Annotated in this window: 41 protein-coding genes, 1 tRNA gene and 2 pseudogenes (1 of these 44 running past the window's edge); 29 read left to right on the forward strand and 15 right to left on the reverse strand. The window is 44.1% G+C overall.

All coding sequences use genetic code 11. The annotated features are described in order from the left end of the window. Nucleotides 1-368: 368 nt before the first annotated feature. The 6 genes from V5G28_RS14960 (at nt 369) to V5G28_RS14985 (ending at nt 12,661) form a co-directional block, all read left to right on the forward strand. On the forward strand, nt 369-4,868 hold the full coding sequence (locus V5G28_RS14960) for a translation initiation factor IF-2 N-terminal domain-containing protein (protein WP_332992617.1): 4,500 nt from the start codon (nt 369-371) through the stop codon (nt 4,866-4,868). After that, entirely contained in the window at nt 4,846-6,729 is a 1,884-nt protein-coding gene (locus V5G28_RS14965) for a hypothetical protein (protein ID WP_332992618.1), read from the forward strand. The genes V5G28_RS14960 and V5G28_RS14965 overlap by 23 nt, the downstream gene beginning before the upstream one ends. A gap of 162 nt (nt 6,730-6,891) precedes the next feature. Next, nucleotides 6,892-8,028: a glutamate--cysteine ligase gene (gshA, locus tag V5G28_RS14970; RefSeq protein WP_332992719.1), complete on the forward strand. Its 1,137-nt coding sequence runs from the start codon at nt 6,892-6,894 to the stop codon at nt 8,026-8,028. Nucleotides 8,029-8,294: 266 nt separating this feature from the next. Continuing rightward, complete coding sequence (locus V5G28_RS14975) at nt 8,295-8,750, forward strand: tRNA (cytidine(34)-2'-O)-methyltransferase (protein ID WP_332992620.1); 456 nt, start codon at nt 8,295-8,297, stop codon at nt 8,748-8,750. A gap of 932 nt (nt 8,751-9,682) precedes the next feature. Continuing rightward, nucleotides 9,683-12,004 (forward strand): peptidoglycan DD-metalloendopeptidase family protein, encoded by a 2,322-nt coding sequence (locus V5G28_RS14980; protein WP_332992622.1) that lies wholly within the window; start codon nt 9,683-9,685, stop codon nt 12,002-12,004. A gap of 583 nt (nt 12,005-12,587) precedes the next feature. Continuing rightward, nucleotides 12,588-12,661: transfer RNA gene (locus V5G28_RS14985), tRNA-Met, on the forward strand. 72 nt (nt 12,662-12,733) lie between these two features. Here V5G28_RS14985 and V5G28_RS14990 read toward each other — a convergent pair. After that, nucleotides 12,734-14,947, reverse strand: a complete 2,214-nt coding sequence (locus V5G28_RS14990) for an amylo-alpha-1,6-glucosidase (protein ID WP_332992624.1) — start codon at nt 14,945-14,947, stop codon at nt 12,734-12,736. Between the two features lie 138 nt (nt 14,948-15,085). On the opposite strand from V5G28_RS14990, the gene V5G28_RS14995 reads away from it, so the two are divergent. Further along, nucleotides 15,086-15,697, forward strand: coding sequence for a peroxiredoxin (locus V5G28_RS14995; RefSeq protein ID WP_332992626.1), 612 nt, complete (start codon nt 15,086-15,088; stop codon nt 15,695-15,697). Nucleotides 15,698-15,932: 235 nt separating this feature from the next. Here the strand turns inward: V5G28_RS14995 and V5G28_RS15000 are convergent. Next, nucleotides 15,933-17,114: pseudogene (locus V5G28_RS15000) on the reverse strand (RNA-guided endonuclease InsQ/TnpB family protein). A gap of 72 nt (nt 17,115-17,186) precedes the next feature. Here V5G28_RS15000 and V5G28_RS15005 point away from each other — a divergent pair. Then, on the forward strand, nt 17,187-17,342 hold the full coding sequence (locus V5G28_RS15005; protein ID WP_332992628.1) for a hypothetical protein: 156 nt from the start codon (nt 17,187-17,189) through the stop codon (nt 17,340-17,342). 96 nt (nt 17,343-17,438) lie between these two features. Continuing rightward, nucleotides 17,439-17,975 (forward strand): peroxiredoxin family protein, encoded by a 537-nt coding sequence (locus V5G28_RS15010; RefSeq protein ID WP_332992630.1) that lies wholly within the window; start codon nt 17,439-17,441, stop codon nt 17,973-17,975. Between the two features lie 56 nt (nt 17,976-18,031). Here the strand turns inward: V5G28_RS15010 and V5G28_RS15015 are convergent, their stop codons facing one another. After that, complete coding sequence (locus V5G28_RS15015; protein ID WP_332992632.1) at nt 18,032-18,853, reverse strand: hypothetical protein; 822 nt, start codon at nt 18,851-18,853, stop codon at nt 18,032-18,034. Between the two features lie 48 nt (nt 18,854-18,901). On the opposite strand from V5G28_RS15015, the gene V5G28_RS15020 reads away from it, so the two are divergent. Continuing rightward, complete coding sequence (locus V5G28_RS15020; protein WP_332992634.1) at nt 18,902-19,159, forward strand: hypothetical protein; 258 nt, start codon at nt 18,902-18,904, stop codon at nt 19,157-19,159. 339 nt (nt 19,160-19,498) lie between these two features. Here the strand turns inward: V5G28_RS15020 and V5G28_RS15025 are convergent, their stop codons facing one another. The 3 genes from V5G28_RS15025 to V5G28_RS15035 all read right to left on the reverse strand — a co-directional run bounded on the left by V5G28_RS15025 (nt 19,499) and on the right by V5G28_RS15035 (nt 22,573). Continuing rightward, nucleotides 19,499-20,494, reverse strand: a complete 996-nt coding sequence (locus V5G28_RS15025; protein WP_332992636.1) for a DnaJ C-terminal domain-containing protein — start codon at nt 20,492-20,494, stop codon at nt 19,499-19,501. A gap of 119 nt (nt 20,495-20,613) precedes the next feature. Then, the gene (locus V5G28_RS15030; RefSeq protein ID WP_332992638.1) at nt 20,614-21,126 is read right to left on the reverse strand and encodes an AAA family ATPase; all 513 of its coding nucleotides are present in this window, start codon (nt 21,124-21,126) and stop codon (nt 20,614-20,616) included. A gap of 160 nt (nt 21,127-21,286) precedes the next feature. Continuing rightward, nucleotides 21,287-22,573, reverse strand: coding sequence for a glucose-1-phosphate adenylyltransferase (locus V5G28_RS15035; RefSeq protein ID WP_332992640.1), 1,287 nt, complete (start codon nt 22,571-22,573; stop codon nt 21,287-21,289). A gap of 316 nt (nt 22,574-22,889) precedes the next feature. Between V5G28_RS15035 and V5G28_RS15040 the strand changes: the two genes are divergently transcribed. Continuing rightward, a complete protein-coding gene (locus V5G28_RS15040) occupies nt 22,890-24,197 on the forward strand; it encodes an ABC transporter ATP-binding protein (protein WP_332992641.1) in 1,308 nt (435 codons plus the stop codon). 40 nt (nt 24,198-24,237) lie between these two features. On the opposite strand, the gene V5G28_RS15045 is transcribed toward V5G28_RS15040, so the two are convergent. Next, nucleotides 24,238-24,651: a hypothetical protein gene (locus V5G28_RS15045; RefSeq protein ID WP_332992644.1), complete on the reverse strand. Its 414-nt coding sequence runs from the start codon at nt 24,649-24,651 to the stop codon at nt 24,238-24,240. Between the two features lie 562 nt (nt 24,652-25,213). Further along, on the reverse strand, nt 25,214-27,742 hold the full coding sequence (locus tag V5G28_RS15050) for a mannose-1-phosphate guanyltransferase (protein WP_332992646.1): 2,529 nt from the start codon (nt 27,740-27,742) through the stop codon (nt 25,214-25,216). A 514-nt stretch (nt 27,743-28,256) separates the two neighbouring features. On the opposite strand from V5G28_RS15050, the gene V5G28_RS15055 reads away from it, so the two are divergent. From V5G28_RS15055 to V5G28_RS15065, 3 genes are all read left to right on the forward strand, one after another. Further along, a complete protein-coding gene (locus V5G28_RS15055; RefSeq protein ID WP_041041371.1) occupies nt 28,257-28,445 on the forward strand; it encodes a hypothetical protein in 189 nt (62 codons plus the stop codon). A 330-nt stretch (nt 28,446-28,775) separates the two neighbouring features. After that, entirely contained in the window at nt 28,776-29,012 is a 237-nt protein-coding gene (locus V5G28_RS15060) for a hypothetical protein (RefSeq protein WP_332992648.1), read from the forward strand. 67 nt (nt 29,013-29,079) lie between these two features. Continuing rightward, nucleotides 29,080-29,349, forward strand: coding sequence for a hypothetical protein (locus V5G28_RS15065; protein WP_332992650.1), 270 nt, complete (start codon nt 29,080-29,082; stop codon nt 29,347-29,349). Nucleotides 29,350-29,550: 201 nt separating this feature from the next. On the opposite strand, the pseudogene V5G28_RS15070 reads toward V5G28_RS15065, so the two are convergent. Further along, nucleotides 29,551-30,973 (reverse strand): annotated as a pseudogene (locus V5G28_RS15070) (NADP-dependent isocitrate dehydrogenase). Between the two features lie 617 nt (nt 30,974-31,590). Between V5G28_RS15070 and V5G28_RS15075 the strand changes: the two are divergent. Then, nucleotides 31,591-32,304: a GUN4 domain-containing protein gene (locus V5G28_RS15075; protein WP_096565551.1), complete on the forward strand. Its 714-nt coding sequence runs from the start codon at nt 31,591-31,593 to the stop codon at nt 32,302-32,304. A 28-nt stretch (nt 32,305-32,332) separates the two neighbouring features. Continuing rightward, a complete protein-coding gene (locus tag V5G28_RS15080) occupies nt 32,333-33,436 on the forward strand; it encodes an ABC transporter ATP-binding protein (RefSeq protein ID WP_332992653.1) in 1,104 nt (367 codons plus the stop codon). Nucleotides 33,437-33,536: 100 nt separating this feature from the next. Here the strand turns inward: V5G28_RS15080 and mtnA are convergent, their stop codons facing one another. The 6 genes from mtnA to V5G28_RS15110 all read right to left on the reverse strand — a co-directional run bounded on the left by mtnA (nt 33,537) and on the right by V5G28_RS15110 (nt 41,063). Beyond that, nucleotides 33,537-34,598, reverse strand: a complete 1,062-nt coding sequence (mtnA, locus tag V5G28_RS15085) for an S-methyl-5-thioribose-1-phosphate isomerase (protein WP_332992655.1) — start codon at nt 34,596-34,598, stop codon at nt 33,537-33,539. Between the two features lie 546 nt (nt 34,599-35,144). Continuing rightward, entirely contained in the window at nt 35,145-35,840 is a 696-nt protein-coding gene (locus V5G28_RS15090; RefSeq protein WP_332992657.1) for an acyltransferase, read from the reverse strand. Between the two features lie 221 nt (nt 35,841-36,061). Further along, nucleotides 36,062-36,757 (reverse strand): acyltransferase, encoded by a 696-nt coding sequence (locus tag V5G28_RS15095; protein ID WP_332992722.1) that lies wholly within the window; start codon nt 36,755-36,757, stop codon nt 36,062-36,064. A 613-nt stretch (nt 36,758-37,370) separates the two neighbouring features. Then, nucleotides 37,371-37,535 (reverse strand): hypothetical protein, encoded by a 165-nt coding sequence (locus V5G28_RS15100; RefSeq protein ID WP_332992730.1) that lies wholly within the window; start codon nt 37,533-37,535, stop codon nt 37,371-37,373. 680 nt (nt 37,536-38,215) lie between these two features. After that, complete coding sequence (locus V5G28_RS15105; protein ID WP_332992659.1) at nt 38,216-39,043, reverse strand: response regulator transcription factor; 828 nt, start codon at nt 39,041-39,043, stop codon at nt 38,216-38,218. A gap of 64 nt (nt 39,044-39,107) precedes the next feature. After that, on the reverse strand, nt 39,108-41,063 hold the full coding sequence (locus V5G28_RS15110) for a scytonemin biosynthesis sensor histidine kinase (RefSeq protein ID WP_332992661.1): 1,956 nt from the start codon (nt 41,061-41,063) through the stop codon (nt 39,108-39,110). A gap of 1,251 nt (nt 41,064-42,314) precedes the next feature. Here V5G28_RS15110 and scyA point away from each other — a divergent pair. The 13 genes from scyA to V5G28_RS15175 all read left to right on the forward strand — a co-directional run. After that, on the forward strand, nt 42,315-44,231 hold the full coding sequence (gene scyA, locus V5G28_RS15115; RefSeq protein ID WP_332992663.1) for a scytonemin biosynthesis protein ScyA: 1,917 nt from the start codon (nt 42,315-42,317) through the stop codon (nt 44,229-44,231). 72 nt (nt 44,232-44,303) lie between these two features. Then, nucleotides 44,304-45,362 (forward strand): tryptophan dehydrogenase ScyB, encoded by a 1,059-nt coding sequence (scyB, locus tag V5G28_RS15120; protein ID WP_041041397.1) that lies wholly within the window; start codon nt 44,304-44,306, stop codon nt 45,360-45,362. An 11-nt stretch (nt 45,363-45,373) separates the two neighbouring features. Further along, nucleotides 45,374-46,330, forward strand: coding sequence for a scytonemin biosynthesis cyclase/decarboxylase ScyC (gene scyC / locus V5G28_RS15125; RefSeq protein ID WP_332992666.1), 957 nt, complete (start codon nt 45,374-45,376; stop codon nt 46,328-46,330). Nucleotides 46,331-46,523: 193 nt separating this feature from the next. Continuing rightward, entirely contained in the window at nt 46,524-47,648 is a 1,125-nt protein-coding gene (locus V5G28_RS15130; RefSeq protein ID WP_332992667.1) for a ScyD/ScyE family protein, read from the forward strand. A gap of 227 nt (nt 47,649-47,875) precedes the next feature. Then, nucleotides 47,876-49,243, forward strand: coding sequence for a ScyD/ScyE family protein (locus V5G28_RS15135; RefSeq protein ID WP_332992668.1), 1,368 nt, complete (start codon nt 47,876-47,878; stop codon nt 49,241-49,243). A 168-nt stretch (nt 49,244-49,411) separates the two neighbouring features. Next, nucleotides 49,412-50,584 (forward strand): scytonemin biosynthesis PEP-CTERM protein ScyF, encoded by a 1,173-nt coding sequence (gene scyF / locus V5G28_RS15140; protein WP_096565528.1) that lies wholly within the window; start codon nt 49,412-49,414, stop codon nt 50,582-50,584. A 146-nt stretch (nt 50,585-50,730) separates the two neighbouring features. Then, nucleotides 50,731-51,660 carry an EboA family metabolite traffic protein gene (locus V5G28_RS15145; RefSeq protein WP_332992671.1) on the forward strand — a complete coding sequence of 310 codons (930 nt, stop codon included), beginning with the start codon at nt 50,731-50,733 and terminating at the stop codon, nt 51,658-51,660. 57 nt (nt 51,661-51,717) lie between these two features. Beyond that, nucleotides 51,718-52,626, forward strand: a complete 909-nt coding sequence (locus V5G28_RS15150; RefSeq protein ID WP_336230855.1) for a TatD family hydrolase — start codon at nt 51,718-51,720, stop codon at nt 52,624-52,626. 129 nt (nt 52,627-52,755) lie between these two features. Continuing rightward, entirely contained in the window at nt 52,756-53,691 is a 936-nt protein-coding gene (gene eboC, locus V5G28_RS15155) for a UbiA-like protein EboC (protein WP_332992675.1), read from the forward strand. Between the two features lie 147 nt (nt 53,692-53,838). Then, nucleotides 53,839-55,134 (forward strand): glycosyltransferase family 4 protein, encoded by a 1,296-nt coding sequence (locus V5G28_RS15160; protein WP_332992677.1) that lies wholly within the window; start codon nt 53,839-53,841, stop codon nt 55,132-55,134. A gap of 32 nt (nt 55,135-55,166) precedes the next feature. Further along, a complete protein-coding gene (tyrA, locus tag V5G28_RS15165; protein ID WP_442994267.1) occupies nt 55,167-56,327 on the forward strand; it encodes a bifunctional chorismate mutase/prephenate dehydrogenase in 1,161 nt (386 codons plus the stop codon). Further along, complete coding sequence (locus V5G28_RS15170; protein ID WP_332992679.1) at nt 56,272-56,916, forward strand: DsbA family oxidoreductase; 645 nt, start codon at nt 56,272-56,274, stop codon at nt 56,914-56,916. Before tyrA ends, V5G28_RS15170 begins: the two co-directional genes overlap by 56 nt. Beyond that, nucleotides 56,910-57,671, forward strand: partial view of a 3-dehydroquinate synthase gene (locus tag V5G28_RS15175; protein WP_332992681.1) — the 5' portion only. Its footprint extends 480 nt past the window's final position; only the first 762 of its 1,242 coding nucleotides appear in the window; it begins with the start codon at nt 56,910-56,912; the stop codon falls past the right edge of the window. Before V5G28_RS15170 ends, V5G28_RS15175 begins: the two co-directional genes overlap by 7 nt.

Below are 57,671 nucleotides of genomic sequence, written 5' to 3' on the forward strand. Positions count from 1 at the left end.
CCCTTGTTTATCGTCACTCCCTAGTGCATCGCGCTGCCAGTCAAGTTTATCAGCAATACGGACTTTGATATAGTATAACTCTTGCATACAGTCAATGTTTTTGAAATGAAACCACAAATAAACATTGATAACACCGATAAATATCTGTGTCCATCTGTGTCCATCTGTGGTTCAAAAATTCATAAATCCTATTTTTGTAAGAAGTCTATTAATACCAATTCTCCATGAAAATGTACTTAATATTTATTAAACGAACCGCCAAGACGCCAAGCACGCCAAGAGTGAAAGAGTAAGTATTAAGTGCAAGTTTACAGAGAATTGGTATAAGTAAAACTAAACTTGGAAAATGTGGGCAAGGGCAAGAGTGGATGAACAACGGCAAAGTTAGAATTTACGAACTATCAAAAGAATTGAAGTTGGATAACAAAAAGCTATTAGCAATTTGCGACCAACTCAACATTGCAGCCAAAAGTCAGAGCAGCACAATCTCTGAATTCGAGGCAGAACGTATTCGTAAAGCGACAAAGAAACCAGTTGCTAACGTTGCGACCTCTTTGCAAAAAAATTCCTTAAATATTAAAACAGACTCCGAAAACTGGGGCTATGTGTTAGTAGGTTCGACAATTGATAGGTTGATCCGCAATCTTGAAGGTGATGCTGCCCTTGAATCATATCCCGAATTTCGGGAGCGGCGCGAGCGTGCCAACGAGTTAATGTTTGAATGTGTCGGTCGAAAGCCTTGCCTGTTTTATGTTCGTCGCAAGGGCGCTGGGAAAGAGCCAAAACAAGAAATTTGGGACTTGACAATCGCAACAGACTCGGATGTTCAATTACCCATAAGACTTAAAAAGCTAGGAAAAACATTAGGATTCAGAGCAGCTGTACAACAAAATGGATACGGCGGTTTAAAGATACTGTCCGTTCAGTTACTACAACTCTCATGGGGACACGCCGATGGCTATGCTGTCCCTTGTCGCTTGTGTCTGCTACCCGACCACGAACATCATCTGGGCATTCCGTCAGCGGCATTGGCACGCATAGCAGCCACGCCAACCTGCGGTGATCATGTGCCCACAGAAGAGCAGCTCAAAGCTTGGAAAGCGTTTTTGCAGATTGAGGAAAACATTGCTAAGGCACGTCAGTTTTGTGTGCGTTACTTGGCTCATAATTATAGCTCCAGAAGACGGATCAGTTTTGAAATTGATGTCGCCTCAGCCACGCTTGACGGTTCTCCTGAAAATTCTTTGGGTGTGAAAAACTTTTGGGAACGGGCAAAACGGGCAAGAAACGAAGAACTGAAACTTTTCGAGACTGCACCCACAGGAAAAAACTGGCAGAACAGCCGCCAACTCGGGTCTGTTGAAGAAGTTGACTCCAACCGTTGCATCATCCATATAAGGCTAGAACGCGACTTAGCTGAATACATTGCCGCAGGGCGTTATCAGCTACCAGCCACCGGATTTTTGTGTTTCGAGGCAGTTGGTGACATCAAACAAATTCAGCGCAAGAAAAAAGCTTTAGACGACTTGAATAATGGTTACACCCAAAATCCTTACTTGGGTAACTTCTTATTCGACGCTTCCCAGGCAAGACCGATTCAAAAAACTGTCGAACTTCGACCAGAAGATTTGTTATTATCTTCCGCTAATCCTGGTCAAAAAGCAGCAGTGGAGACAGTGCTTGCAGCGAAGGATCTTGTCCTGATTCAAGGTCCGCCAGGTACAGGCAAAACTACTGTGATTGCCGAAATTTGCTATCAAGTTGCCCTTCGGGGTGGACGCACCCTCATTGCCTCTCAAGCAAATTTAGCAGTAGATAACGCCCTGAGTCGATTAGTTCACAACCCAGTGATTCGGGCTGTACGAAAGGGACGAGCCGAGAAAGTTGGGGAAGAAGGACAGCCATTTTTAGAAGACCAAGTGATTGGCACATGGCTACAAAATACCGCTACTGATTGCGAAAGTAATCTCGCCCAACGTCTTGATGATGTAAAAGTTTTGCGTCAATTGTTGACATCACCACAACGATTTACAGCCTACCTAAAAGCAGAAGAAGAATTTTATGAAACACAAAATGAATTCAACAAGAGCAAGGCAAGCCTAGAGGCAAACTGTAAAAATCAAGAAATAGCCTACAAGAAAACCGAAGCACAGAAAAATGAGGTCGAATCCCTCATTGCAAGGTTGGAGGAACTGCTAAATGCTGCACCTAACGTAAACTGGGAAGATCCAGAAGTGACAAATTTTTTGCCACTTCTTAAACCCTACACAGAAGGCAACAGTACAGTAGAAAAGTTTTTGGCAGATGTTCGTATAGCCATCAAATATAGTGATGAACTTGGTTTTGTTCGCCCTCAACGTGGCGCATTTGGCTTGGCGGTTTGGTTGCGTGAAACTGTAGCAGATGTATCTGAATTTAAAACAGCATTAAGTTCTGCGCAAGAGGCAACTGTAGCCATGTCAGAGGTTGCGGCGTCGGTTCAGGTATTTAGACAGAATTCTACTTATTTAAATCAGCTACAAACAGATTATCAGCAATTTATTACCAAGCAGCAAAACTTACAACAAACAATTCGGAGTTGGGAAAACCGCAAACGGGAAATAGATTATATTATCACAGCAGTTAAGGAATGGAAATCTACAGCATATTCTCTTCTATATCATGTATTAAACGATTGTCATAAATCCGGTCAACCATTAACAGAAAATTTAGCGGACTTACCACTAGGGTTGTTGATGTTTGCTAAGACATTAAAATTAGAAATTGTGCCAAAAGGTTACACAGTTAACTTGCCAGAGTGGGAGTTATTGGCAAAGGCGATCGCTTATGAAATAGAGGGCGGTTTTATTGACCGACGAGGTAAGCAGTATAGTTTTAGTTATTTTTTACAGCAAAGCTTCAGTCAAATTCCGATGGTGTTGTCAACAAGCGATAGCACCCAATGGCAAGAACTTTACCAACAGTTTAATAACTATCAACTACTCAAACCTAGTCAGCGAAAATTGCTGGTTGAGAATACACAGTTTTTTCTGATTAGAATGCAGCAAAAGTATGGTGGTTCATGGGAATTGAATAACATTGAGTCTACTTTCACCCGTATTACACAAGAATTACTGGATAGTATCCTGAAAAATGCACGTCAATGCGTTTTACAAGTGAAAACTGAGACTGAACAACAGCTTCAAAATTTACAAATACAACTCAATGAACTTGAAAAAAATTCAATTACTCAAGAGCAGATATCTGCCCATCAACATCAGGTAGAAAGAGTAAGACAAGATGGTAATTTGAAAATTGGACGAGTTATCACTATTCTGCAAGAACTTACCCGGCAGCAAAACTTACCTCCTCAATTACGCATTCTAGCTGAACAATATCTCGCCAAGCAATCAAATATTTGGGAACAGCCCCAAGAATTATCACAGCAAGTCAATTCTTGGGCAAATTGCATAAGTCAGCTTGAAACCTTAATTTTATCCTTAGAACCTTTTGCTGTACTGGAAATTATCAAAAACTCTCTGCATGAGCATCTCTCAAGGCTAAAAGAAGAAAACACAATTTCTCTACACCAACTTGAAGAATCACAAATAAAGCTACGTGAATTAGAGCAACAATTACAACCACAGCTATCAGATAATTTAATATCGGAGCGAAACTGGTGGCAGATGATATGGCAAGCAATACCTGATAAATTTAAGCCGGAAAATCCTGCTACAAACATGTTTAATATAGACGTTTTACGCATCATCAAAACTCAGTTTGAATCTTGGCAACAGCAACTCCAAAATGAAGAAACTTATCTCAATAGATATCAGAACTTTGTCCAAGATTGGATTGAAAAACTACGCAACCCCTCAGAGGGCGATCGCAACGATTTGAGGCGAATTTACCTAGATAATGCTAACGTCGTCGGTATCACGTGTGTTCAAGCAGCAAATCGAGAATTTTCTGAAGAATTCAAAAACTTTGATGTCGTTATCATTGATGAGGTGAGTAAGTGTACTCCACCAGAATTACTCATCCCAGCTTTGAAAGGCAAAAAGTTAGTCCTGGTAGGTGATCATCGACAATTACCACCCATGCTTGATACTAGCACTTTAGAAGAAGTTGCTCAAGAAATTAGTAGTACACGAGAAGAACTGCAATTCTTAGAAGAATCACTTTTCAAAAGCCAGTTTGAAGCTGCTGATGAAAGCATCAAACAGATGCTGACTACACAGTATCGAATGCACCCCTTTATCATGGGGGCGATCAATCAGTTTTATGACGGTAAACTAGAATGTGGAATTTTACAACCTGACACTAAACGCGCACATAATTTGGCAGGTAAAATCATTCAAAAACACCACCATATTCTCTGGGTAAAAATGCCAGCAGAAAATGAATTCCAAGAGCAACGTGAAGGAACTTCGTTCTTTAATATTCAGGAAATTGATGCTATCGAACGTCTGTGTCAGCAGATGGAGAATGCTTGGGCTGCTAGAGTTGCTAATGGTGAACCCAAAAAAGAAATCGCCGTAATTACATTTTATGGCGCTCAACTCAGAAAAATTGATGAGCGCCTGCAATCTGAACTTTTCCCTTCTTTGCAAATTCGTACTGGAACGGTTGATCGATTTCAAGGGATGGAAAGACCTGTTGTAATTGTTAGTATGGTTCGCAACAATAGCAATAGAGATGTGGGTTTTGCTAAGAAGTCAGAAAGGGTGAACGTTGCTTTTTCCCGTGCGCAAGAACTACTAATAATTGTGGGTTGTCACGATTTATTTACCTGTCAAACAGGCAAAGTCGGAAGTATGTACTCAGAGGTTTCCAACATTGTACATCGTCATGGAGGTTTAGTTGATGTTTCTCACGTCTTCTGCTAAACCTATTGATAATAATCTCAGAGATTTAGTAAATGAAATTGAAGCACAAAGCCCTGGTTTATCGGTTTTAGCAGCGCGTCAATTCCGCTATACTTTACGTCAAACTCATGTAGAAGTCACTATCAAGGAACCCCGCCAGTTCAATGTACTCGAAGAGTTTATAATCCGCGCTGGGATTGAATTAGACTCTCCTCTAACAGCAGATGAATTAGCATCTATACTTGGGCTTGATCCTGTATTCGTGCGAAGTACTATTGCTACTCTTCAGAAGTTACAAACTCTCGAAATGACATCAGCAATTACAGTCACTCCTGAAGGGCGTTTATTTTATGAGAAAGGAACTGTACCACAGCCCCCATACTCTGAAAAAATTTATGCTGTTGTAGATCCCTTGGGTGGAAAGCTTACTTTTGAGTCTGAACCTTTAAACGATACATTGGTAAACCTACCTGATTTGGCAGAAATTGTAACTATTGATAATACAATTACTGATATTTCTTCCTTCTCCCTTGAAGAATTACAACAAAGTATTCAGGGTTCAGGTTTAGCACTTCATGTTCCAGAAGAGGGAAAAATCGTCATTTCCTGTAAGGTAATAGCTCCGACTAAAAAGATATGGAAAACTATATCGCTTTTCGTTCTGTTTGATGCACTTGAAAATAAGTTGAACATCCAACTCAGAAAGGGAAAGCAAATTCTAAAGTCGGAATCAAACTGGCTGGAAGCACTAGAAGCTGAAGGTAAAATGTCCTTGCAAGCATTATACAAATTGTCAGACGAAACCATCTCTTTTGAGCGCAAAGCAACTCTCAATCAGAAAAACGCAGAAATTGAGGCTAGACTGGAAAAGATTCAGCAAAAGGCGCTGGAAACTGCAAGACTTGCTAGTGCAGAACAGAAAAAAATCAACTTGTCACGTACAGTTGTACAGTTACGCGATGGACAAATTCCTCAAGCTTTCTCAGAAGTTTTAAATTCGGCACAGCATCAGATTCTTATCTATTCTCCTTGGGTAAGTCAGAAAGTTGTAGACGAACAATTTCTTCTCCTGCTGCAAACATTGGCTAATCGTGGGGTTTGGATTCTCATTGGACATGGAATTGCCCAGCGACAACAAGATGAAGAAAAACCAATACCAGCAGAAGTGGAGGAAAAACTTCGAGGAGTCAAAACGCCTGATGGCTTACCAGCAATACAGGTTTTTTGGTTAGGAAATTCCCATGTCAAAGAAGTCATAGTTGATGGGAAAATCTATCTTTGTGGATCTCATAATTGGCTGTCTTATCGCGGCGATGATCTACCACGAGGCGAATCAGTTTATAAAGTCACAATTTTGCATGAAGTTCAAGAAGCCTATGAATTTCTCGCCAATCGTTTCAAAAACCATGCCCAGAAATTATGGGAAAATGCTGTACAAAACCGCGTTACTCAACTAGCTACCGATACTCTGTGCATGTGGGGTGCTATAGGTATGGAAGGAATGGCACTCACAGCGATACAGCAAAATAACTGGCTAGAACTTCTTCCGGTGTGGCTGAATGTCGTATGTCACGGGCTAAAGTCGAAAAAGGTATCCGGTGATTCAGGAAGTTTTAGAACTGCACTTTCTTTGCTGGATCAGCTTCCTACAGAAGCGGCTTTTATTGAATCATTACGGCAAGGATGGCGTAAAGTTATCGGCGCGATCGCTACTAACAATCCTCAGCAGGCTTTAAACTTACTCGGCGATGAAGTCTGGCACGAGTTTGTGCGTCTCGCCATTACCCAACCGCCTGTCAAGACTCCTGAGCAATTTATAGCGGCACATACTCCATCTCAAAATATGCCCAAGCAATCTCAAAAGCGCAAAACCATTAAATAATAAATTGTAGTCAAAAGTCAAGACTCAGAAGTTAAAAATTATTGTTTCCATCTCCCCATTCCCCTACTCCCTTTGTCAACTGTTAATTAACTCTAACGTCACAAGCAGAATTTCGTCGCCTTCGATACAATCTATGAAGTAAGGAGAGCCGAGGAGAACAGACTGGTGCTATTGAAAGGCTTTGAAATTGAGATGTATACTGGCACCCCTAGTGGTGATATCGTCGGACTCTCCGACAAGATTGTTACGTCTTTGGATGGATTTGTCTGGGAGCCAGATAATCGAAACGTAGAATACACAACTGCACCAGAGCGAAATTACGACCAGCTTTTATGTGCCTTGTTGCGTCCTCGGCTGAAATTGCGAAACTTCATTCAGCAATTGGGCGATTACACGCTGATTCCAGGAAGCACTCTGTCGTTAGGTGGGAGCGATCGCTTTTTTCGCTCAGATCCAACAAACCCTTATCATGCCTATATTGAGCAAACATACGGCACAAAAGTCGTGACAGCCAGCGTTCATATCAACGTCGGTATCAGCGATCCAGAGTTATTAATGCGGGCGTGTCGGCTGATCAGGGTAGAAGCACCTTTGTTCCTTGCCTTGAGTGCTTCGTCTCCCTTCCTCAATGGCAAAGCGACTGGGCATCATTCCACACGCTGGAGTGTTTTTCCGCAAACGCCTTCTCAAGTCCCGTTATTTGAAAGCCACGCCCACCACATTGATTGGGTGCAAAACCAGCTGGCAGCTGGAACGATGCAAAATGTTCGTCATCTTTGGGTATCAGTGCGCCCAAATGGCGATCGCCGTCCCTATGACTTAAATCGCCTAGAACTGCGAATTTGCGATTTAGTCATAGATCCAATTGCTTTACTGGCAATAACAGCCCTGTTAGAGGCACGTATTCAGCAACTTATCGATAATCCTGATCTCGATCCGTTAACCCAAAGCACCTTCTCTCCAGACGAACTCGTCTCCCTCACCTATGCCAACGAAGCTGCAGCAGCGACTTCGAGTCTCGATGCTCAACTCAGGCATTGGCAAGATGGCAGAAGTATTTTAGCGAGAGATTGGATTGCCCAAATGTATCAAGAAGTTTGGGCGATCGCCAAGCAGCACGGCTTCGCCTGTTTCCTTTCACCACTGCAAAAAATCCTCCGCGAAGGTAATGAAGCTCAAGGGTGGCTGCAACTGCACGCACTCGGTTTGAGTGCAAGACACGTTCTCACTCAAGCGATTAGTACAACACGAGAACGCGAAATGGAACTCGAAGATAAATTGTGTTCGCTCGTTGGTTAATCTCAAGTCACTTCTTGCCATTTAGCAACAACACATATTCTGCAAAGCGCAAGTGTTGTGTGATGCAAGTATACAGCATTTAAAAAATCGTCATATATCTCAGAGCATCTCTCAGATATTCTGAGATATATTTCATGTCTATTTTAAATTTCTAATCAATGGGTTGAGGAAAACCATATTAATAAAAACTATAAATGACCTCTGCCTTAAGATAGATTTGAAAAAATCCATAAATTGCTTATTTAAACATATTTATTCCAGAGCAAATGCCGCAGGTCGTTTTAGTTAACCCCCTGATTCCCCCAAATACAGGTAATATCGCTCGCACTTGTGCTGCCACAAGCACGGAATTACATTTAGTAGGACCTTTGGGGTTTGAAATAAGCGATCGCTACCTCAAAAGAGCCGGCTTAGATTACTGGCCGTATGTGAAGCTGCACTATCACGAATCTTTGGAAGCTTTTAAGTTGATACATCAGGCGCGTGGCGGAAGATGGCTAGGTTTTAGTGTGAAAGGCACTTGCAAGCACGTAGATTTTCAATTTCAACCTGATGACTGGTTACTATTTGGTAGTGAAACGACTGGCTTGCCACCTGAGGTTATATCAGCTTGTGATGCTACACTTTACATTGCCATGAGCGAACCGAATGTTCGTAGCTTAAATCTTTCTGTGAGTGTGGCAGTAGGTCTGTTTGAAGCTCGCCGTCAATTAGGGTATTAAACGCGAAGGAAGAAGGTTTGGAGTGGGGGATTGTAAGCACAGACACAATTGTAGACCACCAATTTTCAATCTTGCCTGTGGTGTTTCCCCGTTGTGCAGAAGGAAGAAGACCTTCTTCCTCCTTATACGTCATAGCCTTTTTTGTACATCTACTGAGATGAGAAATAAAAATCCTGACTTATAATTGCCGTCCCATCGGAAAAATTTTCTTTGGTTCTCTCAGGATTACTGATTTATCTTATACACTGTTTATGATAGACATGGCAAAATGTAAGGAGAATTACTGAAGACTAAAGATATGTTTATATAAGAAATTTATATAGATAATCTGAGAAACAACCAATATTGAATGATAGATTTTTGTGAACTTGAATTTTCTCTCGCTGGGGAACAAAAACGTTCTGAGTCAGTCAAATCAGGAGTTTAAGCTATTTGCAACCCAGGTGTCATTTTAATCTTGGCTAGAAGAAACTGCGAGTTAACACGGTTGTATTTTGGGGAATAATCAACGTAAAGTCTCGTGTGGGTAAGACGGATGGGGTAGAAAAAGTTTGAAGAGATCTACAGCAGGGTGTAGTGCTATTCGCTCTTAGTCGTAGCATCTGATTGCTGAAAGCAAGACAAGACTTGGCAAAAGTGTGATTGTCAGTCGGGCTGCTAAAGCGACCAAGGCGCAAACTGTAAAGAAGAAAACTTATTTGATGTAAGTGCCTTAAGGTGTGAAGTGTGAACAGGACAAGTCAACGCGTAAATTTAATTTTTAAGAATTGAATGCTGTGAACTTGTCTAAATCAGAGAACCAGGTTAATCTTGCCTAAGTATCTCTGATAGGTGTGATCTTGATCTATTCTTGGTAGTGATCTAAATCATTGACTAGTATCAGACTGAAAAATTGAGCTCAGTTAAGCGCTAGTGATCATAGGAGGTCGTCTTTGAAACGAGCATTGAAGAAGAAAGTGAAAGCTGAGTTGGACAAAGCCCTAGGCGATGATGCCCCGGTGGAACACATAGACATCGTTAATCCAAGGGTTAACTCTTGCCGGGTGCCAACAACAGCCGCAATGATTGGCTTGGCAATATCAATGGGAGCAACCAGCGTTTTGGTGACTCGACAAAGCGACCAAGCCACCGCAGCAGAAGCGTTGGGTAACCAAAATACAGCTTCAACGGTTCCTGCTTCTGATGCCGAAGTAAAATATACTTCCACAAAAAAACTAAAGTTGCCAGCTGTTTCATCAGTAAGTGTGCCTGAAAGTCCTGCTGTAGTTGAACCAACAGCAATTTCACAGCTACCCGATCTGAGAGCTAAATGGCAAGTCGCGGCAAGCAGGATGTCTGTCCCAGCCTCTGCACCAGTGGTAGTTCCAAATTCACCCAAAAAACCAGAGGAACAAAGCATTGCTTGGGAAAAAACCAACGTGCAGCAGTCCAAAAAGCTAGGAGTACAAACACTCTCTCATGCTGATGGTGTGGCTGGTGTGCAAAAGGTGTCCTCGGTGTCTGCTCAACCAAAAACAGCAGAAGCAAACAACACACTGGATGCGGAAGTCAATGCTCAATTGAAAGCGCAGCAAGAATATGCGCTCAACAGATTACAAGAAAAATCGAACAGTTTAAGAAAAAGTCTGGCTGATTGGCAATCTAAGGAAACCAAAGATTTATCACAACAAGCAGTGACTCGGTTCGCACAGCCAATGACAGTGGCTGAACAAATGCAAAAGACAAGCACAAGTATCACTGCTAGTCAACAGTTGGAAACAAACAGCGATATCAGCAGAACAAAGCTTGTGTCGAAGTTAAAGCAAAGGTTAGAGGCGCAGGTGTCACCAGCACCAATGCCAACAGCCGCACCAGCAACAGCCGCAGTTGTAGCGCCAACCACACAAACGGCAGCTGCGATAACACACGAAGTTAAGCCTGGAGAAACACTAGCGGCGATCGCCAACCATTACGGAATTTCTGTCTCACAACTACTCAAGGCGAATAATCTCAGCAATCCCTATCAGCTGCAAATCAACCAAAAACTGTCCGTTCCCGTGATTGAGAACCGCAGTACTACCCAGCCAATTGCAGCTAGTGGTACTACCAACGTTGGCGAAATCAGTGCAAACTCAGTCATTGCTAACAACAGCAGTGTGACTGTCCCGACACCAGTACTTACGGACAAACAGTTTCAAACCTACATTGAATCAACTACTGGTAACTCAGCAGAAAATACTATTACAACTTCCCAAACAACCTCTGGTGCTGACACATCTTATGTTCCTAATGGTGTTGGTGGTGATGCTCCAGTGCCAAAAGTTTTTACAGAAATTCAATTAGCAAACAAACCACCTGCTACGACAACAAAACAAGTAAAAAATAGTCAACGTCTGCGCAGCTTACAAGCGGAAATTGAGAAATTGCGGGAGAAATACCGCTCTCAACAGGCTGGTAACATCGTTGTTCCAGAGGGTTCCCAAACCAACAATACCTCGGTGACGGTTCCCGTTTCCAATCAAAATGATGCAGTCGTGCCAATTGCTGTGCCAAAACCAAATGACACAGCAGTGCAGATGCCAGTGACTGGATCGAACAATGCTGTTATACAAATACCCGTTCCTAGACCGATAGGATCCAACAACTATAATACCAAACCAGGCAAGCCTATATACCCTGCTAAAAGACCTGCAAACGAACCAATTAATCCAGAACTGCTACCACCTAATCAAACAGTAGCAGCGCCTTCAATGGGTGGTGATGCCTCGCGTTCGCTCGGTTCTTTGCAGGGATCAACTGTTTCTCCACAGTTACCGCCTTTAGCAGCGGTGGATAGATACCTGCCTAGAGTCATCGACGAGAATACACCCGCCCCGTCTACCTCATCCACAGCTTATATTTGGCCTGCAAAGGGTACCCTCACCTCTGGTTATGGTTGGCGCTGGGGAAGAATGCATAAAGGAATTGACGTTGCTAACTCAACTGGTACGCCGATTTATGCAGCTGCTGACGGTATCGTAGAAAAGGCAGGCTGGAACAGTGGTGGCTATGGCAACCTTGTGGATATCCGCCATGCTGATGGCAGCATGACTCGCTATGGTCACAATAGCAAGCTTTTGGTGCAGCCTGGTCAACAGGTACAGCAAGGTCAAACAATTGCTTTAATGGGTAGCACTGGCTTTAGCACTGGTCCGCACACCCACTTTGAAATCCATCCATCTGGCAAAGGCGCAGTCAACCCAATAGCCTTTCTGCCAGCAGTAGCACGTCTGTAGTCGGTGGCTATCTGTCACTCAATGATTGCTTATTCTTTGGAGGGAGAGCAACTCCCTCTTTTGCTTTTTTTGGGTGTAGGCACAGAATAACTAGGGGTGTAGGGGAATAGGGGTATAAGGGTTTCGGGGACTCCACCAAGAACGGGATGGAGTTTTAAACAAGGACACCGTATTTTTTCGCGCTGTGCGTCTCAAAACACATCTTTCTTTCTCTTCCCCTTGAAAGGGGAGGCTTCTAACCAATATTCACAGACGGATTTCCCCTATACCCTTACACCCTTACACCCGCGCCCGTTGCGGACTCGGTGATACGGAGTTACTCTTTAACAGTGAACACTGAACAGTAAACAGTTATCAGTTAAATACGAGTGGTCACGCGTCCCCCACCATACGCCGTCAGGACTGATAACTGATAACTGATAACTGATAACTGATAACTGATAACTGATAACTGATAACTGATAACTGATAACTGATAACTGATAACTGATAACTGTTTTAAGAGATTACCCAGTCTTACTCAAAAGTTGAGCTTTGACTTCAAAATTTTTGTATGCTATATTAGGAAAACGAAAAAATGTTTGGCTCAGTAGCTCAGTAGGTTAGAGCACGGGACTCATAAGCCTGGGGTCGTTGGTTCGAATCCGACCTGAGCCACTTACTCATCAAAAATGAAGAAAGAAAAAAGAAGAGTGAAGAGATAGTTTTTTCTTCGTTCTTCTTTTTTGATTATTTTATTTTTACGTGGCGAATAACCTCGGCAACAGACCAAGCTTGAGCTATAGCCCCTCTAGGTGTATGGGGTTGATCACCATCAAAAATTTCGGAAATAGAGCCAATACAGGCATCCGATAGAAAGTGTTCTAGTAAGGGTTGCCAATCAAAAGGCAATGGTTGTTCAGGGTAAAAACGTTCCCAAGCCCGGATGAAAGGACCAATCAACCAACTCCAAACTGTACCTTGGTGATAAGCGCGATCGCGTTTTTCAGAGTTGCCGTTATATTGGCCAATATATTCTGGATCTGTTGGAGCGAGACTACGAAGACCAAAAGGAGTGAGCAAGGAAGAACGAGCTAGGTCAAGAACATTTTGCCCTTGCTTTTGAGAGAACGCACAATGTGACAGCGAAAGTGCCAAAACTGCATTTGGACGAATCTGAGAGTTTCGACGGTCATCTGGTTCAATCGTGTCGTACAAGTAGCCCAGTTGAGGATTCCAGAACTGTTGCATAGAAGCTTTCACTTGTTGTGCTAGCTGGGCGTAGCGCAGAGCCTGCTTAGCAAAACGCCCTGGATCAGCAACCACTTCCTGTTCGCTCAAAATTTCTGCCCATCGACTTGCCCAACATAAAGCGGAATACCACAAAGCGTTAATTTCCACTGGCTTACCACGACGAGGAGTCACAGGCTGTCCTTCTACTACCGCATCCATCCAGGTAAGAGCTACACCAGGAGCATACCAACCAATGAGTCCATCGGTAGCGTCAAGCTGTATATTATAGCGTGTGCCTCCAAGAAAAGCTTTATAAATTTGCTGCACCACTGGATATTGCTCTGCCAAAAACTGCCAGTCTTGAGTGGCTTCCAAGTAAAGCCCTAAAGTTTCAAACCACCACAGCGCTGCATCAATACTGTTATAAAACGGTTCGCCACCAATGTCAGGAAATGCATTGGGAATTAAACCATGACGACAGTAACGCCCAAAGGTTTGTAGCAGTCCTTTCGCCAAGTCAAAGCGCTGCGGGATCAGCGCCAACCCTGGCAAGGCAATCAAGGTATCACGCCCCCAGTCATTAAACCAGTGATATCCAGCAATCACAGTGGGACCAGCAATAGAAGCACGATAAACAACAAACTGATCTGCTGCTTGCAGGAGTCGTCGCCAAAGGGGAGAGTGGGGAGCTCTTGAGCAGGGGAGATCTTGAGTAGGCGAGAGTGTAAACTCTAATTCCCCTGTGCGCACTTCCTCTTCTCCCCATCCAAAAACTTGAGACAGACGCTCTTGCTCTGCTTCTACAACTTCTGCAAACGTTTCTGAGGTCAGGGGAGTTTGCAGTTCACTAGGAAAACCCACCCGCGCTTCCAGAGTCACTGCGTCTCCTGGCTTGAGGGTGAGTGTTATGTAACCAGGACTATACAGGTCTTCGCGATCGCCCAACCCCCGCAAACTTTCTTCTCTTAATCCGTAATTCCAGTACCAAACCGTATCTGGTTGATACTCTCCTTGCGTCCAGCGCAAGTGCCAAGGTGTTCCAAAATTGTGAGAACTTCTTGCTTGCAAGCAAACTTGCTGTTGTCCCACCAATTGCGAGAATTGTAATTCTGGAATGACCTTTTGTTGATGGTGAAAGTCGCGATCGCCTATGAGCAATCGCAGCCTCAAGGTAGCTGCATCTGTACCTTCATAGCGATACTTAACCAAAATCCGATGACAGAAAGAAGACGCACAGAACGGGGAAAGCCCCTTGTCCCCGGACACTTTCCTCTCCTTGCGGAGACGCTGCGCGAACAACGGGACGCCAGTTGCTTCAACGGGGGGAACCCCCGCAACGCCCTGCCTCGGGAACCCCCGCACGGAAGTGTCCTCTCCTTGTCCTTCCTCCACCAATCCATACGGCATGATCAAAAGCCTAGTCAACTGCCACTCATCCTCACCCCAAATCCATTTTGGAACTGGGTTAATATCAAAAGAGCGCAGCTGTTGGTAACCTTTTGGTTCTATCTGTCCACTACCCCACAAATTTGTTCCTAGTGCGATCACTCGATCGCTTAATTCTAGGCTAGCTTCTAAGTGCGAAAGCAGCAGAGTACGTCCAGAAGGCGGGCTAGTCGCGGCAAACAACCACCCGTGGTAGGTGCGAGTCCTGACATCAGAAACTGTACCACTGGCAAAACTTCCTAAGCCATTGGTTAGTAACCATTCTCTTGTATCTAAATCCACCATTTGCTACTCAAAATCGTTATGAGTATGATATAGTCGTAACAGATCGTAATTAAACTGTGAAGACGAGGACGGGTGAAATTTACCTAACCCGAACTCCAACAATACTAGACAGATATAAGTTGAAGGAGAATTAGGTTAATGCCTCTCACTTACTCAGCAGAAGGATGCCTCCGTGTAGGTCAACAGGCTCCCGACTTTACAGCAACCGCTGTCGTAGATCAGGAATTTAAAACCATTAAACTTTCCGACTATCGCGGCAAGTATGTCGTACTGTTTTTCTATCCTCTAGACTTTACCTTTGTTTGTCCCACTGAAATCACAGCCTTTAGCGATCGCCACGAAGAATTTAAAAATCTTAACACCGAAATCCTCGGTGTTTCCGTTGACAGTGAGTTTTCTCACTTAGCATGGATTCAATCAGATCGCAAGTCTGGTGGGGTGGGCGACCTCAATTACCCCTTAGTTTCCGATATCAAGAAAGAGATCAGCGCAGCTTACAACGTGCTTGATCCAGCAGCTGGCGTTGCCTTGCGCGGTCTGTTCCTTATTGACAAAGAGGGTGTCATACAGCACGCCACCATCAACAACCTAGCTTTTGGTCGCAACGTTGATGAAACCCTACGAACTTTGCAAGCCATCCAACACGTTCAGTCCCACCCGGACGAAGTTTGTCCTGCTGGCTGGCAACCAGGCGACCAGACAATGGTTCCCGACCCCGTGAAGTCCAAAGTTTACTTCGCTGCTGTTTAGGTTTGAAAGGTAGTAGGTTTGTAGTAGCGCTTAAGCGCTATTACAAGCTGACTCAAACTTCACAGAGAAACACAGATGAATCAAATTTGTAATTAATAATTCGTCATTTATTTCGAGTTAAAGTTACTAATTATTTGCTGATTCTCCGTGTATCTCTGTGTTTTTTTTTTACACTCCCCTGGCTGTGTGAATTTCGCTTCGCTCATTCCCACTTAAAGCCAGGGGATTCTGTACTCTACGTCAGAATTTGCCCTACCAGATTTTCACCAAGTAGCGTATTGATTCCAACTCCTACAGCGTTTGTTCGGGATTGCCCATCCCTACCTTTTGCAAGATTCAGAATATTTATCGCTGCGTTCACATCCCTTTGTAACTCGCAACCACAAACACATTTATGTGTACGAGTTGAGAGGGATTTTTTCACGACTGTGCCACAATCCGAGCATTTTTGAGATGTCATTCTCGGATTAACAGCTACAACTGTAGTATCGAACTTACGAGCGAAATATTCCAACCAACGACGAAAAAGACTCCAAGCCGCATCATTGATAGACTTGGCTAAACAGTGATTTCTTACCATGTTCTTCACAGTTAAATCTTCGTAGGCGACTAAGGCGTTAACCTTGCACACGCAGCGTCCCAGTCTCTTGGAATGCTCATTACGTTGTCTACTTACTTTTAAATGCTTCCGAGCATATCTCTGTCGAGCTATTCGTCGTTGATTTTTGCCTTTTTCCTTCTTGTATATCTGACGTTGAGCGTGTTTGATGACTTTTTCGGCTTTTCTCAAAAACCTAGGATTCTCTTCATGATGTCCATTGGAATCAGAATAGAAAAACTCAAGCCCGACATCAAGCCCTAACTCGCCATTACCTGTTCTTTGTTCTGATTTAATATCAACATCGACCGCGAACTGACAATAGTAACCGTCACCTTTACGAACTAATCTAACTCGCTTGATTAACTTAGTAGGATACGTCTGAATCTCCCATTTTCCTAGTAGTCTGACTTCTCCAATACCTTTTTTATCGGTAAAGAAAATGCGTCGCTTCGTAGGATGTCATGACCAGCCGCTAGTCTTATATTCAACTGAACGATTATCTTTCTGGAAACGAGGAAAACCCTTCTTTCCAGATTTCTTAGTCTTGCAGTTGTCGTAAAACCTAGCAATAGATAACCAGGCTCTTTCTGTTGCAGCCTGACAAGCCATTGAATTTAATTCTTTAACAAATCCAAATTCTTTACGCAATGCTGTTGAATAGTTATTTAGAGCAATCTTGTCTACTTTCTGTTCTCTTGGTGCATCCATCCAATATCTAATCGCCTTGTTTCGGATGAACTGAGTAGTTCTAATAGCCTCATCAATGGCGCGATATTGTTCTTGCTTACCTTTCACTTTGTATTCTAGTACCAGCACTGCGTTATCACCTCCTTGTTTTGTTTAATTGAATCTATGTTAATATTAATATGTTCGCGCTGTGTACAAGTAATGGCAAAAAAAGATTTACATATTCGGATTACTGAACGCAGAATCAATAAGCTACGTTTATTAGCAGTCGAAAAAGATAAAACAATTACTCAAATTATTGAAGACTTAATTGATACTTTACCCGAACCACAAAAAGAAAACATCACGGCAGGGTAAACCCTGCGTTGTGGCTTTCATCCCCGGACTGAAGTCACGGGGTTTTCAGCCTACCCCTTATAACCATATTATTATAATAACAACAGGGATAAACAGATGGTCACTTCAATCGCTTCTAGCGGCTTATTTAATGAACGGTTCTTCCGCAATGTTCTACCAATCCCAGCATCAAATACATTAGAATTGGGGCAAGCTACACCAGATTTTCAACTGCCAGATATCACCAACGGAACCGTAGTAAAATTATCCGATTATAGAGGCAAGAAACCAGTGTTACTTGCCTTTACTCGTATCTTTACAGAAAAGAATTATTGCCCCTTTTGCTATCCTCACATCAAATCCTTAAATGAAAACTACGAGCAATTTCAAAATCGGGGCATAGAAGTTTTGATGATAACGAGTACCAATGAACGGCAGAGTCAAATCGTTGTCAAAGATTTGAGCTTAAAAATGCCGTTGTTGAGTGATCCGACCTGCCAAGTGTTTCGTACTTATCAAGTTGGGCAAGCATTAGGAGCGCCTTTACCAGCACAGTTTGTGTTAGATAAACAGGGCAAAGTCAGTTACAAGCATTTATTTTCCTTTTTAAATCATAATGCTGGCGTGGAGAAGTTACTAGAGCAATTCAAGTGACACCTGGAGGAGGCAATAGCAATTTGGCAACAGAGCGATTATAATCACGAATATATTTACTCTGCGTGGGATTCAGCATCAGGAACAAACCCCGTTTCTTTGAGGAGCAGCCGTAGTTTTGCATGAGGAAGTTTCGTGTCCTTCTTGTTATTTCCCCACATATCAGAAAAGAAGCCTTGCATCAGCGCAATGATGCTGCGGTATTTGACGATGCTGGCAACATAAAACTCATCTAACTTCATGATCCCATCAGCATGTATCTGCTCGATGTTGTCGAGTAATATAGATCGCACTTCATAAGGCTGTAAGCCTTCTTTTATGCCATATTTTTCCATTATCCTGCGTTTATCGTTCTCGGAGCATGAATCATACGACGGTTGAATAAGATGTCCAAGATTCCGCAGGACTTCTCCGTAGTCGTAAAATGTGTTCTGCTTAAAGAAAGACTCTTCATCTTTCGTCAACGTAAAACTCTTGTCAAGTACCAAACCAAAATCGGTCAAATATATCTGCTCGCCGTCGGTAAGGACGTTCTGAAAATGCGCATCGAAGTGGATGATTCCCTTCGTCCTCAAAAAGTCAATCGTCGTGCGTAAGTCATCCAGGGGTTTCTCAAGTTTGTTGGGGTTTTCCCGCAGCCATGTTTCCAGAACATACGGTATATGCTCTATAAACAGAACCAACTCATAGTTGGCGTTCGCTCTATCTACCACATAATTTCCGGCGTTCGCACTATTACCCCAGTACTCCACATAATCTTTTAGACGCGACCTATCCACAGCCGCCCGCCGCCCAGAGAACGGAATAATCCGATAATGGTACATCAGTGGAAAGGTGGCGATCGCCTTCTCCTGACGGAGACGCTCCGCGAACGGCACTGCGCTCTCTTGCATCGCCCCCTCCAATACCCAGTTGGTGGTCTTGATATGGGTCACGAGTTCACGGAAGACCCCAAAACCAGTGGAACCGAAGCCGTAATTACAGTAAGTCGGCAGGTCATAGAGGTTTCTGGTGGAGAACAGGTTGTCATATTCGATGTTCGTAACTGGAACACGTTTCACAAAGACCTTGGATTGCCCAAGGACGATCGCATGATTTATCCCCCAACCCGTGCTCGACTCATTCGACTCACTATTGTTAAACAGAGAATGCAATTGTGCATTATCCAACTGAGCGATTTGTGAACTGAGCTTGAAGTATCTCTTCCTTCTAAGTTCTATATGATTCTTAGCCATTTTCTCCCGTCCAGCCACAGTATGAGAAACCCCATAGGTAGGAGCCAAAAATTTAACACTCGCCCGATGGAGTCCCCAATCAGATTCATGCACTGGTTGGGGAGGAACGCTGCTCGCTTGACTCTTTACTGGGTACTGGGTATTCGGGACTCGGGACTCGGGACTGGACAATACTCGCACCTTACCCTAATCCCTAATCGCCAATCCCTAGTTCAAAAACTCATAAATAATAATTTAGAGACGCGTTAGGGCACGTCTCTAAAACTAACAAATCTCAATGCAAAATCCTTAAAGCTTCACCTGCTGCAAATGACTGCGGGGATTGAAGGTACGCACAGCGCGGATTTTTTCATAGTATTCGCGCTCCTGTTGACTCAGGTCTTTTGGTGGTATAATTGCAACCTTTGCCAACAAGTCACCACGTCCACTCCGAGGTTGGGGCCAACCTTTGCCACGTAAGCGCAGGGATTGACCAGAACGCACTCCCACAGGAAGCTTGACAGTAACTGCACCATCGGGTGTGGGTACTTCAACTGAGGCTCCTAAAACTGCTTCGTCTGGCGTAATTGGTATTTCGCATATCAAATTATCGCCCTCAAACTGGAAGAAAGAGTGTGGTTGAAGTTCGACTTTTAGATATAAATCGCCACGTTGCTGGCTGAAAGGGCTGACTGGTCCTTTGCCTCTTACGCGCAGACGACTGCCAGGTTTGGCACCTGCGGGGATACGGACATCAATGACCTCGTTGCCTAGATTTAGGTGCTTTTGTACACCATGAAATGCTTCGGAAAAAGTTAGGGCGATCGCAGCTTCGCTATCTTGAGTAGCGCCAGCAGTACCTACATCTTGAAAACCAAAATCATTAAAGTTGTTAAAACCACCAGGTGCACCAGTGCTAGTGCGGTAATAACTTTGCCCCCCACTGCGTGCGCTAGCGCCTCCAAAGCGCCCTAATAACTCGTTGATAAATTCGTCAAAACTACCATACTGGCTGAAGTCAAAACCGCCCATATCAACACCGACACCAGATGGGAAGCCACTTTCAGCCGCTTGTTTCCAATATTGACCAAATTGGTCGTACTTTTTGCGTTTGTCGGCGTCTGACAAAACTTCGTATGCTTCGTTAATTTCCTTGAAGCGTGCCTCAGCTTGTTTGTTGCCTGGGTTAACATCAGGGTGATATTTTCGGGCTAATTTACGAAAGGCTTGTTTAACTTCTTCTGGACTGGCAGTTTTACTAACGCCCAAAGTTGCGTAATAATCCTTGAAGTCAGTTGCAGCCATCTACCAGCCTCCTCTAAAAATTTCCGTTATATTTTTTCTAATATTAAAGTCGAGATAGTACATCAGATATAATTCCAGTACATACACTCTGATATTAAATTATCAAATCTTAAATAAATTCAAGTGCGGTTCTTGCTCACCACACGAGCGCAATTCCCGTACTCCTGAACTTCCGGGGTACAGCAAATGAAATGATCAAACCCTTCCTCTAAGGTTGGAGGGGCATCGCGAAGTTGACGATACATACGCAAGATGACGTCTTCTGGCACTTTACGTTCCCGTTTTTTGTTGCGTGCTAAACACAGCCATACTGGGGTTCTTACCCACACTCCGGTAATGTGAGTGAAGCCAACTTCGCGGGCGATGGCGATGACTTCGCGGCGATGACGTCGCTGGGCATTGGTAGCATCGTAAATTGTTGTACCACCTGCGGCTACGGCTTGTTGAAATTGCCGCTGAATTTCCCGCCAAATCAGCAGCCAAGGTCCCTGAAGGGCTTCATTGCCAAACAGTTGTCCCCGGATGGCATCCGTAGAAATGAGTTGCCTCCAAGGGCATTCTGCTAGCAATTGCTTTGCCAAAGTGGACTTACCGCTACCAGGAAGACCAATTAACAAAATTAAGTGAGGCATTTGTCCCTTGTCCTATGTCATTAGTTGTAGAGACGAGCCATGACGCGTCTCTACATTTGGTAGTTGATGGTTGATAGTTGTTCTACTAACCACTAACTACGCGCCTACTAACCATTAACTAAAGACTAATGACTGATGACTAATGACTGATGACTGATGACTAAATAATCGTTCCATCGGGTATGACGGCATTTTTCAGCACGACAACGATACCACTTTTAATGTGGAAGCCTTGATTTTCACGCTCAGCTTCTTGGACGTTGTCTTTATTGATAATTTGCACATCACAGCCAATGTGGGCATTTTTGTCGATAATGGCACGACGAATTGTGGTGTTAGCACCAATGCCCAAGGTCACTTCCTTGGTTTTGCAGTCTGACTGGCGTTCAGCGAATGGTTCATAAAAATCTGCTCCCATAAGTAGGGAATCTTGGATGACGCAGCCAGCTTCAACACGCGATCGCACTCCCAAAACGGAATGTTCAATGCGGCACTTTTTCAGAATGCAACCCTCACCAATCATCGATTCTGTGATTTGGCAATCTAAGAGTTTACTCGGAGGTAAGTAACGAGCACGGGTATAAATTGGTGCTTGTTCATCGTAGAAGCTAAAGGGCGGATGAGGTTGCTCAGTCAGTGCTAAATTTGCATGATAAAATGCTTCGATTGTTCCAATGTCTTCCCAGTAACCATCATATAAGTAGGCTTGAACGTTGTGATCTCCTGAAGCATCAGGAATAATTTCTTTGCCAAAATCAGTTCCTGAACCTTCTCTCAACAGCTTAGTCAAAACATCTTTTTTAAAGATATAAATCCCCATCGAGGCAATATAGGGCTGTTCTTGAGCCTGTTCTGGTGTTAATCCCAGCACAGTCGTATCGACGCGCATTTTGGTTAAAGCGTCACCTTTGGGTTTTTCGCTGAAATTGATGATCCTACCGGACTGATCAATTTTCACCAAGCCAAAGTCAGAAGCGCGGCGCTCATCAATGGGTAGCACCGAGAGAGTAATATCAGCTCCAGTTTCCCTGTGACGCTGTACGAACTGACGGTAGTCCATGCGGTACAGGTGATCACCTGAGAGGATCAGGTATTCATCTACGTCCCATTCTTCCATCAGCCACAGGTATTGGCGAACCGCATCAGCCGTACCTTGAAACCAGTTGAGGTTTTCTAGGGTTTGCTGTGCAGCTAAGACTTCCACAAAACCCTCTGTAAAGCCAGAAAAGTTGTATGTACGGGCAATATGGCGGTTTAGGGAAGCCGAGTTGAATTGAGTCAGAACGTAAATTTTGAATATTTCGGAATTTATACAGTTACTAACAGGGATATCGATTAAGCGATACTTCCCTGCTACAGGTACAGCTGGTTTTGCACGTAGTTTGGTGAGCGGATAAAGGCGGGTACCTGCACCCCCTCCAAGGATTATTGCCAAAACTCTTTTCACTCTTATTTCTCCCGACTGCCTTTCAACTCTCACCTACAGTTTAGGGCTACCTGGCACAGCTGATAAGGGGGGAAGGGTAGATTGTGGTATTGCTTCTGACGGATGAGTTCAACTAAGCGATTCCTTCATAAGAACCGCTCGTCGTTAGAACCCAGCATGAGCTAGGGTACTCGCCTTTACCTTTTCGTATTCTGTTCAAGCGTGTATCATGGGCGCTAAACCTCTGTTATTTGTCGTTAGTCTTTTGTAAATTCATAACTTATGACTAATGACTGATGACTATTACAGTTATCTTATACAGCTATCTTAAATTCTCGTGGCGCAAGTTATTTTAGAAAACGTTTATAAAAGTTTTGCCCCTCGTAAAGGGGAAGGTGTTGCATCCCAAACACAATCTCTCAAATCTGGGAAGCAAAGCGATATTGTTCAGCGTGGGGAAAGTGTCAATGTTTTACGGAGGATTAACCTAACGGTAGCAGATGGTGAATTTATGGTGCTGGTGGGACCTTCCGGTTGTGGAAAAAGCACCCTGCTGCGGTTAATTGCTGGGTTGGAAACGATGACAGGAGGCAATATTTGGGTGAGCGATCGCCTAGTCAACGATTTACCCCCCAAGGAACGAGACATCGCGATGGTGTTTCAAAATTACGCTTTGTATCCCCACATGACAGTTTATGACAACATCGCTTTTGGACTGCGACGCCGTTCCCTCAAAGCTGAGGAAGATCAGGGACTAAAACCCTCCTCATCCCATCTTCGTGATTGGGCAGAAAACTTGTTGGTAGCAGTAACGCGATCGCTTCCCAAGGGACTAAGGTATATTTCTGAAAGAGAACGGGCGGTGCATGAGCGAGTGCGTACTGTTGCGCAACTGTTGCAAATTGAAGCGCTGTTAAATCGCTTACCCAAACAACTATCTGGTGGACAAAGGCAAAGAGTCGCATTGGGAAGAGCGATCGCACGTAATCCTCAAGTCTTTTTAATGGATGAGCCGCTTTCTAATTTAGATGCCAAACTTCGTGCAGAAACCCGCGCCCAAATTGTGAAACTCCAACGTTCCTTGGGTGTGACAACGATTTATGTGACGCACGATCAAACCGAAGCCATGACGATGGGCGATCGCATTGCTATCCTTAATCAAGGTCAATTGCAACAAGTTGCGCCGCCGTTGGAACTTTACAATCGTCCAGCAAACCGCTTTGTCGCTGAATTCATTGGTTCACCACCTATGAATTTTATCCCTGTGCAATTCCATGCTCCCCAGTTGATTACCAATGGTGATTTTCGCCTCACCTTACCAGAAATTTGGGCAAGTGCTTTGCAAAAATACGATGGGCAAACGCTCATTTTAGGTATTCGCCCGGAACACTTGATATTGAGCGTGGCTGCAAATAAAAATCTACCAGTCCAAGTAGAATTAGTAGAGAATCTTGGAAATGATACGTATCTGTCCACACGACTTCTCGAACCAGGTTTTCAAAAATCGGCTTTTGGAGCTAACGAAGTGCAAGTGCGAGTTCCTTCAGAGCGTTTTGTGCGTGTCGGCGAACAACTGTGGTTATCTTTAACACTAGAAAAAATTCACTTTTTTGACCCAGAAACAGAGCAAGCGATATATCCATAATTGGGGGCGTGGAGTGTAGTGATTTCCTACACCCTACCCTTTAATCTCTCCACAAATGCTTGATGTTCTGCAGTTTGCAAGCCCTGCTATAGAACCGCCAAAACAACAGCCAAATTTCCCTCTCGTAAATTCTTGATATTGCTTGTTTGCATATCTCGATTTTGAGAACTAGAATTAGCGTCTCGCATATCTTTTGACCTCTCCTCGGCATAAATGCACGAGGATTCAAATCGTTACTCAGAGGGAGGCTCAAGCTGCTATCTGCATTGAGGAAAATATTTCCCCGTTCTCCCCCTACCGTTTCAGCTCTCAATCTCCCACCATTATCAAGTAAAATTTCCTTGGCAGTAATCTGTAAGTTACCTGCATCGCCATTTCCCCGACTTTCTGCATTCACCCTACCTGCATCTCGGACAATTAACTTATCTGCATTAATGTTAATATTTCCTCCCACTCCTCTGCCAAAAAGCCCACGATTGAATGCAGATATTGCAAACCTATAGGAACATTAATTGTGAGTAGTGGTGGTGCTTGGGGATTAGTACTACTGAAGTTAAAACCATTGTCAAATATAAAACATCGCCTTTTTTGAGGAAAAATGTGGGTAATGACAAGGGCTTTAGCCTAGGGGTTTTCAGCCTACCCTCTCTACCCTCACCCTAAATCCCTCTCTGAAGCTTGGGAGAGGGACTTTGAAATTGGCTCCCCTTCTCCTAATTTTGTGAGAAGGGGTTTCATTAAAATTACTCAAAGTTGGTCAACCTTGGCAAAATGCCCAACTTGAATACTCGTTTTTGATGTTAAGAACGCATGTTTGGTTGGGCATTTTGCCGCCTCAAAGCCGGGTATAACCTATTTAGAATGAATAAGGTTGACCAACTTTGAGCAGGATTTATCCAAGCGTTGGGGATGAGGGCAAGTTTTGTATTCGTCCAAGAGGTCTAATCAAGAACGAAACCCACTATGCTTGCAAGCATCATTGAGTTTCGTCCTGTGCTCTGCAACTTTAGAACTAATTACACCTCAGCAACCACTTGCTCCTGTTCTCTTTCCACAAACGCCTGCACGCGAGCGCGGTATTGTCTTAATGATTCATCAACCCAGTCGCGATCGTTACTGTTAGCATACAAATGTACAATTGGTTCGCTAGCATCTGGTAACACTAGCACCCAACTGTCATCATAAGGTTGACAAATTTTCACCCCGTCAATTAACTCCAAGTTTTGAGCTGGGTGAGTTTCTACCAAGTAACGCATCAGCGCTCCCTTCACAGTCCAGGGACAACGTATTGTATGAGCTTTGTGAATCACACGCGGCAATTCTGAGCGTACAGTGGCGAGAGAACGCTCTTGTATCGTCAGCATTTCAATCAGCTTGGCAGCACAGAACATAGCATCAAATCCTGGATGCAACTGTGGGAAAATAAAGCCAATGTCGCCACTACCTCCCAACACCACATTGGAATTTTTCTGACAAGCTTCCATCAATGCTGTAGGGTTTGCCTTCGTGCGAATCACTTTAGCGTCGTGACGACGGGCAATTTGTTCCACACCACTAGAAGCATGAACTGGTACGACCACAGTTCCTCTGGGGTGAGCTGTTAACATCATATCTACCATCAGCGCTGTTAACATTTCCCCACGAATAGGAATGCCAGATTCATCAACCAAAATCAGCTGTTCTCCATTCGCGGAAACCTGGACGCCGAAGTTAGCTTTCAAAGCTTCCACCACATGACCCAACTGAGTCAGAAGTGCTTCACGATCCGCTGTGGACATGGCAGTTTTATTCAGACTGGCATTCAGCACCACCGCATCAGCACCAAAATTATCTAACATTTGCGGCAACACTGCACCAGATACCGAATAAACGTAGTCAATGACGACTTTTGCCCGACTGTTACGAATTGTATCAATGTGCAAAAGCTTCTCAAAAGCAGTGCAGTATCGATCCATCACTTGGCTGGGGTAAGCAACATTGCCTATTTCATGGATTTGCGATCGCCGCATATCTTCCTTGAAATAAGCTCCTTCGATTTTCTTTTCCAAGGATTTGGTGATATTAATTCCCTTGACATCCATGAACTCAATTAGAATGTAGTCGGGGCGGTCTGGATGCATCCGCACGTGAATCCCGCCAGCAACTGACATTGTGGGTATCACTGTGCGAGCGATCGGCAGAGCTGTGGCGTCTAGGTTTTGAATATCGATACCTACTGACATCAAACCAGCAATTAATGACCGCGTAACCATGCGAGAAACATTGCGCTGGTCGCGGGAAACTGTAACCCGAGAACCCGGCTTCAAGGTGGAACCGTATGCTGCTCCCAACTTGACGGCAAATTCTGGGGTAATATCAATATTGGCTAGCCCTTGGACACCTCGTTGCCCAAATAAATTGCGTTGCGCGGTGTTACCCCAAATCAAGTTAATGTTTAAAATTGCCCCAGACTCAATCTTTTTACTGGGCCAAACGCGCACAAATGGGCTAATTTGAGCTTCTTCTCCCACAGTCGAAAGCGAACCAACCACAGCGCCTTCCAATACATGAGCGCGACGGTCTACACGCGCACCACGGGAAATAACACAAGCACTTAGATGTGCTTCGTCGCCAATGATTCCCCCATTCCAAACAATTGGACGCTTGAGATTAGCGTCAGCGCCAATCGTAACATTGTCTCCAATGACGGTTCCGGCTTCAATCTGTACTCTTGCCCCAATACGGCAATTATCCCCAATGACTGCTGGGGCTTCAATCTCGGCTGTATGGTCGATATAAGTGTTTTGACCTACCCACAATCCAGGCGAAACTTCTTTATAGGCAAAGTCAAGTTTGACTTTCTTATGTAATCCATCATACTGAGCTTCGCGATAGGCATCTAAGTGACCGACATCGCACCAATAACCTTGAGCAATGTAACCATACATTGGCTCATTCTTTGCCAAAAGCAGAGGGAACAACTCTTTCGAGAAGTCAGATTCTTGGTTTGCCGGCAAGTATTCCAAGACTTCTGGTTCTAGAATGTAAGTACCAGTGTTAACAGTGTCGGAAAAAATTTCACTCGTAGAGGGTTTTTCTAAAAATCGCTTAATCCGATTTTCTTCATCGGTAATCACCACCCCAAACTCAATTGGGTTGGGGACACGGGTCAAAATCAAGGTCGCTTTTGACTTTTTTTGTTTATGAAATTCAATTGCTGCTGTCAGGTCGAAATCGGTTATGCTATCGCCGCTAATTACTAAAAAGGTGTCGTCAAGAAGTTCAGCAATATTTTTTACGCAACCTGCGGTACCCAAAGGCTGGTCTTCTTCTACGGCATAAGTCATCTGCACCCCAAAGTCGCTGCCATCTTGGAAGTAATCTCGCATGACATCAGGTAAATAATGCAATGTGGCAACGACTTCTGTAATTTGATGCCGTTTGAGAAGATTGATGATATGTTCGGCAATTGGTCTATTTAGGATGGGAACCATTGGTTTGGGCAGGTCACAAGTGAGCGGACGAAGCCGCGTTCCTGAACCTCCTGCCATCAGTACTGCACGCATAAATCCTCCTTAGCTATTTGCACCACTTGCTGGGTTAATATCCATAAAATGAGATGATTTTCTTTAGTCTCCTATGGATCTTCAAGTTTAGGGAACTTTCGCAAGATGCATCTGGTCAGGATTAATAATATCTACTCGTCACACTACCCTGTTTATCTGTACAAAATCAAGAAGGACAAAGGTGTACAGACGCGTTTTGGCGCATTTGTACAGTCAGTAAAAGTTAAAAGAGTTTTTTAGTTTTTATTTTTGACTTTCTTTGTCTGTGGCTGTTGGACTCAAGGGTAGATGGCTATAATGCAATGATCTGCTCTAAACTTGATATAACGATGTATCAACTTATCAACTCACTACGATAGCGAAGACAACAGTAGCCAAAGTGTTTACCCGCGGTTTCTACCTCTGCTGACTTTTTGGCTAACAAGATTGCTTTTCGATATCGTTATGAACTGCCAAGATGGTGTAGGTAAAGCTTAACTCAAATTGTGACCAATTGCTTGTGGAGTTGTGCTGAATGGAATTAGTCATTTTTGGATTAGTGGTGGTTTATGCAGGTGGTATCTGGAAGTTCTTGGGTGGATTTAACCGGACTAACTTCCAGCGAACTTTGCCTAATCGTCTTGGTCTAGCCTTATTGTGGCCAGCTTTGTTTATGACAAGTAAATCCTATCGTCAAAACTTTAGAAAGGCTCTTAAAGGTTAGAAATGATCTCAACATTGGCAGTGGGAGGTATTCGCCTGATTGGCGGAATTTAGGAAACTGTCTAACTCAGAGATGTTATTGCTCGCAAGAAATAACGACAGGGCTTAAGCCACTTAACTTTTGGATAGTGGACGAAATGCGATCAACTATATTTGCCCATACTTAGCATAACTATCATCTGCCCAAACGCTGCCACTTTTTGCAACACAACTACTCCTAAGGTGTGTTTTGTTGTGTTGATTGATTAATCCTGAGAAAAAACTAAGCACAAATTGCAAAATTGTGCGATTATAAAGAAAGTCTTAAATTTAATCTAAAGGTCAAAGACTCATGATATCAGCCAAAATGATCCAACAAATCTGGGCGGTAATCGAGTCTACCCAAGTCACAACCTTGCTCCAGTTTGACGATACTGCTTTAGTACAATTACTCCTCCAGCAGTTAAAAGCCAAGCAGGGGCTTGATGCGCAGACAGATGGCAGCCTCAATACTTACATCAAATCTAAACTGCCTCTGATTCGCGACACGGCTGAAGGTCGGCTATCCTTTGGGCAAGGCAATCATTAACTTAACGCAACAAATCCAATGATTGCTCACTGCTTCCGAATCTTCAAGAGAGTTTAACCACTACAACATGATAAATCACTGGCTAGCTATTGCCCTGGTAGCTTATCTCATTGGAGCGGCGATTGAAGGGGTCACTACAGCCAGTCAACTATCTCATTCAGCACCAGAGCTAGCTAAAGGCATAGAAGACCACTCAACAGAGTCTGCCACTCCAACTAGCCCGAGTTGGCGAGTTGTCGCCGCTATTGCTTCGGTAAGCCTGTGTGGAGCTTTTTGTTGGCCTTGCCGCTTGATCCACCGTTTCATTAAAGAAAGCGTTTCATCTAAAGACTTGTAGAGGTTATATTATTTCGCTTCATTGTTCATAATAAAAGTTATTTGTAGTAAAAACAAGAGCTTTTGCTTTGTGGATAAAGAGGACTAAAGTCCTCACTACGAACTCACACCCTTATATACTCACACGCTTATATTAAGTGGAGACGAGATTATGTAGTTTAGTCCCTCCCAGTGGGGGAGAGACTAGCATTTGAGCAATGCACTAACTAAAGTGCTTAATAATCGCCTCGCCAAATTCAGAACACTTCAAGGCTTCGACTGGCGGTTCCAACAAACGCGCTAAGTCGTAAGTCACTTGACGGTTGGCGATCGCATCCCCTAAACCTTTTTTAATCAAATCAGCCGCTTCTTGCCAACCCAGATACTCCAGCATCATCACACCGGATAAAATCACCGAACCAGGATTTATCTTATCTAACCCTGCGTGTTTCGGTGCAGTCCCGTGGGTGGCTTCAAAAATGGCACATTGATCACCAATATTTGCCCCTGGTCCCATTCCCAGCCCGCCAACAATCGCTGCTGCTGCATCAGACAAGTAATCGCCATTCAAGTTCATCGTCGCCAGAATGGAATACTCATCGGGTCTGGTTTGGATTTGTTGGAAAATACTGTCGGCAATGCGGTCATTGACCATCACTTTATCTTTCCACTGACCATGACCATGAGTTGACCAAATTGAGTTAAGAACTGTTTCAACCTCCTTGACAATTTGAGCCTGCTTTTCTTCCGTTAAAGCATTAAAGCCGGGATCAATCAGTCGGGCGTTTTCTTTCCAAGGAGATATCAGGGTTGTTCTCCTTGTTACTCAAAATCCAAGATTCCCTTTCAGTGATGGTTTGACTGCGAAACTCGCTGGTTGCCAGCTCGTAACCCCAATCACGGAAAGCGCCTTCGGTGTACTTCATGATGTTGCCTTTATGCACCAAAGTCACCATCTGCTTATTTTTGGGCAGTTGCAAGGCGTGTTTGATGGCACGGCGTACCAAACGCTGGGAACCCTTTTTGCTGATTGGTTTGATGCCAATGCCTGAGTCTAAAGGAATTCTCTTGTTACCGTGTTCTGGTGTGGCGGGGATGAGCTCGTTGTTGAGGATGGAAATCAGGCGATCGCCTATTTCGCTTCCTTGTCGCCACTCAATTCCTAAGTAAATATCTTCGGTATTTTCCCGATAGACAATCACATCAAGTTTTTCTGGGTTTTTATGAGGTGAGGGCGTACCTGCATAGTAACGGCAAGGACGTACGCAGGCGTAAAGGTCAAAAATTTGCCGCAGGGCAACATTGAGGGAACGTATACCACCGCCAATCGGGGTTGTTAAAGGTCCCTTTATGGCGACACCATATTCTTTAATCGCCGTCAAGCTGTCTTGAGGTAAATACTGATATGTGCCGTATAATTCACAAGCTTCATCACCCACATAAACCTTAAACCAACTGATCTTCCGCTTGCCCTTGTATGCCGTTTCTACCGCAGCATCAAGTACTTTCTGGGTAACAGGCCAAATATCTATGCCCGTGCCATCGCCTCGAATAAAAGGGATAATCGGGTTGTCAGGAACAATCGGCTCCCCGTTGTTGAAGGTAATTTTTGCTCCTGTTGTAGGGGGGGTTATTTTGTCGTACATTAATCACTCCTGATGGCTACGCTGCAACATACTTACTACCCTTCGGATTTATCTCCCAAAGGAGAAAGAGTTATGTTTGGAAGGCTAGCAGATTTTGCTGTGTCTTGTTTTAATAAGTTTTGATAAATTGATCAGACTGATGCGGCGCAGAGCTTTTCTTTCCCGTATTTGGATCCTGGGTACACGTGCGTGCAATCGAGCTAAAGCGTTGCTATCTGATAGCTTGCACGCTTTATTAGTGTACTCTTTGAATATATAGCAAAATATAATGGCGCGACCAACAGAGATGACCATCAGCGTGACTGAGTAAGAGTCGGCAGTGTTAGAATCCCACTGTTAGGTAAGTAACTATGTTGACTGGGTATGAAGAAACGGATTAGGTGGCAGGAGGTAGGGGAAGGCATTGCACTCGTACAAGTTTAAAGAAAATTGATTCAAAACTCAAAATTTAAAATTCAAAAATGTACCGACACCCATTTACCTAGTAAATGTAAAAAGAATGAGTGGGCATTCTTGGCAATTTCCTGTAAACTACTCTTCGCTATCAGTGCAACATGCGTCCACAACATCTGATAGCCAATAGCTTATTCACCCAATTGCATTCCACGAGAAATGGCATGACAGACCCATTGATTGTATCAGGCACTGCTAATGACATCGACTCCCTTCGCCAACCGTTAGTCGCTGGGTCTATTGGCGTCCAACAGCAGGTGATCCCACAGTTAGCTAATTTGGGAGATACGGGCTTGGATGTGCTGATGGAATTTTTATTTGAACGTAGAGAAAATCCTGCAACTTCGGTAGATGGCAAAGCATACCAGGTTCTTTATAACTCTGATTCACCCAAGGCAAAAGAATTTTTGCAAACTTATTTCCCTTTTGGGATTGTACCTCTAACCTCAGATGGTGGTATTGATTACAGTCCGCTGCAACAGCTACTAGCAACTCAAGATTTTCAAGCAGCCGATCGCATGACTCTACAAAAAATGTGTGAACTAGCAGGATCAGCGGCGGTGCAAAGAAAATGGTTGTATTTTACCGAAGTAGAAAATTTCCCAATCACGGATCTCAAAACCATCAATACCTTGTGGTTAGTTCACTCAGAGGGGAAATTTGGCTTTACTGTACAGCGAGAAATTTGGTTGGGGTTGGGTAAAAACTGGGAAAATCTTTGGACGAAAATTGGTTGGAAAAAAGGCAATAACTGGACGCGGTATCCTAACGAGTTTACCTGGAACTTAAGCGCTCCCCGGGGACACTTACCTCTATCGAATCAACTGCGTGGAGTGCGAGTGATTGCTTCTTTACTCTCTCACCCTGCTTGGAATTAGTCATTACTGAGAAAGGACAAATCCCAAAATGGCAAGCGTTCGTCTAGAAAGTATTAAGCGTAGATTTAATAACGTCACCGCGATCGAGGATATTTCTTTTGAAATTCCCGATGGTGAGTTTTGGGTGCTAGTGGGACCTTCTGGTTGTGGTAAGTCTACTATTTTGCGAAGCATCGCCGGTTTGGAAACTGTCACCTCTGGCAAACTTTACATCGGGGATAGGCAAGTTAACAATATCCCAGCCCGACAGCGAGATGTGGCGATGGTCTTTCAAAACTACGCTTTGTATCCTCACATGACGGTGGCGCAAAACATTGCTTTTGGGTTGCAGATGCGGAAAATCGACGCCAAAGTTATTCAAGAAAGAGTGATGACGGTGGCGCGATCGCTTTCTTTGGAACATCTGTTGGATCGCAAACCTAAACAGCTTTCTGGCGGACAGCAGCAGCGGGTTGCATTAGGAAGGGCAATAGCCCGTGAACCACAAGTGTTTTTGTTGGATGAACCTTTGTCTAATTTAGATGCCCAATTGCGAGATGATACGCGAGCAGAGTTGAAACAGCTGCATCAGGAATTGGAAATTACCACTGTCTACGTTACCCATGACCAAGTTGAAGCGATGACTTTGGCTGATAAGATTGTAGTCCTCAACCGGGGACGAATTCAACAAATCGGCGAGCCACAAAGTATTTATTCCCAACCAGCTAACCGCATGGTGGCAACTTTCTTGGGTAATCCTCCAATGAATATTCTACCTGCCAAATTCACAGGTGATAGTTTTGATGTGGGTGGTCAGGTGTTACCTTGTCCTGATTCTATGCGGGAGAGTTTGCGCCCTACGCCGGGGCAAAGTTTTGATTTGGGAATTCGTCCGGAGGATATTTATTTAAATGAACCGCCAAGACGCCAAGAGCGCCAAGAGTTGGGAGAACTGGTGGTTGAGGTGAAGGTGGTGGAACCTCTGGGGCGAGAAACTTTGATTCGTGGGGGTTTACCAGGTTCGAGTGTGATGCTGAATATTCAGACGGGTGCAAATGTGCGTCTGCATCCCGGCGATCGCCTTTCTCTAAAATTAGATCTAGATAAGTTATTTGTATTTGATTCAGCGACTGGGGATAAATTGTATTCTTAATGACTCTTAGATACAGCAATAGGGAGACCTGCGCCCAAACCTTGTCTACTGTTTGTGAGCGCAGGCTTTGTTTGACTTCAACGATCATAAAAATTTGCCGTTAAGCAAATTGCTTGACCCGAGAGTTTGCTAACTCCCCTGGAGCAAACACCCCATTCTCTGTAATAATTGCTGCAATCAGTTCAGCTGGTGTGACATCAAAAGCTGGATTGTAAAATTCTACGCCATTTGGTGTGAGGATGGTGTCGCCGACTTGGTATATTTCCTCTGGATTGCGTTCCTCAATGGGAATTTCGTTACCGCTGGATAAAGAAAAATCAACGGTGGAAAGGGGTGCGGCAACATAGAAAGGAACGTTATGCGCCTTTGCTACGAGTGCTAAACTATACGTACCAATTTTGTTCGCTGTGTCTCCGTTAGCCGCAATTCTGTCAGCGCCAACAACTACAAGATCAATCAAACCCTGCTTCATGCAATGAGCCGCCATGCTGTCAGTAATTAACGTGACTGGAATGCCTTCTTGGACACATTCCCATGTCGTTAGTTTTGCACCTTGCAAGCGAGGACGAGTTTCGTCTGCAAACACCCGCGCTAAACGCCCTTCTCGAAAAGCAGAACGCACAACACCTAAAGCCGTACCGTAACCTGCGGTTGCTAATGCTCCTGCGTTACAATGGGTTAAAATGGTCAATTTTTCTGGAGTTTCAGGCAAGACTGCCAAGCCATTGTCGCCGATCGCATAACAGGTTTGTAAATCTTCCGCGTTGATCGTTTGGGCAGTATGCAAGAGAGTTTGTTTGATGTCTTCTATTGTTCCAAGAGATTCGTAGGCGGTTTTCATCATCCGTGAAATTGCCCAAAATAAATTCACCGCTGTCGGACGAGTAGAACGCAACAGTTCTGCCACTTTCTCCAAGCTGTTCAAAAACTCATCGCGGTTGTTAGTTTCAATTTCCCTTGCCCCAAGATACATTCCGTATGCTGCAGCGACACCAATTGCAGGCGCACCTCGGACAATCATGGTTTTAATTGCCTGCGCCATATCTGAGCAACGGTGAATTTCGACAAATGTGTACTCGTTAGGCAAGCGGGTTTGGTCGATCAGTGAAACTGAGTCGTTGTGCCAAATAACAGGGTAAACTTGGTTTGTGGAAGAATTCATGGAATGTAAGGTAATTAATTTTTTCAAATTGTAATGTTAAAAATTCTACAGTTGATGGCACCTTTTCTGTCTCTGGACTTTTTTGCTGTTTTTGGGTGAAAACCCTTGTAAATCCACAAGAGCCTTAAGGGAATTTTTTAAGCAGCAGAGCGCTAAAGGTTAGAGTCAGCCCTTTTCTTGCGTTTACGCTGTTGGAACTACGATATTCTCTTCAAAAATCATATTTTTTTATTACTTTTACCATACATTTTGTTTAAAAACTTAACAATATTGTCATCATTTGATAACAATATATTTCAATAGGGTTCAGATAAGACCAGAACCCTTATCAGGAAAACAATGTAGAGACGCGCTGTTTGAAGCGTCTCTACACACATGATTTTTTACACATCAACCTTAACTGAACCGTATTGCAATACATAGCAATTTGCAATTCAATGAGGTACATTCGGACGGGCGCTTAATGCCACTCCCAGAAGAAAAAGTTGGATATTTTTTAATTTGGAAGCCCCTTATTTGTTGGGAAATAGACACATAGATTTGCTGTTAGTCTTTTGAGGAAACGACTTCCTTTGCCTTACGGCTTTTAACGACTTTTGCAGGTACCCCCACAGCTATTGAAAACGGCGGAATATCTTTAGTCACAACTGCTCCTGCACCAATGACACTACCTTTACCAATAGTCACGCCATCTAATACAGTCACCGCATGTCCTAGCCAACAGTCGTCCTCAATGACAATACCCTTACGGCTAACTCCTTGGTTTTCAATAATTTCCGTTGGGTCATCAAAAATGTGATTATTAGCAAATATCCCAACGTGCGCTGCAATCAGACACCACTTGCCTATTTTGATATTTCCAGGACCTGCCAAGCAAACATAAGGACCGATAAATGTACCTTCATCAATGTGGATATGGGTATCTTTCATTGCCCTTATATCAATGCCACGCTCAAGGGTGACTTTATCTCCAAGATAAACTCTATTGTTTGGGTGTCCTTTCGCATTGATACTAACACCGTGTAGAATCTTTACCTCATTTCCAATATCAATACATGAGGTGTTGAGAAATTTAACGCCGTCTTCAATATAAACAGAATTACCAATACGGGCAAAAATATCACGATAGAGCAGATTTCGTAAGTTACTGCCGACAACCCTAGTGGGGATATTGCCTAACAAGTTAGTCAATAAACTTTCTGGTAAATGCTTGCGCCGAAAAAAACTTTGCTTGCTATTCATTGTCAAATTACACTTGATAATAAATGGTTTACCACAATTCTTCACAAGAGAGAATCAGGGACACAATTACTTGAACAACTTACGTAAGAATTTTACTTAAATATTATGAAAGAAAAGGTCATGTACTATGTGAACAATCTTCAGGAATATTTTTGTGAAATATGTCATGTTTGACTAACAGGCTTTGGGTAAATGCAAAGCCTGTTAGTTGCTGCTATCTCTTAGTCTCTGGTGTTCACCAGTTCCTTTCTAGTCCGGGTTTTAATAACTTTTGCAGGTACCCCCACAGCGACTGAGAACGGGGGGATATCTTTAGTAACAACTGCTCCTGCACCAATGACGCTACCTTCACCAATGGTGACTCCGTCTAAGACAGCTACGCCATGTCCTAGCCAGCAGTCATCCTCTATAACAATTCCCTGGCGAGAAATACCTTGGTATTTAATTGGCTCTATCGGATCTGAAAAATTATGATTATTTGCATAGATACCAGCATTTGCTGCAATGAGACACCGTTTGCCAATTTTGATGTCTCCAGGCCCAGCAATACAAACGCCAGGACCAATGAAAGTCTCTTGACCAATGTGTATGCTAGTATTCCCCAAACACCCAATATTAACGTTACGTTCAATAGCTACTCCATTATCCAAAAAAATTCTATTGTTTTGGTGTCCTCGTGCATCTAGACGTACACCTTTAAAAATAAACACCCCATTGCCGATTTCGATACAAGAAGTACTAAGAAATTCAACACCCTCTTGAATATAAACTGCTTTACCCATCCGACCAAAGATAGTACTATATACTATATTGCGCAGCTTTGGTCCCAAGATAATGCTTGGAAGACCTCCTACTAAACTAATGGCTAAAAGTTCTTGCAAACGTTGTAACTTTAACGAAGATTGCTCTCTATTCATAAGTGCGTCATCCTGAGGTAAGGGTTTTTGACAGAATTCAGTTTTTATGGTCTTATTTCCAACTCGTGTTTCATTCTTTGCGTTTCGGCTGATGCGGGTATTTCTACGCATCAAGTTGATTTGAAGTGGAGTCATTTGGAGAATTCCTCATAACCTGCTAATGTTTGAAGAACTCATGCAAGTATTGTCAAATCCCTTTAGTTAGATGCACAACGTATAGTTTAATTGTGTTTGCTAGCAAGAAAAAGTTGTAACGGTATCCATATTATAAGTAGATACACTATTAATCTTTTCTCTGAGCAAGTTTAAAAGCCTTGTATTAAGTTTGTGGAAGTATCAACCATCAAATATAAGCAGGCTTATTTTATCTTTCTCAGAAAATTTTAAGATAAAAACTTTTACGCAACTACCGATACAGTTATTCTTGTTGAGGGGACTGCCTGCTGAGTAGCTTTAAACATTTCCAAAAGATGCAGTTAAACCAACTGCTTGTTCAACACAACTAGATTATTTCTCAAGTTATTGCAAACGAGTTTGAATTTCTCCTCTGATTTACTTGAAAATATAACTGTTGTTGAATTTCTCTTGGTATTTTTATTTAAGTAAAACTAAATTATGGTGGAGTGTCTCCAACTTCTGCCATGATGTTAAAATCTGCCATCGGTGCAAATAAGTAAGCGCTTCCTCGAGCGCCATGACGAATCTGTTGCAGCCAATTTGTCAATTGGGCTACCGCCATCATCATGCACACAGATGTTTTACAGACTAACCAAATCACGTTGAGAATGACACGAGCTGGAACTCTACAATATCATATATAAGTTATAACGTCTACTATCTACAATGATGTAGACTTATATTTATAAAACTCGATAAAAAAAATACCATAACCTTAGCAAAGCCGCCAGAACAGCGGCTTTGCTCAATTTCCAGCAAAAACGGATAAGGCTTTTGATAATTTTTTCTTAGCAAACGCCTTATCCCTGATACTTTGACTTTTGACTTTTGACTTTTGACTTCCCCGAAGGGGTGACCCAGACATTCTGGACAAGCCAGACTGAGTACGACTTCCTCAGCACAAACAGTCTAGTTGCCTATTTCACCGTTTAGAGCTAAGTGTGTTGATTCATGCTAATAAGCAGTAAATAGCTTAACATTACAAAGAATGTTTCCGCGAAGAAAGCCTTGATTTGAGATGCTGAGCACAAAGAGATTTGTCCGCAACTGTGTAGGGTCTTTTCGTCTTTTCTTCCTACTTTTTAGTGGATTTCGTAAGTGCTTGTTGTTCTAAAGCCATAATGGAGAGTCTGGTAGAGTTAATTCATCCTTTTTTTCTAACCCGACTTGCTCAGCCAATGACCTAGTTTAAAAAATGTCGCTTTGGTACTATTGTGCTGCATCATTGTCTAGTTTAGTTGAAGCACACAAATGACTCAAACGGTGAGTTATTTTCCTATTTCAGACTTCGACTGTGCTACGCCGCATCAGTTGATACTCTTTTCTCCAAGTTTGGGGAGGAATGCCGTTGTGTTGACGAAACTGGCGGGAGAAATGGCACGCATTTTGATAACCGAGTGCTGAAGAAATTTGCTCGATTGTTTGGTCAGTTTCTTGAAGTAAGCAACGTGCTGCTGACATCCGACGCTTAACAATCCAGCCGTTGACTGTTTCTCCTGTAATTTTTGCAACTCTGTTCGTCAAGTAAGCCGAAGAGTAACCAACTGCCTCAGCTACGTCACATAGAGTGATACCTTGGTGATAATTGGCTTCAATGTAATCGAAAACTTCTTTGAGTTGTGGAACTGTGGGAAAGATTGATTCTGGTGCTGATGATGTCGTGTTCGCTGCGACTGGTTGTGCAAGATTTTGGCAGCAAGCAGCATACCAGTACTGCATGAGTTTTGATTGCTTTTCTAATCTGACTGCTATAGCTTTGAGTAGCTGCTGTACAGTACAGGGCTTGGTAAGATAATCATCTGCTCCCAACTCCATACCTTTGCGAAGAGATGACTTGCTATCGCTACCAGTAAGAAAGATAAAGGGTATAATTGCGGTCACTGGCTCTTGGCGCAGCATCTTTAGAACGCCAAAACCATCCATATTAGGCATCATGACATCGCAAATAACCAAATCGGGTTGATGCTCTTGTGCTTTCTGGATACCAATAATACCATTTTGAGCACCTATGGTCTCAAAACCTTCAGCCTGAAGACCGTCCAAGAAGATATTGCGGGTCATTGCATCATCTTCAATAATCAGAATTTTTTTTGGTGATTCTTGTATCATGTTCTTGAGTAGAATTTGAGGGAGTTAAGGGTTGCTGAATTCTGGGCCGAGTATTGGATGACGGTTAAGAGCTTGAGGGCAGATTGACAGTAAAAGTCGTGCCAACGCCAACTACACTTTCCACAGTGATTTGACCGCCATGTAAATCTACTAGGGTTTTAACAATCGATAAACCCAGTCCAGTACCCGGTATACTGTCAACATTGCTGCCACGATAAAACGGCTCGAATATTTGCTGTTGATCTACTACCGGAATACCAATACCTGAATCTTTGATTTGAAAAATTGCTTCTTCACTTTGGCAGCAAAGTTTAAAAGTCACCCCGCTACCATTAGGTGAATACTTGATAGCATTTGAGAGTAAGTTAGTTAATATATGCTGTAGGAGCTTTGGATCTAAATAAGCAGTAGAACAGTTGCCTTGGCTGACAAAGCTGATCCCTTTTTGGTCTCCACTTGCTATCTGCACCTGTGCTAGAATATCTCTGCAAAACATCTCCAGGTTGACTGGTCTTGGCTCACACTCCAGTCTCGCAGATTCTGCCTGACCATATAAAAGAATTTCATCTAATAGCTCGCTAATTTGTTGAACTGCGACTTGAATCAAATCCAGATACGAGCGGTTTTTTTCTTCAGTCCATTGATGAATATGACGTTTGAGTAAATCAGCAGAGAATGAAACAACGTTGAGCGGAGTGCGGAATTGATGGCAAAGCATAGAGACAAAGCGTTCTCTGAGTTCGCTGAGTCGTTTTGCTTGCTCAAGAGCTTGACGAACCTCGGACTCTGCCTGCTTATAATCTGTGATATCGATCGCTGTGACTAATTCAACTGACTGATTGGCAAAATCCAGCACTCCATCCAATAGTCCGACTGTACAAGCTAGCCAGCGCTTCACACCGTTTTTTGTTAGAATCTGCATTTCCTGATATTCACAACAAGCAGATCCATCCTGCTTGTGAACCTGCCTAAGCTTTTTGCCTTTAATCAGTCGATCAATATTAAAATTATTCAGCAATTCCTTTCTTGTATATCCAGTCAGGTGCTCTGCAGCTGGATTGACATAGCAAATCTGCTTGTTGTCATAGAGCAGGAAAATACTTGCTTCTGTCGTTTCTGCTAAAGTACGAAACCGGGCTTCATTGAGCCTTAGTGCTTCTTCTGTTTTTCTCGATTCAGTAACGTCCCAGATACTCCACACTCTACCGATAATTTTGTCTCCAAGCCGCTGTGGTTCTGAGTAATGTGCAAATATCCTACCATCCTTCAGTTCGATTAACTCGTAACTTTCTCTATCAGATTGGCTGGACATGTCCCAAACAGCTTGACGAAAAACTTCTGGGTCTTTAACTTTGTTCTCAAAGAAGGCTTTGGCTGCGCTAGATTTCCTAGATAGGCTCACCGAGTTTGGGAATTGCCACATCTCCAGATATTTCTGGTTGTAGCAAAGGATTTCTCCTTGAAAGTTCACTGCAAGTATGGCATTTGCAGAAGATTCCAATGTAGAACGAAGTAGAGAAAGAGATGTTTCTAGTTCTGTTTCTGTTCTTTGATACTCAATAACTTCTTGCTGTAACTCCTCTTTTGGATTAGAGGTTTTGTTGATATACCGTTGCACGCCTAAGTCTAGTAACTCATCACTGCGATCGCGAGCAAAAACACAGCCAAATTCTTTGCCTTGATGTTCTACATAGGTGATAGTGATTTCTACCAGAAATATCCGACCTGTTTTTGTTCGATATCGAGTTTTGAAGGTGAGGGAACCTTGTTGTTTGAGCGCTGTCCATTTCTCTGACCAATTTTTGGGCCAAAAGTCTACGTCGATATCTTTCAGCCTCATTGAGAGTAATTCCTCACGGGAATACTTCATCATTCGGCAAATCGCATCGTTGACGTAGATAATTTTTGCGTTCGATCCGACATAGAAGACAGCATCTGCAACCTGGTTCATGAGATACTGTGCCAGTTTTAACTCTTCTTCCGGCTGTAGCACTGAGTAAGAATTAGCGTTAGATAACATGTAGTCGCCAAAGGTCATAGCCCTCTTATGCTCCCCTAGTATCATTTGGCACTATAGCGCTCAACGGGCTTGTCATTAAAAGTTCCTATATTTGCTATTAGGGTTTTTTTTGCCCAACCTTAAATTATCAAAATCCTTATAAAATTAATATATCTTCACACAAAATTTAAATACCTCCATTCAACATTTGTTCAAAACGACAAAAAGTATACTGTGCCTCTGTTCCTGCTTAAAGTAGCAAGTCAGATACACATGGATATTATCCATATCCAGGAAAGAGATATTAAGTTATCTATGTCTGCGTAAAACTAGAGTCAGGGTATTTCATCCTGAACATCGTTTATCAACATTGCCCTGCATCAATTTCAGGGCTTATATACCTGTCTTACTTGCAAAAGTGATAACTGTTGACTATTCGTTGTTCACGGGTATCGTGATTCACAAACGCAAAACGCGGCTAAGTTGGATTAATTTTACCAGGAATTTTGACAAACAGTGAAATTATTACGGGCATCTCTTGACTCATTAGTTTCATTTGTTTTCTTTACTCTGTGATGAATTCAACTACAAAATACTTAACAAAGTCATCTGTCAAAAGAAATACCCTATTCTTTAAAAAAATAGTTTTTTTTTTATCATCTACCAAAAGATATATAATATATAAAAAATCTTAGTATCAATTAGAACAAAAGCTTGAGTTTACAGGAGTTTTACGGTAACAATCTCGCAATCATTGTCACTGAGTTGAGCAGAATCAGCTACAAATATTAAGATTTTATTAATAATAGGAAAGTGACTTTTTCTCGCTCGATCATCTACGACTTATCCTTGGTTTTTCTGGTGTCAGTCAAAAATCTTGTATAAATGAAAACAAAGACAGAAAAAACAGACCGTAAACTACCAAAAGGTAGAAAAGTGTTGTTCAACTGGGCTGATCAGGCGTCAAAATTAGGAAAAACAACAGCAAAAAAATTGATAAGTCAATCAAAAGATTATTCATTGCAGCAAAGTGTTCAGCTTCTGTACGCTTGTTTCCATAAGCACAGCCTAAATTGTTTGACTCCTACAGTACGAGTTTTTTACAGACGAAAAAGCGGTAACTTACCGTTCCCAGTGTTTATCAGCCTGGGTGAAAGCTTGTACGTAAAGATACGGAATTTGGCATAAAACACACTTAAGGCTGTGAGTGCAAACGCAGCCTGAGTAAGCTAACTGGCACCCTCTCCAACAATCAGGGAGTACGTAGACGCAATGAGCCACAACTATACTCAGACGACATCTCAAATTGGCATTCAGCCATACGACGTGTACCAACCAAACGGCAATACACAGTCCGAGCTAAATGGTAGAGTACACTCTTCCGAAGACCAACTCAATAGTGAGTCCAAGAATAGTGACTCCAAAAATGCACCTGTTGTGCAAGAACCAACACAGCGATCCCTAACGGTCGCAAATGCGATCGCCACGATGATGGAAGCCTTAGGGGTATCCAGCGCCTTTGGCGTCAACGGAGGTGCGATGGCAGGAATTTGGGGAGCGCTATCGAATAGCCTCTTGCGAGTCCTGAACTTCCGTCATGAAGCAGGAGCTGCCTTTGCAGCCACTGAAGCCTACTTTGCCACTGGTCGTCCTACTGTAGTGTTCACCACTGCAGGACCTGGGATCACCAATGCCTTAACTGGATTATTCGCTGCTAGAGGTGAGGGTGCAAAAGTGATTTTGCTGTCAGCTTGCACCTCCTCCCCACAGCGCGGACGGTGGGCTATTCAAGAAACCAGCACCGAGACCCTGCCAACTGAGGGAATATTTACCTCAGGAGCGCTGTTTAACTATGCTACCACTGTAGAAAGCGCGGCACAACTTCCACAGATTTTTCGCAAACTGGCTCTGGGTATGTCGCAACCAGGAGGTTTCGTCGCCCACTTGAGCGTTCCTACAGCTGTGCAAACAAGCCCGGTTGATGATCTCGACATGTTCCAAGGAATTGATTTTTCTTTGGGAACACCCAGTCAAGAAACAATTGTTAAATGTGCACACTTGCTATCTGAGGGACCGTTTGCGATTTGGGTAGGATTTGGTGCTCGTGACGCAGCAGAAGAAATTCGCCAACTTGCGGAATTGACTGGGGCACCAGTTATGTGTTCACCTCGTGGCAAAGGCATCTTTCCCGAAGATCATCCTCAGTTTGTCGGTGTAACTGGTTTGGGCGGTCATGGTTCCGTCTTTACTTACTTACAACAACAACCTCCTTTACGTACACTCGTGCTAGGAACGCGCTTGAGCGAACCGACTTCCTTCTGGAGTCCAGCGTTGGTTCCCCCAGGAGGTTTCGTGCATGTAGACATTGACCCAACAGTCCCCGGGGTGGCATATTCAAAAGCCGAAACCTTTGCTGTCCAGTCCGAGATCAAAGCATTTGTCAAGGCATTGTTGGAGCACGAGCACCTTCTGGCAAGTAGTGGGGTAACAGCTTTTTGGCTACCTCGTCCAGAACGCCAGGATCTGGCTCCAGGTTCAGACTCTTTAGTCAGACCAGAGGTCTTGATGGAAGCAATTCAACAGGTCATTGTCGAAGGCAGTGACGCCATAGTGCTGGCGGAGTGTGGTAACTCGTTCCTTTGGTCAACGCATCTGCTACGATTTCCAAACGCAAACCGTTATCGTATCAGCACCGGAGTCGGGGCAATGGGTCAGGCTGTTGCCGGAGTCGTCGGAGCAGCAGCAGCACGTCATGGCAAAGCAGTTGCCATTGTTGGGGATGGCGCAATGCTGATGAATAACGAAATCAGCACAGCTGTCAAATACCAAATACCTGCTGTTTGGATTGTACTCAACGATGCCCGCTACAACATGAGCCATCAAGGCATGGGAATGCTGGGACTCACAGGTGCAGATGCAACAATTCCGCAGGCAGATTTTACCATGATTGCTCGTGGTATGGGAGCCGAAGGAATCCGCATCAACAAAGAGTCTGACCTGATCTCGGCGCTAGAGCAAGCAATGGCAGCGACCGGTCCAATCGTTATTGATGTCGTGATTGAGGCAGATAGACGCGCGCCATCCAAAGGACGCAACGCCGGTCTGGCATCACAAGGAGTAAAGTCAACTCCGGCTGAAAAGACAGAATTGCATATTTCATTTCCACAAGCTTCATTTCCAAATGTCTAAATGCTAACGGGGATTGGGAAAAGCGATTTCCATTCCCCAAGGGGTCAAGCTGAGGTGATCGAGGAGACAAGGGTGAACTTATTTGAAACTGTTACAGAAATGGGTCATGAGCAAGTGCTCTTTTGTCATGGCAAAGACCCAGATATCAAGGCAATAATTGCCATCCATGACACGAGTTTGGGACCTGCAATGGGCGCAACAAGGCTGTTGCCCTACGCCAACGAAGAAGCTGCTTTAAAAGACGCTCTTCGTCTGAGCCGTGGTATGACTTATAAGGCTGCTTGTGCGGGTATTCCAGTTGGTGGAGGTAAGGCAGTCATCATTGCCAATCCTGAAAACAAGAATGCAGACCTGTTCAGAGCATACGGACGGTTTATTGAAAGACTCAATGGACGTTTTATTACAGGTCAAGATGTGAATCTGACCCCCGATGATGTCAGAACAATCAGTCAAGAAACTAGATATGTCGTTGGGGTAGAAGAAAGGTCAGGTGGACCTGCTCCTGTGACAGCATGGGGAGTTTTCTTGGGACTTAAAGCTGCTGTTGAGTTTCGTTTGCAAACCTCTGACCTTAAGGGGCTAAAAGTTGCAGTTCAAGGTCTGGGGAATGTCGGTCAAAATCTTTGCCGACACCTGCACGAGCATGGGGCAAAACTGTTTGTCACTGATATCAGCAAAGAAAAAACAGAGGAAGTAAAGCGTCTTTTTGGTGCCACTGTTGTAGAGCCAGAAGAAATTTACTCACAAGATGTCGATGTGCTTTCTCCTTGTGCTTTAGGGGGAATTCTTAACAGTGAGACAATTCCTCACATTAAAGCGTCGGTGATTGCTGGTGCTGCAAACAATCAGTTGGGAGTTGAGCTGCTGCACGGTCAAATGCTTACAGCGAAAGAGATTCTTTATGCCCCTGATTACGTGATTAATGGTGGCGGGCTAATCAACGTTTACAACGAAATGATTGGCTACGACGAAGAAAGAGCTTTCCAGCAAGTGCGTAACATTTACGACACGCTGCTTGAAATATTTGACAGAGCACAAAAGCAGGACATCACTACCAACGATGCTTCTAAGCAGTTGGCAGAGGACAGAATCCGCAAAGCCAGACATCTCAAGACCTTAGCTGTGGTCTAAAGGAGTGACAAATGGTAGTTGAAAGAAATACATTTGGGACATCTGCCTACATCGAAACGACTCCAGAGACCGCCTTTGAATACCTTGCTGAGCTAAAAAACTTAGGCGAGTGGACTCTCTATAGCCGCATGGAAGAGCAAATCGACGAAGACACTTGGCTCGGAACTGCGTCTGGCTACCAGACAAAGCTCTATTATCATGTCAAAAAACTGGATCATCCCAATTTTTACGGCATTGAGTGGCAGTGCGGCTTAGAGTATCAAAAATATTATCAGGTTTACCCTGTCTTGCTTTTTCCTGCCGACTACGTTGAGCCAGGAACAGATGAAAAGGGTGTGTACTTACACTGGGTCAGCTTTGTCGATCCCAAGCGGCGTAGTCCCTTGATTATGGAGGGAATTCACACGGTACACACTTCCGAGTGTCGTTCTCTCAAAGGTAATTTGGAACGCAAGGCTGGTCTTAAGACCGCATCAAAAGGACGTTACTACGTTGATACCGACACGATCTATGTTAATGCCCCAATAGAGATGGGGATTGAGTATTTGTCAGACCTCAAAAACATGGATGATTGGGCACACCTACTGCGAGCAGATGGCGAAATTTCTGGTCAGTCTGGAGAGTTTCGCGATGAATACGGTCAAAAGGTGAAAGTAACTCAGCGTCTGCAACCTATTAACGAATCGTACTTGCTGGAGCACGAGTTCTTTTATCCAGACTACGGATTTTATCAGCGCTCTCCGGTGCTGCTGATCCCAACCTCCCATGCTTTCCGGGATCCAGAAGCTCCTGGTTTCATCCAGCATCGGATCACCTTCTGGAAAGTAGGTGAGCAACTACCTCACGGTAAACTCCAAATCGAAGACTTTGGCTCTGAGAGCTTGAATATCAAGCGTATCTTAGAAGGCAAAGCTGGCAACGTGGATACTTTAGCTCAAGGTCTGAGCTATATGCCGGACGCTAAGTAGCTCCAAATGTACAGACGCGCCATGGCGCGTCTCTACAACGCTCCAAATGTACAGACGCGCCATGGCGCGTCTCTACAACGCTCCAAATAATTAATTAATAAATATATTTTCAGGGTGTGAGTGCCGTCATTGCTTATTGTCAGCAATGCAAAATTCTACCAGTAACATCCAAAGCCGACCTCTGTTGTGACACATGGAACTCAAGCAACTTACTATTACATCTTTTACGGTGCTTGCCGACGGTCTTGATAATCCGAAAGGTCTGAGCTTTGGTCCTGACGATAATCTCTATATTACAGAGGCAGGAACGGGGGGAAGTGGAGCTAGTATTCCATCACCCAGTGGTCAAGGTGATTTATATTACGGTGCCAGTGGTGCTATAGTAAAAATTGAGAATGGTACAGTCAAACGTATACTGACAGAACTGCCTTCTGTCGCATTTCCAGATGGTACTGGAGCCGCAGGTGCTCACGATATAAAATTTGATGCTACAGGCAAGCCTTATGTTTTACTAGGCTATGCTGCTAATCCAGCTTTACGCGATACGGCATTAGGTGACACTGACTTAGGAAAAATCATCGCTCCCGACTTCAATACAAATTCGTGGACAACTGTTGCCGATATCGCTAACTATGAACTGACTGATAATCCTGATGGCAGTGAAGTCGTTAGCAATCCCTTGGCTCTATTAATAGATGGAGACGAAATTGTTGTCGTTGATGCAGGTGCGAACGACATGCTGAGTGTGGGAACTGATGGAAGCGATTTGAAGGCACTAGCCGTACTTCCCAAGCAGACAGTGACGAATCCAATCTTCCCAGGTTCTAACTCGCAGAATTTTGACAAGGGACACGTGCCACCTCCTAGTGCTTATCGTGATGCACTACCATCGCAGATTGCAATTCAATCAGTACCCACAAGCGTCGCCAAAGGTCCGGATGGTGCTTACTACGTGACCACATTCACAGGTTTTCCTTTTCCAGAAGGTGAAGCAAAAATCTACCGAGTGGATGCTGATGGTCAACTAAGAGTGTATGCTGATGGATTTACGCAACTGATTGACTTAGCTTTCGATGGGCAAGGCAACTTGTATGTGTTGCAACATATGAATTCCTCAGGCTGGAAAGGAAAACCAGAAGGAAGCCTGATCAAAATAGGACACGATGGGAGCCACACAACTGTTCTCAGTGGTGATGGGCTAGAGCTACCTAGTGCATTGACTATTGGTCCTGATGATGCTCTTTATCTCATCAACCGAGGCGGCATGCCAGGAAAAGGGCAAGTCATCAGAATTCAGAATCCAAGCTCTGTTGTGTGAAGCTGCTATGAAGTCATGACCAACAGATAAGAGTCTCTCTCTCCCCAACATAAGAGCAAGACTCCTGCAAATTGGGTAACAAGTTTCAAGCTGACAATGCCAGTTCCTCTCAACAGGGAGGCTATGTTGCCGTGGATGCTTGATTTCCACATCCCAGTCATTGGGACTCTTTATCCCTGACACCGTACACAACTCCACAAACTACCAACACTCGATCGTAAATAAGTATGAAGTTCAAGTCATTTGCTCTTACATTTCTCACTCTTTGTGTTGCCAGTGTTGCTGCTGGAACCAAAGCAGCACAAGCTGCATCCTTGTCAGTAGTCGCTGACCAGCTTAACAACCCACGGAATTTTGACTGGGATTCACAAGGCAATATTTATCTAACAGAGAGTGGTTCCGGAGGAGATGGAAACGGCGGAGTCAACTGTATACCATCACCCAGCGCGCAATATATTCCTTTATGTTCTGGTAAAACTGGTAGCGTTGTCAAAATTGCTCCAGACGGTACAAAAACACCTGTACTGCCGAATCTCACCTCCGTAGCATTGGTGCCTTCTGGGGAACAAGGTGCCGGTGCTGCGGACTTCAAATTTGATTCTAAAGGCAACGCTTATCTTTTGATGGGTCTTGCTGGCGATCCAAACAACCGCGATACCGTACTGCAAGCTCCTGATCTCGGAAAATTATACAAAGTAGACTTAAACACTGGTTCGCTGACACCTCTTGCCGATTTTGCAGCTTATGAAGCCGCAAATAACCCCGATGGCACTGATTTGATTAACAACCCCTATGGCTTCACAATTAAGGGTGATAAAGCTTATGTGGTTGATGGCGGATCAAACGTTATCTACAGGGTAGGACTTGATGGCACCGGTATTGAGCAAGTAGCTGCATTCCCTCAGCAACTCATCCCAACAAATCAACTCGAATTCCCAACTCTTCCTGAGGGCACAGTAGACCCAACAGGAGGCGCAGCACCACCTCCAGGTTTTGCAATTGCTGATAATGGTCTTCCGGTATCACAACAATCAATACCCACAGGGATCACAGTTGCTCCCGATGGAAGTTTAACAGTAAGTGAATATACTTACTTCCCTTATCCAGAAGGAAAAGCACGTATCTATTCAGTTAACCCAGATGATTTGTCAATACAAACCATTGCTGATGGCTTTACACAGCTGACTGGTGTGACATACGACGCCGAGGGCAACTTGTATGCGTTGCAACACATTAATCAGTCAGAATGGAAAGCAATTCAACAGGGCGGTGTCATCACTGGTGATATCAGTGGTTCTATCATCAAAATTGGCAAGGATGGTTCTCGCGAAACTATCATCAGTGGTGATGGATTAGAGGCGGCTTCTGGATTATATTTCGGTCCTGATGGTGCTTTATATACCTCAAACCGTGCGAGACTCGCACCAGGGGAACGAGGAGGACAACTCGTCAAGATTGCTCTTAACTCTGCTGGCGCAGCAAAAGTTCCTGAACCGGGTTCAGTAATTGCTTTATTAGCAACTGCAGCTTTAGGCGCAAAAGCAATGAAGCGCAAGCGTCAACAAGAACTGTTGGATAAGGTTGAAACCATCTAATTCCTTGTTTCTTAAGCATTGCTTAGCAATGCCTAAGAAATAGGCTGCTGCCTTAAATAGAAAGTTTTGTTTCAAAAAGGCAACAGCTCAAATTCGGGATTCCCAGACTCGGTCTGGGAACGACATAAACCTAAGTAAGAGTATAACTCACAACACCGAATAATCACTATGGGATTAGTCAAAAATTTGTCATTTGCCTTAGTTGGTGCCGGCTTTCTTGTAGCGGCGGCGGCGGCTCAAGCTATGGCGTTAACCTTAACCTATGATCGCTCTATAGGTGAGCCTGGTTTCGGTCCTGGGCAACTGTTTGTTCCCCAAGGCATAGCGGTAGATAGCCAAGGGAATACCCTTATATCTAACGGACGCGGTGTTAACCCGGATGGTACTCCTAACTACAGCCTTGGTAACAAAATTGAAAAATTTAGTCCTAGCGGTCAGTATATTGGAGCAATTGGCTCCGGCGGCACAGGACCCGGACAGTTTGACGAGCCAACAACTGTAGACTTTAATCCAGTAACAGGGGATCTGTATGCAGGTGATGTTTACAACAACCGCATTAATCAATACGATTCTCAGGGTAACTTTATTAGATCCTTTGCAAATGGATCATTTACCGGTCTGGTAGAGGGTAGATTGTTCTTTGGACCATCTGGTGTGACATTTGACAAAGCTGGCAACGTGTACGTTGGTGATTTTAACGGCGAAAGGATCCTTAAATTCACACCAGACGGACAGCCACTTGGTGTCATTGGTGGTACCAGAGGCACTGCAGCTGGGGAGTTCGAAGGTGTAGCAGGTATAAGAATTTCCCCAGTTAGTGGAAATATCTTTGTAGCTGACCAGTATAACAACCGCGTTCAAGTACTCGATCCAAATGGTAATCCTTTGTTGGCATTTGGTTCAGCAGGTAGCGGACCTGGACAGCTTCTTCAGCCAATTGGCATCGAAGTGGACGAAGAAGAGAATGTTTATGTAGCTGATTCTATCAACAGCCGCGTTCAGGTGTTTGATAAAAACGGTAACTTCTTGACTTCCTTCGGTGAAAATGCCCGGGATGCATCAGGTAACCCTGTACCGCCTCCAGCATTAACTGGTCCTCCTTTTGGCGATCCCCTCGACCTCGCTCCCGGCAGATTTAACTGGACGGGTGGCACAACCCTCAAAGATAACAAGCTGTATGTGGGCGATTTCTTCCAAGGTCGTGTCCAAGTATTGAACGTTGTTAAAGATGGCGCAACCAAAGTCCCCGAACCTGCCTCACTATTAGGTCTAGGTTTGTTAGGAATTGGCGCTACTGTTACCACATTGCGGAAAAAGCAGCAAAAGGCAACCTCGGCTTAGAGGAACCAGAAAAAGCTGCTGTTTAGACACTCGTAAGTTTGTACTTCCTCAACCTTAACTTTGTTTAACCTCGTTCCCAGGCAATTGCCTGGGAACGAATTCCTAGAATTTTTAGCTCCATAGCATAACTAAATAATTATAAAGTAATGGTTTCTGCAAGTTATTTAGAAAAAACAACAGTGAGTGCCATTGACTTACTGCATGGCTGGCTGACCCAGCGCATTTCTACTCAAGGATTAACCTGGCTAGAACAGAAGATAAAGCAGATTAAAAGCGGTGTCAATACCTCAATGTTTTTCAGTGCGTTTAGCGCTGTGCCTCGTTATACAGGCAAACATGATTTACAACTGACACTAGAAGAACTAGAAGCAGCTTCAGCAGCCCGGACAGGTTGGTTCCCCAGTTATTGGAGCGTAGATCAAGCGGCTCGCACCTTACTGGTACTGAGTTTACCGCAGGACAACGAGGAGAAATACGTTCGGACGCTGGAGCGAGTTTTTACAGCCGCCGATATGGGAGAGTTAATAGCACTCTATCAGGCTTTACCGCTTTTAGCTTATCCAGAAAAGTTCCGCACTCGTGCAGCTGAGGGAGTTCGTAGCAATATGACAGCAGTGTTCAATGCTGTGGCTTTGCGAAATTCCTATCCAGCAGAGTACCTGGGTGACATTGCTTGGAACCAGATAGTCTTGAAGGCTCTGTTTGTGGGCAGCCCTTTAGATCTTATTCAAGGACTTGATCACCGTGCAAATCCACAACTAGGGACTATGCTGGTTGATTATGCTCACGAACGTTGGGCAGCCCACCGCACAGTATCTCCCGAACTTTGGCGACTGGTGGGGCGATTTGCCAACCATGCGATGTTAGCGGATTTGGAGCGCGTAATACAAGACCCGGATCCAGTCCAACAAGCCGCAGGGGCGATCGCTCTTGCTGAGTGTCCTTTAGCAGATGCTCAAGAACTTCTTGCCCGTTATCCAAATTTACAGGCTCAAATTCAAGCAGGGCATCTTACCTGGCATAGCTTAACTGCTACGCAAAGTCAAGAGTCAAAAGTCATTGACCTTGACCCTTGACCCTTGACCCTTGACCTTTGACCTTTAACTACAAGCACTATAAACACCAGTCCCATGATGTACATAGATCCTCACATTCACATGAGCTCCCGCACAACCGACGATTACCAGAAGATGCAGGAGTCTGGCATTGTAGCTGTGATAGAACCTGCCTTTTGGTTTGGACAACCCCGCACCAACGTCGGCTCATTCCAAGATTACTTTAGCAGCTTGGTCGGGTGGGAACGGTTTCGGGCTGCTCAGTTTGGTATCCGCCATTATTGCACGATTGGCTTGAACTCCAAAGAAGCCAATAACGAACCATTGGCAGAGCAAGTCATGGAACTTTTGCCTTTATATGCTTGCAAAGAGGGCGTCGTTGCCATTGGTGAGATTGGCTATGACGACATGACACAGGCAGAAGACAAATACTTCCGTCTACAGTTAGAACTGGCAAAAGAACTCGATATGCTGGTGATGATTCATACACCGCACCGCAACAAAAAGGCGGGTACCAGTCGCACTATGGATGTCTGTATCGAGCATGGGTTAGATCCATCAAACGTAATTATGGATCATAACAACGAAGAGACTGTGCAGGAAGTTTTGGATCGAGGCTTCTGGGCAGCTTTTACAATTTACCCCAATACCAAAATGGGGAATGCTCGCATGGTTGAAGTTGTGCGCCAATATGGATGCGATCGCATCATCGTAGACAGCAGTGCTGACTGGGGAGTCAGCGATCCACTTGCTGTCCCCAAGACTGCCCAACTGATGCGAGAAAGAGGAATTCCAGAAGCGCATATTCGAGCAGTCTGTTATGAAAATGCCCTTGCTGCTTACAGCCAAAGCGGTCAAATTCAAGAGTCAGACTGGCTCAACCCAACCCCCATCGACCAACGACAGCTATTCAGCGGTAACTCCGTGCTTCGGGGACAAAAACCCGTCGTCGAGTCCCCCACCCGCGAATATGCATTGATTGAGTAAAACGTCAATAATTGTAGAGACGCGACGCCAGTCGCCTAGGTCGGGAGACCCTCCTGCAGCGCTGGCTCGCCATGGCGCGTCTCTACATGAAATTTACCCTCACTCCCTCACTCACTCCCCCTCCTCACCATGAACACTGCACTCTCCTCCCCTCGCATTTGGGCGTATCTCCAGTTAATGCGACCTGCTAATATCGTCACCGCATGGGCAGATATCTTAGCTGGATTCGCTGCTTCTGGGTGCGCTGTCCTTATTTCCGTATCTCCTGATCTGCCAATTTCCTCATCTTCCTCTAATTTGATGGCGTTGGCATGGTTACTTCTAGCAACCACAGGTCTATATGGCGGTGGTATTATTTTTAATGATGTATTTGATGCTGAAATAGACGCTATAGAAAGACCAGAGCGACCTATTCCCAGTGGTAGAGCATCACGTATGGGAGCATCAATTCTGGGAAGTTTGCTTTTGAGTGCTGGGATACTCGCAGCTTCTCAAGTGAGTTGGTTGAGTGCAACTCTAGCTTTTGGCATCGCTGCTGCTGCCATCCTCTACGATGCTTACAGCAAGCATGATCCTATTTTTGGTCCCATCAATATGGGCGTGTGTCGCGGCGGCAACTTATTGCTTGGCGTCAGCGCGGTATCACCAATGGTATCAAACTATTGGTTTTTAGCTCTGATTCCCGTTGTTTACATTGCTGCTATAACAACCCTCAGCCGGGGTGAAGTTCATGGAGGCAAAACTAGTACTGGTATCATTACACTCGTCCTAATGAGTACAGTCATTGCCGCACTACTGAGCTTAGGTTTGTTAAAAAATTATCATTTGCTTGCAGTCCTGCCTTTCGTAGTGTTCCTAGCTGCGCGGGTATTACTTCCTTTTATCAAAGCTGTGAGCGAACCGACTCCAGAAAACATCCGCACGGCTGTGCGCGCAGGAGTCCTGTCACTTATTGTTTTAGATGCTACAGTCGCTGCTGGTTTTGCTAGCTTGCCATACGGATTGCTGGTGTTAATCCTGTTACCAATTTCAATGGCATTGTCACAAATCTTTGCTGTTACCTGAAGCACGCGTTAAAATTATAACAAAAGACCAAAAGAAGCGAGTACGCAGGATATATGCTACTCTGCCACCGCGAGTCACCGTGCATCTTGTGCGAAAACAAAAAAGCTCACACTTTTGACCTGACTTCACGTAACAAAGAAACGGATAATGCGGATTCTCATTTATTCTTACAACTATCATCCGGAGCCAATTGGAATTGCTCCTTTAATGACTGAACTGGCAGAGGGACTGGTAAAGCAAGGTCATGAAGTGCGAGTGATTACGGGAATGCCGAATTATCCCCAGCGCGAGATTTACGAAGAGTATCGCGGTAAGTGGTACGTTACAGAACAAAAAAATGGCGTAACCATTCAGCGGAGTTACCTGCGAATTAAGTCTAAACCCAATCTCATAGACAGGCTTCTATTGGAGTTAAGCTTTGTATTCACAAGCTTGCCACAAGCACTCAACGGTTGGCGACCGGATGTTATTCTCCTGACAGTACCGCCACTACTAGTTACCCTACCAGCAACACTACTAGGTTGGCTATATAACTGCCCAGTGGTACTGAATGTACAGGATATATTGCCAGAAGCCGCTGTGCGCGTTGGGCTGATCACAAACAAATGGATGATTCGCGCTTTGCAAGCGATCGAGCAATTTGCATACCGTAGCGCCCACACCATAAGCGTTATTGCCGATGGGTTTGTTGAGAATTTAGTCGAGAAGGGAGTACCAGCGCAAAAAATCGTCTGCATTCCCAACTGGGTGAACGTTAACTTTATCGGCCCCTTACCAAAACAGAGCAACCCATTTCGCATTGCCTATCAACTAGAAGACAAGTTCGTAGTGGTTTACTCTGGCAACATTGCCTTGACACAAGGATTAGAGACAGTCATTGAAGCCGCGTCTCGGCTGTGTCATATTCCAGAAATCGTCTTTGTCATTGCTGGAGAAGAAAGAGCATTGCAAAGATTGCAGCAATATTGCCAAAAATGTGGGGCTGATAACGTGTTGCTTCTACCTTTAGTACCACGAGAAAAACTACCCGAAATGTTGGCAGCGGCGGATGTCGGTTTGGTGGTGCAAAAGCGGAATGTCATTTCCTTCAATATGCCTTCCAAAATCCCACTGTTGTTAGCTAGTGGTCGTGCTATTATCGCCTCAGTTCCCGCCTCTGGTACAGCAGCGCGAGCAGTGCGCAAGAGTGGCGGTGGCGTAGTTGTGGCACCAGAATCACCGCAAGCGCTAGCAGATGGAATCATGGATTTGTATACCAATCCAGCAAAAGTTGCAAAGCTAGGTCACAAAGGAAGACAGTTTGCTGTTGAACGCTATTCATTCGAGCAAGCGTTAGTTGAGTACGAAGCATTATTCACTGAAGTGATTGCGACAAGTTCTCAATCACCAACTGTCGGGATGCTACCAAAATTGACTTCAAGCGAATCTATTATCGATATTTAAGTCATTAGTCATTAGTCATTAGTCATTAGTCATTGGTTATCAGTGATTCTGCGCCTCAGGTGCATCTTTCTATTCTCTTCATCTCCTCCGTAGCGAGCGAACAACATATGATCCCAGAAAAGCTCAAGCAAACTGACCAATGCCTGATCGAACTGCTGCGCGATCGCCTATCTCTTCTGACAGCATCAAAAATTCCCGCCGAGGAGCAACTGGCTCAAGTGCGACCCTTACTTGCTTCTGCTGGTATTCCGGAATCTATTTGGACAAATTTAGTCAACGGTTGTCATGCAGCCCTTTCCAGTGTTGCTTCATCGCCAACACACAAAGCCACACCCCGAAATATCACTATCATCGGTGGACGTGGTAGGATGGGTAGATTCTTCACCCAACAACTGACAGCAGCTGGTCACAATGTGAGTATTCTCGAAAACGAAGATTGGGAATACGCAGATCATCTGCTAGGTTCTGCTGAACTTGTGATCGTCTGTGTTCCGATTAAGTGGACAGTAGATGTGATCAAGCGTGCATCTCAATACCTTGCCCCAACCACAGCACTTTGTGATATCACAAGTCTCAAAGCTGAGCCAGTTCAAGCGATGCTGGAATACCATCGTGGTCCAGTCATGGGATTACATCCGATGTTTGGTCCAAATGTCAAATCCTTTGCTGAAGAAAAGGTAGTCGCTTGTCCAGGTCGCAACAACGATTCATTTGAGTGGTTATTAGATTTTATTAAGAGTCAGGGCGGCGAAGTCATTGTCTGTACACCTGAAGAACACGACTACATGATGGTGATTATTCAGGCAACCAGGCACTTCTCCAGATTTAGCGTCGGTGTTTTCTTAGCGCAAGAAGGGATTGACATAGAGCGCAGTTTGTCCATGTCAAGCCCAAGCTATCGCCAAGAAATAGACATCATCAAGCGTTTGTTTGCCCAAAGCCCACATTTATGTGTGGACATTATGCTTGCGACCCAAGACAGATGCCAAGCAATTGCTAAGTTAGCTGATACTTACAACCGCTTGGCGAGGTTAGTTGCACGCAAAGATCGAGCTGCATTAATCGAGGAATTTGAAAATGCTCAAAGCTTTTTTAGCGAGGAAAACATCAGTTCTCCCAAGCTGAGTCAGGAAAACCATGCTGATCGACATCTTTCACGATACCGTATGCCCGTGGTGCCGAATCGGTCATAAGCATCTTTTTGATGCCTTGGCACAATCTCAAGAGACAGCCAAAATTCGCTGGCACCCATTTCTCCTAGATAATTCTATTCCTGCTGGTGGTTACGAATTTCGCTCTTATATGCAGGAGAGGAAAGGCATAGAACCGCAAGCACTTCACCAGCTATTTGACTACGTGCAAAATGTGGGTGATGCCGCCGGAGTAAAATTAGATTTCGACAAGGTTCGTTTAGCTGTCAATAGTACCCTTTCCCATCGGTTAATTACGCTAGCACCGGATCACATCAAAAACGATGTTGTCCAAGCAGTTTATAAAGCTTACTTTGAAGACGGTTTGAACCTCGGTGACCTCGACGTCATTGTTGCTATAGGGACAGAGGTTGGTATGGATGCTAGCGAATTACGACTGCAATTAAGCGGTAATGCTGCACTTGATGCGGTTCTAGCGGAATCAACATTTGCTCGTTTTAATGGCATCACGAGCGTGCCTTTTTACATTATTAACAACAAAGTTAAAGTTGACGGTTCACACTCACCAGAGGTGTTCCAACAAGCTCTCAATCGTGCCGCACTTATAGAAATATCCGCAAAAATATGGTAGTAGACATCAGGCAGAAGACTACATTTAATAATCTGCAGCCCATTCAGCAAACTTTCACGGTAACCTTCAACTACGGAGTGCATTTCACCACAGGTGTGTTTGATATCAAAAATTCCTTACTGGCAAAAGTGATTGCTGGTGATGGGGAAGCGGGACCGAAAAAAGTCTTAGCAGTTGTAGATTCAGGATTATTACAGTCTCGGCGTCCGCTGCTTAAGCAAATAGCTGCGTATTGCGATCGCTATTCAGACACACTCAAACTCGCTGCTGATCCAATCATTGTCCGAGGAGGAGAAGAAGCCAAAAACGATCCAGATGAACTGTTGAAAATTCAGCAAATCATTGATGAAGCAGGAATTTGCCGCCACTCCTACATCTTAGGAATTGGTGGTGGTGCAATGTTGGACTTAGTTGGATACGCAGCAGCAACAGCGCATCGGGGAATTCGTCTGATTCGCATTCCAACGACAGTGTTGGCACAAAATGATTCTGGTGTCGGCGTTAAAAATGGAATCAACGCCTTTGGCAAAAAGAATTTTCTTGGCACATTCGCCCCACCCTATGCAGTTTTAAATGATTTTACCTTCTTGACTTCGCTGGATGAGCGTGACTGGCGTTCTGGAATCGCAGAAGCAATAAAAGTGGCGCTGATTAAGGATGCTGACTTCTTTGAGTACATCCGTACCCACGCCCACGCACTCGTCTGTCGAGACATGAACTCGATGCAAAACGTTGTTTACCGCTGTGCGCAGTTG

The organism is Scytonema sp. PRP1 (assembly GCF_036697665.2).
Taxonomy (GTDB): domain Bacteria; phylum Cyanobacteriota; class Cyanobacteriia; order Cyanobacteriales; family Nostocaceae; genus Kalymmatonema; species Kalymmatonema gypsitolerans.

What these genes read in the sequence shown, in the direction of transcription:
- V5G28_RS15110 (WP_332992661.1), bottom strand. Translation starts at nt 41,063, where the DNA reads ATGTTATCTAACGCTAATTCTTACTCAGTGCTACAGCCGGAAGAAGAG.
- V5G28_RS15150 (WP_336230855.1), top strand. Translation starts at nt 51,718, where the DNA reads ATGTACATAGATCCTCACATTCACATGAGCTCCCGCACAACCGACGAT.
- eboC (WP_332992675.1), top strand. Translation starts at nt 52,756, where the DNA reads ATGAACACTGCACTCTCCTCCCCTCGCATTTGGGCGTATCTCCAGTTA.
- V5G28_RS15130 (WP_332992667.1), top strand. Translation starts at nt 46,524, where the DNA reads ATGGAACTCAAGCAACTTACTATTACATCTTTTACGGTGCTTGCCGAC.
- V5G28_RS14960 (WP_332992617.1), top strand. Translation starts at nt 369, where the DNA reads ATGAACAACGGCAAAGTTAGAATTTACGAACTATCAAAAGAATTGAAG.
- V5G28_RS15060 (WP_332992648.1), top strand. Translation starts at nt 28,776, where the DNA reads ATGATATCAGCCAAAATGATCCAACAAATCTGGGCGGTAATCGAGTCT.
- V5G28_RS15075 (WP_096565551.1), top strand. Translation starts at nt 31,591, where the DNA reads ATGACAGACCCATTGATTGTATCAGGCACTGCTAATGACATCGACTCC.
- V5G28_RS15025 (WP_332992636.1), bottom strand. Translation starts at nt 20,494, where the DNA reads ATGGCTGCAACTGACTTCAAGGATTATTACGCAACTTTGGGCGTTAGT.
- V5G28_RS15170 (WP_332992679.1), top strand. Translation starts at nt 56,272, where the DNA reads ATGCTGATCGACATCTTTCACGATACCGTATGCCCGTGGTGCCGAATC.
- V5G28_RS14990 (WP_332992624.1), bottom strand. Translation starts at nt 14,947, where the DNA reads ATGGTGGATTTAGATACAAGAGAATGGTTACTAACCAATGGCTTAGGA.
- V5G28_RS15145 (WP_332992671.1), top strand. Translation starts at nt 50,731, where the DNA reads ATGGTTTCTGCAAGTTATTTAGAAAAAACAACAGTGAGTGCCATTGAC.
- V5G28_RS15065 (WP_332992650.1), top strand. Translation starts at nt 29,080, where the DNA reads ATGATAAATCACTGGCTAGCTATTGCCCTGGTAGCTTATCTCATTGGA.
- scyA (WP_332992663.1), top strand. Translation starts at nt 42,315, where the DNA reads ATGAGCCACAACTATACTCAGACGACATCTCAAATTGGCATTCAGCCA.
- V5G28_RS15010 (WP_332992630.1), top strand. Translation starts at nt 17,439, where the DNA reads ATGGTCACTTCAATCGCTTCTAGCGGCTTATTTAATGAACGGTTCTTC.
- V5G28_RS14965 (WP_332992618.1), top strand. Translation starts at nt 4,846, where the DNA reads ATGTTTCTCACGTCTTCTGCTAAACCTATTGATAATAATCTCAGAGAT.
- V5G28_RS14995 (WP_332992626.1), top strand. Translation starts at nt 15,086, where the DNA reads ATGCCTCTCACTTACTCAGCAGAAGGATGCCTCCGTGTAGGTCAACAG.
- V5G28_RS15055 (WP_041041371.1), top strand. Translation starts at nt 28,257, where the DNA reads ATGGAATTAGTCATTTTTGGATTAGTGGTGGTTTATGCAGGTGGTATC.
- V5G28_RS15095 (WP_332992722.1), bottom strand. Translation starts at nt 36,757, where the DNA reads ATGAATAGAGAGCAATCTTCGTTAAAGTTACAACGTTTGCAAGAACTT.
- V5G28_RS15030 (WP_332992638.1), bottom strand. Translation starts at nt 21,126, where the DNA reads ATGCCTCACTTAATTTTGTTAATTGGTCTTCCTGGTAGCGGTAAGTCC.
- V5G28_RS15160 (WP_332992677.1), top strand. Translation starts at nt 53,839, where the DNA reads ATGCGGATTCTCATTTATTCTTACAACTATCATCCGGAGCCAATTGGA.
- V5G28_RS15135 (WP_332992668.1), top strand. Translation starts at nt 47,876, where the DNA reads ATGAAGTTCAAGTCATTTGCTCTTACATTTCTCACTCTTTGTGTTGCC.
- V5G28_RS15005 (WP_332992628.1), top strand. Translation starts at nt 17,187, where the DNA reads ATGGCAAAAAAAGATTTACATATTCGGATTACTGAACGCAGAATCAAT.
- V5G28_RS15080 (WP_332992653.1), top strand. Translation starts at nt 32,333, where the DNA reads ATGGCAAGCGTTCGTCTAGAAAGTATTAAGCGTAGATTTAATAACGTC.
- V5G28_RS15090 (WP_332992657.1), bottom strand. Translation starts at nt 35,840, where the DNA reads ATGAATAGCAAGCAAAGTTTTTTTCGGCGCAAGCATTTACCAGAAAGT.
- mtnA (WP_332992655.1), bottom strand. Translation starts at nt 34,598, where the DNA reads ATGAATTCTTCCACAAACCAAGTTTACCCTGTTATTTGGCACAACGAC.
- V5G28_RS15105 (WP_332992659.1), bottom strand. Translation starts at nt 39,043, where the DNA reads ATGATACAAGAATCACCAAAAAAAATTCTGATTATTGAAGATGATGCA.
- scyC (WP_332992666.1), top strand. Translation starts at nt 45,374, where the DNA reads ATGGTAGTTGAAAGAAATACATTTGGGACATCTGCCTACATCGAAACG.
- scyF (WP_096565528.1), top strand. Translation starts at nt 49,412, where the DNA reads ATGGGATTAGTCAAAAATTTGTCATTTGCCTTAGTTGGTGCCGGCTTT.
- V5G28_RS15020 (WP_332992634.1), top strand. Translation starts at nt 18,902, where the DNA reads ATGGGTCACGAGTTCACGGAAGACCCCAAAACCAGTGGAACCGAAGCC.
- V5G28_RS14975 (WP_332992620.1), top strand. Translation starts at nt 8,295, where the DNA reads ATGCCGCAGGTCGTTTTAGTTAACCCCCTGATTCCCCCAAATACAGGT.
- V5G28_RS15050 (WP_332992646.1), bottom strand. Translation starts at nt 27,742, where the DNA reads ATGCGTGCAGTACTGATGGCAGGAGGTTCAGGAACGCGGCTTCGTCCG.